General features: G+C 41.1%; 58 protein-coding genes and 1 pseudogene (1 of these 59 running past the window's edge). 50 read left to right on the plus strand and 9 right to left on the minus strand.

Features of this window, described 5'->3' with window-relative positions; all coding sequences use genetic code 11:
• From DW694_RS04395 to DW694_RS04460, 14 genes are all read left to right on the plus strand, one after another.
• A partial coding sequence (locus DW694_RS04395; RefSeq protein ID WP_118752610.1) for an ATP-binding cassette domain-containing protein occupies positions 1-324 on the plus strand: 324 nt, incomplete at its 5' end.
• A 14-nt stretch (positions 325-338) separates the two neighbouring features.
• Positions 339-2,723 carry an ABC transporter permease gene (locus DW694_RS04400; RefSeq protein ID WP_005361170.1) on the plus strand — a complete coding sequence of 795 codons (2,385 nt, stop codon included), beginning with the start codon at positions 339-341 and terminating at the stop codon, positions 2,721-2,723.
• A 187-nt stretch (positions 2,724-2,910) separates the two neighbouring features.
• Positions 2,911-3,681: a response regulator gene (locus DW694_RS04405; RefSeq protein ID WP_005361171.1), complete on the plus strand. Its 771-nt coding sequence runs from the start codon at positions 2,911-2,913 to the stop codon at positions 3,679-3,681.
• Positions 3,682-3,812: 131 nt separating this feature from the next.
• On the plus strand, positions 3,813-4,232 hold the full coding sequence (locus DW694_RS04410) for a nuclear transport factor 2 family protein (RefSeq protein WP_004841005.1): 420 nt from the start codon (positions 3,813-3,815) through the stop codon (positions 4,230-4,232).
• Between the two features lie 91 nt (positions 4,233-4,323).
• Positions 4,324-5,001: a response regulator transcription factor gene (locus DW694_RS04415; RefSeq protein WP_005361173.1), complete on the plus strand. Its 678-nt coding sequence runs from the start codon at positions 4,324-4,326 to the stop codon at positions 4,999-5,001.
• Positions 4,989-6,089, plus strand: a complete 1,101-nt coding sequence (locus tag DW694_RS04420) for a HAMP domain-containing sensor histidine kinase (RefSeq protein ID WP_242652124.1) — start codon at positions 4,989-4,991, stop codon at positions 6,087-6,089. Before DW694_RS04415 ends, DW694_RS04420 begins: the two co-directional genes overlap by 13 nt.
• Before the next feature lie 68 nt (positions 6,090-6,157).
• On the plus strand, positions 6,158-6,832 hold the full coding sequence (locus DW694_RS04425; protein WP_005361177.1) for an ABC transporter ATP-binding protein: 675 nt from the start codon (positions 6,158-6,160) through the stop codon (positions 6,830-6,832).
• Positions 6,829-9,321 (plus strand): ABC transporter permease, encoded by a 2,493-nt coding sequence (locus tag DW694_RS04430; RefSeq protein WP_064786724.1) that lies wholly within the window; start codon positions 6,829-6,831, stop codon positions 9,319-9,321. The genes DW694_RS04425 and DW694_RS04430 overlap by 4 nt, the downstream gene beginning before the upstream one ends.
• A 260-nt stretch (positions 9,322-9,581) precedes the next feature.
• The gene (locus DW694_RS04435; protein ID WP_005361180.1) at positions 9,582-9,974 is read left to right on the plus strand and encodes a winged helix-turn-helix domain-containing protein; all 393 of its coding nucleotides are present in this window, start codon (positions 9,582-9,584) and stop codon (positions 9,972-9,974) included.
• 505 nt (positions 9,975-10,479) lie between these two features.
• Complete coding sequence (locus tag DW694_RS04440) at positions 10,480-10,929, plus strand: sigma-70 family RNA polymerase sigma factor (RefSeq protein ID WP_064786723.1); 450 nt, start codon at positions 10,480-10,482, stop codon at positions 10,927-10,929.
• Positions 10,930-11,500: 571 nt separating this feature from the next.
• Positions 11,501-11,716 carry a DUF6870 family protein gene (locus tag DW694_RS04445; protein ID WP_005361189.1) on the plus strand — a complete coding sequence of 72 codons (216 nt, stop codon included), beginning with the start codon at positions 11,501-11,503 and terminating at the stop codon, positions 11,714-11,716.
• 135 nt (positions 11,717-11,851) lie between these two features.
• On the plus strand, positions 11,852-13,480 hold the full coding sequence (locus tag DW694_RS04450) for a recombinase family protein (protein WP_118141148.1): 1,629 nt from the start codon (positions 11,852-11,854) through the stop codon (positions 13,478-13,480).
• Positions 13,481-15,130, plus strand: a complete 1,650-nt coding sequence (locus DW694_RS04455; protein ID WP_005361193.1) for a recombinase family protein — start codon at positions 13,481-13,483, stop codon at positions 15,128-15,130. It begins immediately after the preceding gene.
• A complete protein-coding gene (locus DW694_RS04460; protein ID WP_040446605.1) occupies positions 15,115-16,656 on the plus strand; it encodes a recombinase family protein in 1,542 nt (513 codons plus the stop codon). The genes DW694_RS04455 and DW694_RS04460 overlap by 16 nt, the downstream gene beginning before the upstream one ends.
• A 99-nt stretch (positions 16,657-16,755) precedes the next feature.
• Here the strand turns inward: DW694_RS04460 and DW694_RS04465 are convergent.
• Together DW694_RS04465 and DW694_RS04470 are read right to left on the minus strand one after the other, a co-directional pair.
• Positions 16,756-17,886 (minus strand): annotated as a pseudogene (locus DW694_RS04465) (tyrosine-type recombinase/integrase); the annotation flags it as partial.
• 86 nt (positions 17,887-17,972) lie between these two features.
• Complete coding sequence (locus DW694_RS04470; protein WP_004841162.1) at positions 17,973-18,602, minus strand: helix-turn-helix transcriptional regulator; 630 nt, start codon at positions 18,600-18,602, stop codon at positions 17,973-17,975.
• A 175-nt stretch (positions 18,603-18,777) separates the two neighbouring features.
• Between DW694_RS04470 and DW694_RS04475 the strand changes: the two genes are divergently transcribed.
• The 7 genes from DW694_RS04475 to DW694_RS04505 all read left to right on the plus strand — a co-directional run bounded on the left by DW694_RS04475 (position 18,778) and on the right by DW694_RS04505 (position 24,130).
• Positions 18,778-19,008: a helix-turn-helix domain-containing protein gene (locus tag DW694_RS04475; protein WP_002578307.1), complete on the plus strand. Its 231-nt coding sequence runs from the start codon at positions 18,778-18,780 to the stop codon at positions 19,006-19,008.
• A 146-nt stretch (positions 19,009-19,154) separates the two neighbouring features.
• Positions 19,155-19,469, plus strand: a complete 315-nt coding sequence (locus tag DW694_RS04480) for a hypothetical protein (RefSeq protein WP_015540600.1) — start codon at positions 19,155-19,157, stop codon at positions 19,467-19,469.
• Positions 19,469-19,822 (plus strand): hypothetical protein, encoded by a 354-nt coding sequence (locus DW694_RS17405; protein WP_058692446.1) that lies wholly within the window; start codon positions 19,469-19,471, stop codon positions 19,820-19,822. The genes DW694_RS04480 and DW694_RS17405 overlap by 1 nt, the downstream gene beginning before the upstream one ends.
• Positions 19,798-21,519: a MobA/MobL family protein gene (locus DW694_RS04490; RefSeq protein ID WP_117535163.1), complete on the plus strand. Its 1,722-nt coding sequence runs from the start codon at positions 19,798-19,800 to the stop codon at positions 21,517-21,519. Before DW694_RS17405 ends, DW694_RS04490 begins: the two co-directional genes overlap by 25 nt.
• Positions 21,458-22,207 (plus strand): DUF6040 family protein, encoded by a 750-nt coding sequence (locus DW694_RS04495; RefSeq protein ID WP_009243742.1) that lies wholly within the window; start codon positions 21,458-21,460, stop codon positions 22,205-22,207. The genes DW694_RS04490 and DW694_RS04495 overlap by 62 nt, the downstream gene beginning before the upstream one ends.
• Positions 22,208-22,362: 155 nt before the next feature.
• Positions 22,363-22,821 (plus strand): MarR family transcriptional regulator, encoded by a 459-nt coding sequence (locus DW694_RS04500; RefSeq protein ID WP_009243743.1) that lies wholly within the window; start codon positions 22,363-22,365, stop codon positions 22,819-22,821.
• Complete coding sequence (locus tag DW694_RS04505) at positions 22,811-24,130, plus strand: MATE family efflux transporter (RefSeq protein ID WP_002595210.1); 1,320 nt, start codon at positions 22,811-22,813, stop codon at positions 24,128-24,130. The genes DW694_RS04500 and DW694_RS04505 overlap by 11 nt, the downstream gene beginning before the upstream one ends.
• A gap of 133 nt (positions 24,131-24,263) precedes the next feature.
• Here DW694_RS04505 and DW694_RS04510 read toward each other — a convergent pair whose 3' ends face one another.
• On the minus strand, positions 24,264-24,500 hold the full coding sequence (locus DW694_RS04510) for a DUF6061 family protein (protein ID WP_002578301.1): 237 nt from the start codon (positions 24,498-24,500) through the stop codon (positions 24,264-24,266).
• Positions 24,501-24,812: 312 nt separating this feature from the next.
• Between DW694_RS04510 and DW694_RS04515 the strand changes: the two genes are divergently transcribed.
• From DW694_RS04515 to DW694_RS04595, 17 genes are all read left to right on the plus strand, one after another.
• Entirely contained in the window at positions 24,813-25,691 is an 879-nt protein-coding gene (locus DW694_RS04515) for a LysR family transcriptional regulator (protein WP_021650153.1), read from the plus strand.
• A gap of 126 nt (positions 25,692-25,817) precedes the next feature.
• A complete protein-coding gene (locus tag DW694_RS04520) occupies positions 25,818-26,288 on the plus strand; it encodes a flavodoxin (RefSeq protein WP_005426704.1) in 471 nt (156 codons plus the stop codon).
• 28 nt (positions 26,289-26,316) lie between these two features.
• Entirely contained in the window at positions 26,317-27,084 is a 768-nt protein-coding gene (locus tag DW694_RS04525) for a carboxymuconolactone decarboxylase family protein (protein ID WP_005349805.1), read from the plus strand.
• A gap of 10 nt (positions 27,085-27,094) precedes the next feature.
• Complete coding sequence (locus tag DW694_RS04530) at positions 27,095-28,099, plus strand: aldo/keto reductase (RefSeq protein WP_021650152.1); 1,005 nt, start codon at positions 27,095-27,097, stop codon at positions 28,097-28,099.
• 898 nt (positions 28,100-28,997) lie between these two features.
• Positions 28,998-29,432, plus strand: a complete 435-nt coding sequence (locus DW694_RS17140) for a DUF6017 domain-containing protein (RefSeq protein WP_227573951.1) — start codon at positions 28,998-29,000, stop codon at positions 29,430-29,432.
• Positions 29,433-29,441: 9 nt separating this feature from the next.
• A complete protein-coding gene (locus DW694_RS04540) occupies positions 29,442-29,738 on the plus strand; it encodes a hypothetical protein (RefSeq protein WP_015526518.1) in 297 nt (98 codons plus the stop codon).
• A 97-nt stretch (positions 29,739-29,835) separates the two neighbouring features.
• Positions 29,836-30,150: a hypothetical protein gene (locus DW694_RS04545; protein WP_110103566.1), complete on the plus strand. Its 315-nt coding sequence runs from the start codon at positions 29,836-29,838 to the stop codon at positions 30,148-30,150.
• A 134-nt stretch (positions 30,151-30,284) separates the two neighbouring features.
• Positions 30,285-31,262, plus strand: coding sequence for a choloylglycine hydrolase (gene bsh, locus DW694_RS04550; protein ID WP_118752611.1), 978 nt, complete (start codon positions 30,285-30,287; stop codon positions 31,260-31,262).
• A 38-nt stretch (positions 31,263-31,300) separates the two neighbouring features.
• Positions 31,301-31,981, plus strand: a complete 681-nt coding sequence (locus tag DW694_RS04555) for a GTP pyrophosphokinase family protein (RefSeq protein ID WP_005360232.1) — start codon at positions 31,301-31,303, stop codon at positions 31,979-31,981.
• A gap of 35 nt (positions 31,982-32,016) precedes the next feature.
• Positions 32,017-33,576 (plus strand): cardiolipin synthase, encoded by a 1,560-nt coding sequence (cls, locus tag DW694_RS04560; RefSeq protein ID WP_015526514.1) that lies wholly within the window; start codon positions 32,017-32,019, stop codon positions 33,574-33,576.
• Between the two features lie 290 nt (positions 33,577-33,866).
• Positions 33,867-35,300 carry a phospholipase D family protein gene (locus DW694_RS04565; protein WP_118752612.1) on the plus strand — a complete coding sequence of 478 codons (1,434 nt, stop codon included), beginning with the start codon at positions 33,867-33,869 and terminating at the stop codon, positions 35,298-35,300.
• Between the two features lie 18 nt (positions 35,301-35,318).
• Positions 35,319-35,990, plus strand: coding sequence for a response regulator transcription factor (locus DW694_RS04570; protein ID WP_021650144.1), 672 nt, complete (start codon positions 35,319-35,321; stop codon positions 35,988-35,990).
• A complete protein-coding gene (locus tag DW694_RS04575) occupies positions 35,990-37,033 on the plus strand; it encodes a HAMP domain-containing sensor histidine kinase (RefSeq protein ID WP_059086534.1) in 1,044 nt (347 codons plus the stop codon). Before DW694_RS04570 ends, DW694_RS04575 begins: the two co-directional genes overlap by 1 nt.
• 33 nt (positions 37,034-37,066) lie before the next feature.
• Positions 37,067-38,131, plus strand: coding sequence for an FUSC family protein (locus DW694_RS04580; protein WP_021650142.1), 1,065 nt, complete (start codon positions 37,067-37,069; stop codon positions 38,129-38,131).
• On the plus strand, positions 38,121-38,693 hold the full coding sequence (locus DW694_RS04585) for a CDP-alcohol phosphatidyltransferase family protein (RefSeq protein WP_055057096.1): 573 nt from the start codon (positions 38,121-38,123) through the stop codon (positions 38,691-38,693). Before DW694_RS04580 ends, DW694_RS04585 begins: the two co-directional genes overlap by 11 nt.
• Before the next feature lie 215 nt (positions 38,694-38,908).
• On the plus strand, positions 38,909-39,325 hold the full coding sequence (gene tnpA, locus DW694_RS04590; RefSeq protein ID WP_110103580.1) for an IS200/IS605 family transposase: 417 nt from the start codon (positions 38,909-38,911) through the stop codon (positions 39,323-39,325).
• 17 nt (positions 39,326-39,342) lie between these two features.
• Positions 39,343-40,599, plus strand: coding sequence for an RNA-guided endonuclease TnpB family protein (locus DW694_RS04595; RefSeq protein ID WP_015526510.1), 1,257 nt, complete (start codon positions 39,343-39,345; stop codon positions 40,597-40,599).
• 268 nt (positions 40,600-40,867) lie between these two features.
• Here DW694_RS04595 and DW694_RS04600 read toward each other — a convergent pair whose 3' ends face one another.
• A complete protein-coding gene (locus DW694_RS04600) occupies positions 40,868-41,113 on the minus strand; it encodes a helix-turn-helix domain-containing protein (RefSeq protein WP_118752613.1) in 246 nt (81 codons plus the stop codon).
• 136 nt (positions 41,114-41,249) lie between these two features.
• On the opposite strand from DW694_RS04600, the gene DW694_RS04605 reads away from it, so the two are divergent.
• Together DW694_RS04605 and DW694_RS04610 are read left to right on the plus strand one after the other, a co-directional pair.
• Positions 41,250-42,275, plus strand: coding sequence for a molybdopterin-binding protein (locus DW694_RS04605; protein WP_021650138.1), 1,026 nt, complete (start codon positions 41,250-41,252; stop codon positions 42,273-42,275).
• A 58-nt stretch (positions 42,276-42,333) separates the two neighbouring features.
• Positions 42,334-43,332: a molybdopterin molybdotransferase MoeA gene (locus DW694_RS04610; RefSeq protein ID WP_286186868.1), complete on the plus strand. Its 999-nt coding sequence runs from the start codon at positions 42,334-42,336 to the stop codon at positions 43,330-43,332.
• Positions 43,333-43,449: 117 nt separating this feature from the next.
• Here DW694_RS04610 and fdhD read toward each other — a convergent pair whose 3' ends face one another.
• The gene (fdhD, locus tag DW694_RS04615; RefSeq protein WP_243004415.1) at positions 43,450-44,148 is read right to left on the minus strand and encodes a formate dehydrogenase accessory sulfurtransferase FdhD; all 699 of its coding nucleotides are present in this window, start codon (positions 44,146-44,148) and stop codon (positions 43,450-43,452) included.
• Between the two features lie 222 nt (positions 44,149-44,370).
• Here fdhD and DW694_RS04620 point away from each other — a divergent pair, with 222 nt between their 5' ends.
• The 5 genes from DW694_RS04620 to DW694_RS04640 are packed head-to-tail and all read left to right on the plus strand — an operon-like array spanning position 44,371 to position 47,442.
• Entirely contained in the window at positions 44,371-44,826 is a 456-nt protein-coding gene (locus DW694_RS04620) for an MOSC domain-containing protein (protein ID WP_118752615.1), read from the plus strand.
• Positions 44,816-45,301: a cyclic pyranopterin monophosphate synthase MoaC gene (gene moaC / locus DW694_RS04625; protein WP_118752616.1), complete on the plus strand. Its 486-nt coding sequence runs from the start codon at positions 44,816-44,818 to the stop codon at positions 45,299-45,301. The genes DW694_RS04620 and moaC overlap by 11 nt, the downstream gene beginning before the upstream one ends.
• A 1-nt stretch (position 45,302) precedes the next feature.
• Positions 45,303-46,277, plus strand: a complete 975-nt coding sequence (gene moaA, locus DW694_RS04630; RefSeq protein ID WP_044960389.1) for a GTP 3',8-cyclase MoaA — start codon at positions 45,303-45,305, stop codon at positions 46,275-46,277.
• Positions 46,278-46,280: 3 nt separating this feature from the next.
• On the plus strand, positions 46,281-46,772 hold the full coding sequence (locus DW694_RS04635; RefSeq protein ID WP_110103569.1) for a MogA/MoaB family molybdenum cofactor biosynthesis protein: 492 nt from the start codon (positions 46,281-46,283) through the stop codon (positions 46,770-46,772).
• On the plus strand, positions 46,759-47,442 hold the full coding sequence (locus DW694_RS04640; RefSeq protein WP_092071092.1) for a molybdenum cofactor guanylyltransferase: 684 nt from the start codon (positions 46,759-46,761) through the stop codon (positions 47,440-47,442). The genes DW694_RS04635 and DW694_RS04640 overlap by 14 nt, the downstream gene beginning before the upstream one ends.
• Before the next feature lie 163 nt (positions 47,443-47,605).
• On the opposite strand, the gene DW694_RS04645 is transcribed toward DW694_RS04640, so the two are convergent.
• From DW694_RS04645 to DW694_RS04660, 4 genes are read right to left on the minus strand one after another with little or no spacing between them, the layout of a single operon-like run.
• On the minus strand, positions 47,606-48,469 hold the full coding sequence (locus DW694_RS04645; protein ID WP_110103571.1) for a TylF/MycF/NovP-related O-methyltransferase: 864 nt from the start codon (positions 48,467-48,469) through the stop codon (positions 47,606-47,608).
• The gene (locus DW694_RS04650; protein WP_092071085.1) at positions 48,466-49,491 is read right to left on the minus strand and encodes an XdhC/CoxI family protein; all 1,026 of its coding nucleotides are present in this window, start codon (positions 49,489-49,491) and stop codon (positions 48,466-48,468) included. The genes DW694_RS04645 and DW694_RS04650 overlap by 4 nt, the downstream gene beginning before the upstream one ends.
• A 31-nt stretch (positions 49,492-49,522) precedes the next feature.
• Positions 49,523-50,668, minus strand: coding sequence for a histidine phosphatase family protein (locus DW694_RS04655; RefSeq protein WP_353615798.1), 1,146 nt, complete (start codon positions 50,666-50,668; stop codon positions 49,523-49,525).
• Complete coding sequence (locus tag DW694_RS04660; RefSeq protein WP_021650129.1) at positions 50,589-51,521, minus strand: NTP transferase domain-containing protein; 933 nt, start codon at positions 51,519-51,521, stop codon at positions 50,589-50,591. The genes DW694_RS04655 and DW694_RS04660 overlap by 80 nt, the downstream gene beginning before the upstream one ends.
• A 209-nt stretch (positions 51,522-51,730) precedes the next feature.
• Between DW694_RS04660 and DW694_RS04665 the strand changes: the two genes are divergently transcribed.
• From DW694_RS04665 to DW694_RS04685, 5 genes are all read left to right on the plus strand, one after another.
• Positions 51,731-51,991: a hypothetical protein gene (locus DW694_RS04665; protein WP_015526497.1), complete on the plus strand. Its 261-nt coding sequence runs from the start codon at positions 51,731-51,733 to the stop codon at positions 51,989-51,991.
• A gap of 36 nt (positions 51,992-52,027) precedes the next feature.
• Positions 52,028-54,790, plus strand: a complete 2,763-nt coding sequence (locus tag DW694_RS04670; RefSeq protein WP_110103575.1) for a molybdopterin-dependent aldehyde oxidoreductase — start codon at positions 52,028-52,030, stop codon at positions 54,788-54,790.
• Positions 54,791-54,891: 101 nt separating this feature from the next.
• Positions 54,892-57,186 carry a pyridine nucleotide-disulfide oxidoreductase/dicluster-binding protein gene (locus tag DW694_RS04675; RefSeq protein ID WP_110103576.1) on the plus strand — a complete coding sequence of 765 codons (2,295 nt, stop codon included), beginning with the start codon at positions 54,892-54,894 and terminating at the stop codon, positions 57,184-57,186.
• Positions 57,186-57,407 (plus strand): DVU_1557 family redox protein, encoded by a 222-nt coding sequence (locus DW694_RS04680; RefSeq protein WP_005427475.1) that lies wholly within the window; start codon positions 57,186-57,188, stop codon positions 57,405-57,407. The genes DW694_RS04675 and DW694_RS04680 overlap by 1 nt, the downstream gene beginning before the upstream one ends.
• A protein-coding gene (locus tag DW694_RS04685) for a class I SAM-dependent methyltransferase (protein ID WP_110103577.1) crosses the window boundary here: on the plus strand, positions 57,408-57,671 show its 5' portion. Its footprint extends 270 nt past the window's final position; the window shows 264 of its 534 coding nt (coding positions 1-264); the start codon lies at positions 57,408-57,410; the stop codon falls past the right edge of the window.

The raw sequence follows: 57,671 nt of genomic DNA on the forward strand, positions 1-57,671 counted from the left end.
GACACGGTGGATCAGAAGTTTTTGGACGAGATCGTTCACCTGCTGGGACTGGAAGATAAACTGAAAAATATGCCGAACAATCTTTCTGGCGGACAGCAGCAGCGTGTGGCTATCGCCCGGGCCCTGATCACCAAACCGGCTATTGTGCTGGCCGACGAGCCCACCGGCAACCTTGACAGCAAGACCAGCGCCGAGGTGCTGGGGCTGATCAAGCGTACCAGTGCGGAGTTCCGACAAACCGTTGTGATGATCACCCACAACAACGACATTGCCCGCCTTGCCGATCGGATCGTCCGCATTGAGGACGGTAAGATCGTGGAGTAAGGAGGTGGCAGGCTATGACATGGCCTTTTGAAAATGATACCAGCGGCATTGTAAAGCGCATATCAAACCGCAGTATATCGGCAAATCGAAAAAGAAATATCTTTATTGTTTTGACGATTGTACTTGCCAGCGCATTGCTATCTGCTATTGTACTCTATGGCTTTGGGGTTATGCAGGAAACGCAAAACCGCAACCAAAAAACAGCGCAGATTATGTATCATGCGATTTCTGAACAACAGGGACAGGAACTATACAAGCAAGAAGAAATTGCGTGGGTTGGAGAATTTTTCAACGCATTTTCTGAACAGGTAAACCATTCAACCGTGAACTTTACTTATGCAAATGCAGATATGCTAACATCCCAAAGTATGCCCTATTCGGGAGATTTACCAGCTTCGGAGAATGAAATTGTAGTGCAGGAATCCTTTTTGGATAGTTTGGGCTATTCAAATGAATTGGGACAGACAATTCAAATCCCCTTTTCTGACGGCACTACCCATGATTTCAAATTGACGGGAATCTTAGATGTGAAAACCGGCGATATTGGGCGCTATACAGCCATTATATCGAAAGAATTAGTAAGACAGCAGTATGGCGACGGAGGCATGATTGATTATTACATTGGGCTGAAAGGCGCTCAAAACATGAGCGAGGAAGAAGCCACCAACTATGCAAACACTCTGGCGCAGCAATTAAAAATTTCCGATGATAATGTGATTGTCCGTTCCACATATTTTAACTTAAAGGACAAAAATCACGGAAGCGATATGCTGTTCTATTTCTTGATCGGTTTTGTAACTTTCATTGGTTCCGGCATTGTGATCTATTCGATTTTTTATATTTCAGTAGCAAGCAGTATCCGTAACTATGGACAGCTTCGCACAATCGGAACTACAAAACGACAGATCAAAAAGATGGTTTACCGCGAGGGGAAATTACTTGCTGCCATTGCTATCCCGATTGGTTTGGTTATTGGAAATGTGATTGGGTACTTCCTGATTCCTGCCGGTTGGTACTGGCTGACTACTTTATGTGTGACGGTCGGGGTTGGCCTTTTTGCATTTATTATTGTGATGATTGCCATTCATACTCCTGTAAAAAGAGCTGCGGCAGTATCTCCGCTGGAAGCATTGCGATATTCCGATTATCAGGGGAAAATGAAAGAAAGTTCCGTGTTGCACCGTAAAATAACGCCTGCTTCACTTGCTAAAATGAATCTGTCCAGACAAAAGGCAAAGTCCACTTTAACAATACTTTCTCTTTCACTCGGCGGAGTATTGGTTGTATTGATTTCGACAATGTTAGTTTCCTATGATGGCGTTGCAGAGGCAAGAGGCAGGGCTTTCCCTGTCGGTGAATTTAACATTCAGCTCAACGCAAATCAATCGTGGGACACTGCTGGTATTTCTTTGTCTGGATTGCAGCAAAAGAATTTTCTAAATGCCGATTTTATAAATGCAGTAGAATCTATTGATGGCGTTACAGGAATCAAGCACTGGTATTACACGGACGCAGAATATCGTGTAAATGGTAATTCTGGAAAATGGATTCAGGGCTTTTGCCGAGATGAACAGCAGAATTTGGAGAAAGAGCGAATTGCGGGAACGACTGATTATGATGAACTGGTGGCAGGCAATGGAATTGTCTTGCTTCAAGAGCGTGCCGATCTCTATGATATTGAGGCTGCGTTGGGTGATACCGTCGAAGTGGACTATAAAACCGAATCCGGCCAAATTCGCACAAAGGCCTATACCGTCATGGGCATTGTAAACGAATATTCTTACTCCGGCTTCTCAAAATGCTTTGCGCTTCCGGAGCAGTTTATGAATGAAGCGACCGGGATAGATTGCACAGGTACGATTTCCGTAATTACCGATATGAAAAAATATGATACGGTAGAAGCTGCATTAAATCAACTGATAGACGGAAATAGCGATTTGGTTATGGAAACCATAAAAGAAAGTATCACTTATTATAGCGGACTTCAACAACTTTCTTTCGGGGTATTGTTGATCGTGGCTGTTATTGTTGTGTGCTTTTCTTTAATCAACCTTGTCAATACGACAATCACAAACTTCTTATCCCGTAGGCAGGAAATTGGAATGTTACAGGCGATTGGTTTGAGTAAAAAGCAGCTTATCAAAATGCTGTGCTATGAGGGGTTAATGTATTCAGTTTTTGCTACGCTGGTAACATTGGTTTTGGGGACTGGACTGGGCTTCCTATCCGTACAGGTCGTTGTGAAAACGATGAATCCATACTTTTACTATTCATTTCCGTGGCTGATCGTATTGATATATTTAGCAATCCTGCTGATTGTGCAATTCACCTTGATTTCTTACACAACTGGAAATCTGAAAAAGCAATCTCTTGTTGAGCAAATCAGGACGATGGAATAGCCGTATGGGATCGGCGGGGCGGCGTGTGCTGCCCCGCTTTTTTCGCCATTTCTCAAAGAAATTTTTGAAATGTCCGAGCGTTGTAACAATTCAGCCTGTTTTTCTGTCGAAATCAAAGGCACCTCGGACATTTGTGTAACATTTGTAGTTTATGCTTGTGGTAAATCAATATTGGGGGTGAGGACACATGAAAAAGATACTGCTGATCGACGACAGCGACACCTATACATGGTGCCTGCAAAAATACTTACAGCACCGGGGCTACCCGGTAAAAACGGCTTGTACGCTGAAAGAAGCGCGGACTGCCATCCAAGAGGAAATGCCGCTGGTGGTCTGCTGTGATCTCGACCTGCCGGACGGTTCCGGCATGGACTTTCTGGACGAGGTGCGGGCCGCAGACAAGGAGCTGCCTTTTATTCTGGCGTCCTGTCATGACAAGGACGACTACGAACAGGAAGCTATGCGCCGGGGCGCGACGCTGTGCATGGACAAAATGAAAGGACTGCTACTACAAGATAAGCTGGTGGAATACGCCTACCGGCAGTTATCCGGCGAAAAGGCCCCGACTTTTCACAAGCTGCTCTTTGTCTATGCAGAAGATACCAGCGCCGAAGTGCTGCGGGCTGCTATGCTACAAAAGGGCTTTGACCTGATTCTGGTTTCCTCGATTTGGGAAGCCAAGCGCCGGATTTTTGAGGATAAGGAAATAGAACTGATCTTGTGCGATCTGGAACTGCCGGACGGCACAGCAATGGAGCTGTTTCATACGCTACGGCGGGTGGCGGGGATGTTCCAAATGAAGAATCCCCCTGTCCGGCTTCTGCCGTTCTTTATCCTCACCGAGAACAACGACCCTGCCACGGAATATGAATACCGGCATGAGGGCGTGAACGACTATATCACCGCCCCGGTCAATATCCCGGAGCTGATCCGGCGGGTTCTGTTCTTTGTGGAATGAAGCTTTTTTATTCGGCGGCTTTGTTAAGCAAGGCCGCCATTTTTAATTCATTTATCTTCAATGTTTGTTCTGAATATCGTATAATGTAGGGGAACGGCTGTGGTTTCATAGAGTGGTGAGGTGTTTATATTATGAATGAACGAGAAAAAACGATTCGACTATGGTTTGATATGTGGCTCAATCAGCAGGATATGGGCATTGATGATATTTTTACAGAAGATGTAATCTATACAGAAAGCTGGAGTCCCCAGTATAACAACCGAAAAACAGTAAAGCATTGGTTTCAGGAATGGAATACCCGTGGCAAGGTGGTGATTTGGGAAATCAAGCAATTTTTTCATAAGGGAGATCAAACGATTGTGGAGTGGTATTTCAAAAATGAAATGAACAATGGAAGTATAGAGGAATTTGATGGAATCTCGCTGGTTGAGTGGACAGAGGATAATAAAATAAAGGCATTAAAAGAATTTGGGTGTAATCGCAATACCTATAATCCATACCAGGAAGGCGATACCCCTCAATTCAAAGCAGAAAAAGCGAATTGGTTTTGAATTGAGTGCTTATAATGTTAGCTGCTGTGGTTTCATAGAGTGTTGAGAAATTTTTGAGATTTACCATATATCATACAAAGAACGGAGGTGCATGATTTTGAATCCTAAATTACTGATCGTTGATGATGAACGCGGTATTGTTGATATGATACAGAGTTATTTTCAAACACAATATGATATTCTGACTGCTTATAGCGGACAAGAAGCGCTCAAAAAAGTAGCTTGCAAACCAGATTTAATTTTATTGGACATCAATATGCCGGGAATGGATGGTCTGACTGTATGCCAGCAGATACGGGAACACATTGCCTGTCCCATTCTTTTTTTGACTGCTCGTATTGAATCCAGCGATAAGATCATTGGATTTCAGGCCGGGGCGGATGATTATATCGTCAAGCCCTTTGATTTGGATGAATTGGGGGCGCGTATTGCCGCACATCTGCGCCGGGAGCAGCGACGCCAAAATAATTCGGCAGTGCGCTTCTTTGGTGAATTGATACTGGATTATTCTGCCCGAACAGTTACAATCAATAATCAGAACATCCCGCTATCTAAGAGGGAGTTTGAGATTGTAGAACTTTTATCCCTCAATGCAGGACAGGTTTTTGACCGTGAGCGAATTTATGAGCTTGTGTGGGGCTTGGATGGGGACGGAAACAGCGATACAATTATGGAGCATATTCGGAAAATACGCGCTAAATTTGCAGCACATACATTGCATAATTACATTGAAACGGTTTGGGGGTGTGGTTATCGGTGGAACGCCTAAAAAATATGGGACTAAAGAAATCTTTCCTGCTATTATCCCTCTCCTGTTTGGCAGTGGCATTTCTCCTGCTTGGGGCAGTTATCTTCCTATGCCGAGGCATTGAAAACCATTATCCTTTAGGCGGTGTAGAAATCTTGTCGGATGGCTCTGTTGTACCTCTGCCGTCTCCTACGGTGTCACAACAGCGTATTTTGGCTATCCTAAACATTGTGCAGACGGTTTCCTGTATTCTTTTTCCAGTAGGCGGATTGATTGTTTCAGTCTTTCTTTTTTATTATCTCAAATTGAAACAGCCTATTTCCTGCCTGCAAAATGGCATTATGCGGATTCAGAATAATGATCTGGATTTTTCGCTGCCGATTTTGTCTAACGATGAAATGGGACAACTATGTGCTGCCTTTGAAGAAATGCGGAGTGAACTTCTGAAATCGAATCGGCTGTTGTGGCAACAGGCCGAGGAACGCAAACGGCTCAATGCCGCATTTTCCCATGATCTGCGTAACCCGATTACGGTATTAAAAGGAAGTGTAAAACTTTTGCGGCAAGGTATTCAGGACGAACAGACCATAGACCGGCTGGAAAGTTACACTTTACGGATCGAGCAGTATGTAGAAGCTATGAGCAGTGTTCAAAAGTTGGAACAACTCTCTGTTAAGCCAAAAGAAATCAGACTATCAGTTTTGCAGAGTGAATTGCAGGAAACAGCACGACTGTTAGCGCTATCCAAAAAAGTTTCTGTTTTAGTACCATCAGGCGGAACAGTTTGTATAGATCACGGGCTATTTCTTACCGTAGCGGAAAATCTGATTGGAAATGCGGCGCGATTTGCAGAAAAAGCAATCTCTATTCAAATAACGCTGCAAAATGATTCTATGACCTTGAATGTAGAAGATGATGGTGCTGGTTATCCGCTGTCTCTCGTGCAGAATGGGCCAACCCCCTTTGAAACGACAAGTAGTAATTCCTCACATTTTGGAATGGGGCTTTACAGCAGCAGAATTTTATGTGAAAAACATGGTGGCCGATTGATTTTGGAAAATCGGGCCGGGGGCGGTGCATCCGCAACGGCTATTTTTTATTTCGTGTAATCCTTGAGCGATTTTTGAGATTTATCATTTACACTCTCCTTATACCACAAATAAGGAGAGTGTTTTTTATGAATATTGAGGCAAAGAATTTATCAAAGATTTATGGTGACGGTGAAAACCGAGTGGTGGCTTTGGATCGTGCAAATCTCGAAATTGTATCCAGCGATTTTATTTCTATCATGGGGCCATCGGGAAGCGGAAAAAGTACCCTGCTGCATTTGCTTTCCGGCTTGGATAAGCCATCTTCCGGCTCGCTGACCTACGATGGTAAAGATATTTACAGTTACAGCGATAAGGAGTTGTCGGCATTCCGCCGGAAACGGATTGGATTTATTTTTCAGCAATTTAATCTGCTTCCGGTTCTGACGGCGAAAGAAAATATTATCATGCCTCTTTTGCTGGATAAGCAAAAACCGAATGAAGCATACCTGAAACAGCTTACAGAACTGCTTGGCATTCAGGGCCGCTTGGAACATCTGCCCCATGAGTTATCCGGCGGCCAGCAGCAGCGTGTAGCCATTGCCCGCGCTTTGATTGCAAAGCCGGATGTAATTTTTGCGGATGAGCCTACGGGAAATCTGGACAGCAAAAGCGGCGGCGAAGTCATGGAACTGCTTCAAAATGTATGGAAAAAGATGGGGAAAGCTCTCGTTGTCATTACCCATGACAGCCGTATTGCACGAATGGCAGACCGGCAGTTTCAGATTGTAGATGGTGTGCTTACGGAGGTGACAGCGAAATGAAATCTTATCGTACATTAGCATTGAAAGAACTGCTGTCCCAAAAAGTCACTTCTATTCTTATTTTGATTGCCGTTGTGCTGTCTACTATGATGACAACCATTGTAGGACAATCCATTGGCGTACTTAGTGCAATGCGGGAACAGCAGGCCATCGCTATCGGAGGAAACCGATATGCCACTTTTTTGCAGATGAATGCAGATCAGCTTCACGCACTGGAACAGGATGAGCGTCTTTCCTATGTAGGGAAATCTATTTATATGGGAAGTTTAGAACTCTCCCCATCTCTCACCCTTGGTTTGATGGAATATTTGGATGATACTGCCGCTATCTATCCATCCAGTACCAGTGTAGAAGAAGGTCGTCTGCCGGAAGCCCCGATGGAAATAGCTCTTTCGGAAGATATTCTGAAATATCTTGGCTTTGAGGGCGGTATTGGAGATAAGATTACACTTTCACTGCAAAAAAATCTTCGCCACAACATTGCGGACAGCTATTCCTATACAGCAGAATTTGTTCTTACAGGGATATTGAAAAATAACTACTTGGGATATACAAGCGGCACTGTTACGGGAGTTGTAGGGGAAGGAACTGCTGAACAACTTCTACCGGAATCTTATATTTATTACAATGTCGATATTCAGACTGCCGATAAAAAGAGTTTTCAAGCAGTTGTCGATGACTTCAATAAGGAATTGAACATCCATGAGCTTGATACCAGCTACAATATTGTATATTTGAACGCTTTGGGAATTTCCTATACTGCAAATTCCGAGGATGCCAATGATAAGGGATTCTCTTTTATGACAGTCGCAGGGATATTAGTGGGCAGTTTAATTTTGCTGGCTGCTGGCCTTGTGATTTACAACATTCTGAAAATATCTGTCTCAAAACGAATAAAGGGATATGGAACACTTCGGGCTATTGGAAGCGAAAAAGGACAACTTTATCAGATCATTGTAATTGAAGTAACCCTATTGTGTCTGATTGGGATTCCTATTGGTATGCTTCTTGGCTTTTTGAGTGCCAGAGGGATTTTAGAGACAGCTACCGGCCTGGTTTCTCCTGAATTGTTCTTGGTTCAGGATTCTTCCGAATTGAAAACCCTAATAGCAGAAAACAGTTCTTTGAATGGAACCTTACTGATATTAAGCGGAGCAATCACTTTGGCGTTTGCGTTGTTTGCAGCATTACCAGCAGCCAGATCAGCCGCAAGGGTATCCCCTATTATGGCGATGTCTGGAACAAATCTGAAAATTCGACGCAGAAAGCGTAAAACAAAGAAAATCCATAATTTTGAAGCATACTATGCCCGTCTGAACTTAAAGAGAAATAAAGGCCGTACTGCAATTACAATTTTGTCCCTTGTTATGAGTATCACGGTTTTTATTGCACTGCAAGGTTTTTCCTCTTTACTGAACGCTGCAAGTGCCCTGCAAGATAACCATTTAGGAGATTATCAGATCACAAATGAAAGTGTTGGATTTACCGCAGACGATCTGAATACCTTAAAGAAAAATAAAGCAGTACAGAGCGTAGCTGCTATACAGTTTTCGCTTTACGAACAAAATGAAAATGGGCAGCTCGATGGAATCAGTCTTGAATTTCAACTAAAACCCGGCGAAACTTTTCAGGTTGTCGGATTGAACGATGAATATTGGGATTATTTTATGGGGGATCAATTACCAGAAGAACAGCTTGGACAACTGAAATCAGGGAACGCCTGTATAGTAAGGAATCCTATTCCCATGAGCTACGGCGAAGATGTTCTTGAATTTACAAATATAGAGGCCGGAGAAAACATCTGTGTTGCGGGAATGGAGCTGAATGTTTTGAAAACCTTGGATGGCTATGACGGTTATCTTGGTATTGGAAATGGCGGTTTCACAAATGGTGTTCAAGTGATTGTTGATGATGCTATCTATGAACGCCTGACGGGAAAAGATACCTATTCAGAGTTTTTGCCTACACTGAACGAGGGTGCTGACAGGGAAAACTTTGATACATTTATCGAGGCGTTTTGTAACAGAATACCGGGGACAACATTCTTGTCATATGAAGAAACCGACCAGCAACTAAAAGAGAGCTTTGCACAAATTCAAATGCTGGCATGGGGGCTGATTCTTTTCGTTGGCCTGATTGGTATTCTTAATATCATCAATACCGTTTACACAAATATTCACACCAGAGTAACAGAAATCGGTATGCAGCGGGCCATTGGAATGAGTGCCGATAGCCTTTATAAAACTTTCCTTTGGGAAGGTGCATATTACGGAATCATTGCCTCTGTGATTGGAAGCGTGCTGGGATATGTTTGTACGATCTTCATTGAGGCGGCCACGAGCGACACCATCCAGCTTGTTGCAATCCCTGTCATGCCCATTCTTGAAGCAACCCTCTTGGCAGTAGGAGCTTGCTTGCTGGCAACAGCAATTCCGCTACGGAAAATTTCAAAAATGAATATTGTGGATTCGATTGAAACGGTTGAGTAGAACACTATTTTTTGAAATGTCCGAGCGTTGTAACAATTCAGCCTGTTTTTCTGTCGAAATCAAAGGCACCTCGGACATTTGTGTAACATTTGTAGTTTATGATGATTATAAATCAAAGATAACTTTCACTTAGGTATTAAGACATAATATGGAGGTGATGATGTGATGGGACATTAGCTGTTTTGGATATAGAAGAATCCGGCAAGCAGATCGGAGAAAAGTTATTTCTGCTTCTTAACGAAGAACAAAAGAATGCTCTGATGCAATATATTTTGGAACAGGGAGTCTGTCATGGAACGGTATTCAATTCCTGTCACACTTCCTCCGCATCAAAGAAAAATCCTCTAACAGAAATACAGGAAGGCGAGCTTTATCTATGCCTGGAACACCGCACTGTCAGGGTTAGGGAACGGATTATCAACCTGACAAGTAAGGAGTTTGATATACTGGCATTACTCATTGCCAATCCCAAACGTGTTTTTACTTACGAACTGATTACCGATTTGGTTTGGAAAGAGGATTGTGATTTCTATTCGAGAAAAGCCATTCATAATCATATAAGTAAGCTGCGTAAGAAATTGCGCTTTGAACCGGATCTTCCAAACTACATTGAGAGTGTCGCCGGAATCGGCTATAAATTTGAACATCTATAACATGAGCCCACAAGGTGTCGTTTTCCCCTTGTGGGCTTGCTTTTTGCGGCATATATTCTAAGAGCAGAATATGTAGAAAATTGCGAATATAAAGAGTAAAAAGCGAATGCCTGCGGACTGATACAGGAAACATAACCGATATAATTTTCTCCCAAGGAGGTATCAAGCAGCCGATTCAGGCTCCTCCTTGATGGGAGGAAATGCCTATGCGTCTATGCAACACAGATCCGCAGATAAACTGCTTTACATTCAGTCACCTATACGTCGTAATCCAGCTCGTATGGATTGCGGCGTTTTTGGTTTCGACAATATTTGAGCATTTTCGCTGTCAGCCTCCCGGAGAAATTTCATACTGCTGCTTTGGCGCGCCTGTTCTTTGTACGGGCGCGCTTTTTTGTACCCTTTTTTTAATCAGAAAGAGACTTAGACCTTATCGCTGCCGCAGCCCACCCTCTGATTTCGATTTTTGCCATCAACTCAAACATCGAAATTGGAGGAAATTACTATGAAGAAAATCAATCTTCGGGATTATTACCCGTATTATACACAGGACATGATCGTTGAGGTGCCGGATGAAGTTGCGGACATTCTCCGGGAATATAAACTTGCTGAAGCAGCTTATTTTTTGCGTACATACCGGCATAAAGCCTATTTTTCTTTGGATTATGACATCAATGTGGAACATGAGGCTATGGTGCTTGTTTTGACACCAGCAGATATTTTTGAACAGAAGGAAGAAAACGCTAGACTATATGAAGCGCTTGCCTCGTTGCCGGAAAAACAGCGTAACCGTATCACTTCACATTTTCTGTTGGGAATGAGTTTATCGGATATTGCAAAAAGCGAAGGAACCGGCGTCAGCTCTGTACATGAAGGAATCCAACGTGGACTTCGGCGTTTGAAAAAAATTTTAGAAAAAATGAATACAGACCCCGAAAATTACCATCAAAAATGAAATGTATAATAGAGGGACATATTCGGCGGGACAAGCTGGACGGGTGTGGTAAGGAAGCATATACATCCTCCACCCTAACTGTAATATCAATTTGTCTGCCATGCCCCTTGCTTGTTCCTTGACAACCGAATATACGCTGTTACGGGTACTTCATTCTGTGTTCCGAGCGGCAGATGGGGCGGCGCGGTGACAGGCGGCCTAAGGAGGTGATGAATCCAGGCTGTCCGAGCGATAAACGCAACCTACGAAACCGGCTGTGGCAGGCCGGACGCGATAACGACACAGATCATAATGGTACTTCTTCACAGCTTCCTAAAGACTTGGGGAGAGTTCCTGCGGCGTTTGCTTGCTCTGGCAAAGCGGCGGCGTATGTGGGACTATGATGCGGTGACGCTACCCGCAGCCTGTAACAGCCCCGTCCTTATAACAGAAGGACTTGCCGGGGTGCGTGGCAAATACGGCAGCAAAATCGAAATCAGATATAATGGGCCGGATTTATGTGTGTAATAACCATAGATCCGACCTATTCATGTGGTTTTGATAACACAGTTTTCAGAAGGGAGTTGATACTATGGAATTGAACACCATTGTCAGTGAAGTGGGTACGCTGGTAGACATTCGGGATGTCTCTGTCAACAAAGAACTTTCTCGTGATGAACGGATTGCAGAATTTGTTCAGCAAATCAAAAATCCATACCATTTTAAGTGTGGACGTTTTACTGTACAAGCCAGTTTTTCTGCTGAAGGTGCTACCCTGGAAGAATGTATCAAGGGTATTTTGCGATAGCTGCAATTTTAAGAAAGGGGCTGACTTTTCCGTAAAAGCATGGTAGAATAAGAATCGGAAAAGGAATTGAATATGGAATAACCACACTTCTTGAATTGCGGGGATTTTTCTGTGCAACGAAAGGAGTGTTTTTTTATGCAGGTTTACAAAGCGATTAAGTACATCCGTCTTTCTTATACGGATGATAAAACAGTAGAAAGTGACAGCGTTGCTAACCAGCGGCGCCTGATCGATGACTACATAGCCCGACACCCGGAAATTGAGGTTGTGGCAGAAAAAATTGACGATGGTTATAGTGGTGTTTTGTTTGATCGCCCGGCATTTCAGGAAATGATGCGGATGATCGAACAAGGCGAAGCTAACTGCGTGATTGTCAAAGACCTCTCCCGCTTAGGTCGTGAGTACATAGAAACAGGCCGTTATATGCGCAGGGTATTTCCAGCCTATGGAGTGCGTTTTATCGCAATTAACGATAATGTGGACACGGAAAATGACGCTGCCGATGATCTCACGGTTTCTGTCAAAAACATTATGAATGAGGCTTACTGTCGGGATATTTCCGTTAAGACACGGAGCGCCCTGGAAGTAAAACGGCGCAGCGGGGATTTTGTAGGTGCTTTTACCATCTATGGTTATGTGAAAGTCGGCGATAAACACAAGAGCCTGGAAGTGGACGAATATGCTGCTAATGTTGTGAGGGATATTTTCAGAAAACGGCTGGAGGGATTCAGCGCTTCCCATATAGCGGATGAACTGAACCGATTAGGAATTCTTTCGCCTTTAGCGTATAAGCGCAATCACGGAATGCCTCATGCAAAAGGTGGCTATACAGACCGAAAGGATTGCAAATGGTCTGCAACTACAATCATCCGCATTTTGCAGGATGAAACTTACACCGGAACACTGGTCCAGGGCAAACAGACAACGCCCCATTTCAAATTAAAAGAGCGTGAGGACAAACCTTCTTCGGAATGGATTCGTGTGGAGGGAACCCATGAAGCGATCATACAAAAGCACGATTTTGATCTGGTGCAACGGCTCCGCAGGATTGACACAAGGACTTCTCCCAAATCGGATAAGGTTTACCTGTTTTCCGGTATTTTGATCTGCAGCTGCTGTGGCTGCCGTATGACCCGCAAGACGAACCGCTATAAAGATAAAGAGTATCACTATTATTACTGCCCGACCGGCAAAAAGAATGGATGCACATCGTCGGTCATGCTGAAAGAGTCGGATCTGATTGAATGTGTGCAGGACAGTTTGAAAGGACATATTGAAAATGTTGCTTCTCTGGATGCCCTGCTGTCCAGTATCAGTCAGGAACGGATCAACCGGGAATTGGCGCAGGAATATGCCGCACAGATCAGAGTAAATGAAAAGCGTGTGGCACAGACCGAGGGCTTTAAGGCAAAACTCTATGAAAATCTGGTGAGTGGAATTCTGACAAAGGAAGAATTTCTCTCTTATAAGCGAAAATACAATGCAGATATTGAACTGTTCCAAAAGGCAATCGTTGAATGGAACGATAAACTTACAGATGTATTGGAAAACCGAAGCGAACGAAACCGTTGGATCAACCATTTTATGAAATTTTCTACTATGGAGGATATTGACCGCCGGGCAGTCATGCAGCTTATCCGAAGCATACGTGTAATGGGTAAAGATGAACTGCATATTGAATTTAATTACCAGGATGAATATCAGAAAGCAATCTCTTTGGCAGAACAGATTGCTACAAAAAATGAAGAAAGGATGGTGGGCTAAATGGCAAGAAAAAGCAGAAAACAGACGGCAGCGCCTATGCCGGCACCATCTTTATATGTACATGTGGCTCTGTATATCCGTCTTTCTGTGGAGGATAACAAAAAGCGGGGCTGCTCAGTAGAAAATCAAAAGCTGGTACTGAATGACTTTCTTTCAGATAAACCGGACTTCGTTGTGTATGATACCTATATCGACAACGGGGCGACAGGGACAAATTTTCACCGCCCTGGATTTCAGCAAATGCTATCTGATATTGAAGCAGGCCACATTAACTGTGTGATTGTTAAGGATCTTTCCCGATTAGGGCGAAATTCTATTGACACAGGTTATTATATCGAACAGTATTTCCATGCTCATAATGTTCGCTTCATTGCTGTTACGGATCAGTTTGATACAGAGGATTCCGGAAATCTTCATGGCGGTATCATGCTGCCTTTGAAAAATATGATCAATGAAGCCTATGCTCTGGACATTGGACGAAAAATCAAAGCACAAGCGCGGCAGGCTATGAAAGATGGCGACTATATTGGTGCACGGGCACCTTACGGTTACAGGAAAGACCCTGATAATTGCCATAAACTTCTGATTGATGAAAATACTGCCCCTGTGGTAAAACAGATTTTTGAATGGGCACATGAGCATGTGTCTCTGAACCGGATTGTCCGCAATCTAAATGAGATGGGGATTCCGGCACCGAGCCATTATAAAAAGGACACTGGCGAGATTACCAGTCCGGGCCTGATTGGAAGCGGCAAATGGCAGACCCGTACAGTGATGAAAATTTTAGAAAGCGAAGTCTATACAGGCGATCTGGTGCAAGGAAAAACAAAGATTGTAGATCATCAGCAGGTCAAGGCTGGAGAAGATAATCTGATTATTGCCAAATGCACCCATGAACCGATCATTAGCTATGAATTGTTTAATGCAGTTCAGGAATACAGAAAACAGATCTGTGAAGAAAGCAAAGCAACTCCAAAACGCCCCTACACGCCAAACATTTTCAAAGGCAAAGTGTTCTGTGCTGATTGTGGCAGAAGCCTTCACCGGCAACGTGCCGAGCGCCGGAAAGGCCCCGATACTTATTGGTTCCACTGCCTTACAAACAGCCGGATAGAAAAAGATAGCTGCAAAGGCGCAACGATGCAGGAAAAGGAACTGATTTCTACTGTTACGGCTATTCTTGAAAAAGAGCTGACAGTTGCGCTGGGAATGTCGCTGCCACTCTTTCAGTTGGAGGCAAGACAAAAACAGGAAAAAGATAAGCTGAAAATTCAGATGTCGGCCAAACGGCAGGAAATTGAAAAAACACGCCGGCTGATCCGTGGTCTATATGAAAATTTTGTGCAAGGTATTTTGACAAATGATGAATACTTTGAATTGAAGGCGGATTATGAATATGCTATCAATGCTCTGTCTGGTGAGATTGAAGTATTTGAAAAATCTATGGACTCCCTGGACAACCAGCTTGCCCGATACCGTGCAATGGAAAAGGATGCAAAAACACTGGCACAGGATCATGTGCTGACTGCAGAACTGATCGAACGGCTCATTGAACGAATTGAGATTGACCACGAGCGGAATATTCATGTAACCTTCCGTTTCAAAAATGAATTTCAGGGAAAGGCGGTGGAACTGTGCGCAACTATGTGATTGCCCTTTATATCCGTCTTTCTGTGGAAGATTTCAAAACCGAAAGTTTGAGCATACCAAATCAAAAACTGATTCTTCGTGAAAAAGCTATGTCTCTGCCGGAATGGGATAACAGTGAGATTTTGGAATTTATTGACAACGGTCATACAGGGACAAACTTTGAGCGTCCGGCGGTGCAGGAACTTTTAACAATGGTTCAGGCCGGAAAGATCAACTGTATTATTGTAAAAGACCTTTCCCGATTTGGACGTAACAGCATTGAAACCGGCTATTTTATTGAGCGGGTATTTCCTCTTTACCACACCCGTTTTATTTCCGTCAGTGATGATTTTGACACAGCTAATTTCAAAGGTGATACCGGAGGGATTGATATTGCTTTCAAGTATCTTATTAGCGAGTGTTATAGCCGGGATATGTCCATGAAAACCAAAAGTGCAAAATACGCAAAGATGCGTCGTGGGGAATATCAGAGTGTCATCTGTCCTTACGGCTATCGCAAGAGTGCAGACGGACGTATGGAACCGGACGAGGATGTTGCCCCGAATGTGCAGATGATATTTCAATGGGCGTCTGAAGGCAACACCGCAGCCGAGATCACAAGAAAACTGTATGCCATGAATATCCCCACCCCTGGGGAATATCGCAAACTTAAAGGCAAGGACTATTACAATGTTTCCCGAACAAACGGCGTTTGGAGTACATCAACGGTCCTGCGTATTTTAGAAGATCAAAGATATATCGGTACCTATGTAATTGGCAAGAGAAAGGTAAAAGAAATTGGCAGCCGACATACACAGTTAAAGGATGAAAGTGAGTGGTTCAAAATACCGAACCATCATCCGGCTATTGTAAGTGTGGATCTATTTGAGAAAGCCAATGCTTCAATTAAGCGTTTCTCTCTGTCAAATAAAAAGCCGCGTGATTATCTGCTCCGTGGTAAGGTGTTCTGTGGATGCTGCGATCATGCAATGTCTCTACGAAATGGTGCGTGGTTTTATTGCCGTCATTCCGAGGTGGCTGAAACGCTTCCTTGTCATGGTGTGCGTATAAAGATGGCAGATCTGGAGCAGGTTGTATTTGAAACAATTCGGGCTCAAATGTGTCCGGCATTGGGAATTGATAGCAATAAGGATAAATTGGATTTGCAGACAGTTCAGCAGGCCGAACATGAAGAAAAACTCCGTTCTATTCAAGACAGCAAGCGGCATCTTTATGAGCAGTATGCACTCGGAGAGATTGATTTGGAAACCTATCGAACACGAAAAGCGGTTTATGACACGGAGCTGGTACAAGCCAAAAATGTTCATGCTGTCATTACTGCACAGACAAAGCAGATAAAAAGTGATTATGAGATTAAGCTGAAACAACAGGAAATTGTTCAGGAAGTCGGAAACGCCAACATGCTGACAAAAGCTCTGATTGACCGGCTTATCAACAAAGTTTACGTCTTTCCAGGAGATCGGATTGAGATTGAATATGCAACACAGGATTTCTTAGAAACAAAGCAATCTGAAAAGGAGGTATAACCGTGAACACCCATTTGAAACAGCTATGGGCAGCTATGAAGCTGCCCGAAAAACTTCAAAAAAAGTTATAAATTTTTTTGTCGTGGGCTTGACATACGGGTGTCGTAACTGGTGAAAGTGAAAATCTTCAAATCCTTCCAGCTTTTTTGATACTGACCTGCAAGCAATGCCGAGTGTACTCGGCAGTTCCAGACTGCCATCCGGTCTGAGGCAGACAAAGGATATTTCTTTATAATCTGCCGGGACTTCCTGTGTTCCGTCAAGGTGATAGTATTCATAATACACCCTGTTTTTCACATGCACCTCTTTGTAGTAGTTGCGGTGGTAAAGTTCCCCGTACTGCATCCGGCTTTTCAGTTGTTCCCGTCTTGCTGCTTTCAATATTTCAGTCAGCGTATCTCCAAAATCAACAATCCTTACTTTCTTTCGCTTGGTCGTTCCAATCACATTTTTATGCTTTGCACCGTCGTAACGGATACTTCTTTTAATGGTCAGGCATTGATCTTCAAGGTTGATGTCCTGCCATGTAAGACCACAGGTTTCACCGATGCGAAGTCCTGCATAATATGCAATCTGAATCGGCAGGATCGCAGGTGGATTTTTCTTTTCCAGATACTTGATAAGTCGCTCATAATCCTCATGTGAAATCGGCTGTGTGCCATCTTCGACTTCATCATCGGAAAAGAGGTCAACTTCCTCTGCCTGTTTTTTCAGCTTAATATACTGCATCGGATTGAAACTGATTAACTGTTTTGGAAATACTGCAAAACGGAATGACTGCTGCAACACTGCGGAAAAAGAATGGATATAATCTTTACTGTATCCTTTTCTCACTTTTCCGTCTGGAAATTCGCCACCGAATGTAAGCAGATCAAGAAATGCCTGTAAATGTTCGGCAGTAACTGTTTTCAGTTTACGGTCTGCAATCGGGTGTTTCTTAGTGCAACGGATTGCACTGAGATAATTTTCCACTGTGCCATTACTGAGTGTTCCGGTTTTCAGTTCTTCTTCTGCCCACATGTCCAGAAGTTCACCTACGGTAAGGTTATCTGCTTTTGCAACAAATTTCTTATCTTCGTAATCTTCCAGTGCCTTGCGGAGAAGTTTTTCTGTCTCACTTTTGCTTTCGGTTCCGGCATATTCTTTCTGAACCATTTTGCCGCTTGCGTCCTCTACATAGAAGCGGTAGTACCATTTCTTTCCTTTTTTTCTAACAGATCCTTTTGCCATAATCGTATGTCTCCTTTCGATATCAGACAATCGGAACTGCTGAAATGCTTCTTGCGTGTAAGTATATCATAACTCCGATTATCTTACTATACCGATTCAGAATCCTCGTACATAACTTCGGATAAAAGATTTGCAAGCCGTTGTTCTGCTGTTTCCGGTTTCTTGGAATAGAGCCTTACAATATCTGCCATGTCATTCAATGCGTTGACAGTATGGGTGATCTCCCTGAGAAACATGATCTCGTTATATTCATCATTCGATTCAAACCCCATTACTTTTGCAATGTCCGCTTCTTTGGTATTGCCTTTGTAATTCTTGCAGGCGAACTGGAACGAATCCAAAAACAGTTCATATTGTTTCAACATTAACAGCAGTAGGTCTTTGGAAAAAGCATCTTCTGTTTTCGTAAGGTCAAGAGGTAACTGTTTGAGAATATCCGTCATGGCATCACGAATCTGTAATTCTCTTTTATCCGTAATGTCGGTTTCATATTCGTCCGTTTCCCCTCTGAGCCATTCCACAGATACATGGAGAGCTTCTGAAAGACCTTCCAGCACCATTTTCTTTGTATTGTCAATCGTTCCGGCTTCATATCTCTGAATCGTAGATGCAGTCACACCCATCTTTTCAGCGATATAAGGCTGTGTCAGATTCAATTCTGTACGGCGCTGTTTTGCCCTGCTACCGATCAGCTTGCGTAATTCTTTATCTTTCATGCTGATGTGCCTCCTTTTTCGGTATGTCATTACTATACCACATAACAAACAATATTGCAATATGCAATTAAACAATAAACAATATAATTTCGTAATGCTTGACAAGATGATATAAACACGCTATACTGACAGCACAAAAGAAATTGCATAATGCAATTTATAAGGAGGTGGTCACATGACGCAAAGAAAGATTGCCTTATCTATTGAGGAAGCTGCGGATTATACGGGAATCGGCAGGAACACCCTGAGAAAACTGGTGGAGTGGAAGAAACTTCCGGTATTAAAGGTCGGGAGGAAAGTCCTGATTAAAACGGATATGCTGGAACTTTTCATGGAAGCCAATGAGGGCAGGGACTTAAGGGATAAAGGAAATGTGAAAGCCGTCACAAGAAACGGTTCCACTTAAAAAGGCGGTTCCCGAAGAAACCGCCAAAGGTTTTATCAGACCGAAGCCATGATATACCTACACGCAAGCAGATTATACCATGTACTTCGTCTGACAGACAACAGGAAACTTATGTTTGGTAGAAAAAAGAAAGGACGATGATATTTATGGCAAGATCAACAAAGAGTTATGAGGAGCGTCTGCTCCAGTTGGAAAAAAGAGAACAGGAAAGCCTTGAAAAAGCGAAACAGTACGCAGCACAGAAACGGGAACTGAAGAAACGTCAGAAAGATGCGGAAACAAAAAAACGAACCCACAGGCTCTGTCAGATTGGCGGTGCGGTGGAATCAGTGATTGGTTCTGCGATTGAGGAAGAAGATATTCCGAAGCTGGTCGGCTTCTTAAAAAGGCAGGAAGCAAATGGGAAATTCTTCTCAAAGGCAATGCAAAAAGAGCCAGTTGCGAATACGGAGGAAGTGTAATGCCGGAGGGAGTGGAGTTTCCATTCCCTTCATTGCTTTTTTATGAAGGGCGCACTTATGGACAACCAGAGGTCGTCCGTATAAGTTTGCCACAGGTGGCAACCGGTCTGCGCTTACGCTTGCCGGGCTCGTTCCGTCGGCGGGGCTTTCAGCCAGACCTGCTCATGCCGCAGGAGGCACTCTTCGCCAGAGGGGCACATTCCATGCAGGCTGTTATGCACAGGGCACTCTTACGCAGAGGGTGCTCCGGCAGATACCATTTTCTTTTAGGAAAAACGTTACCTGCCGGAAATCAAAGCCGGATACGGCAGAATGGGGGAAACGGAGCATGGCGATTTTTCATTATACAGTAAAGATTGTTGGACGCAGCAAAGGAAAATCCATCATATCGGCGTCTGCTTATCTCAATGGCGATGTGATGAAAAATGAAGAAACAGGCAGGATCAGCTACTATACTTCAAAAAAAGAAGTCGTTTATACCAGCCTGCTGATGTGTGAAAATGCACCACAGGAATGGCAGAATGTACCTGCTGAAAATATCAGACGGTTCCAGAAATCTGTCCGATATAAAAGGGCAGATAACCAAAATGCTGCACTGGAAAAATTCAAACTTACTTTTCAGAAGCAGCGTTTATGGAATGAAGTCTTGAGGATAGAAAAAAGTTCAGATGCACAACTCGGCAGGTCATTTGAGTTCTCACTTCCGAAAGAATGGAGCCGACAGGAACAGATTGATTATACAACTGAATATATTCAAAAGACCTTTGTAGATAAGGGAATGTGTGCGGATTGGAGTATCCACGATAAAGGAGATGGTAATCCCCATGTGCATTTACTGGTGACGATGCGACCATTCAATTCAGACCACTCATGGGGTAACAAAGAAATCAAGGATTGGGAGTTTGTCAGAGATGAAAATGGAAATATTGTGGTGGATGAATCCCATCCGGACTGGTGGCAGGATAAAAAGAACCCTGACCGTCATGGAATCCGAATCCCCGTACTTGATGAAAATGGAGTCCAGAAAGTCGGGACAAGGAACCGCAAACAGTGGAAACGTGTATTAACCGATGCTACCGGGTGGAACAATCCGAAAAATTGTGAGCTATGGCGGAGCGAATGGGCAAACGTCTGTAATGCACATTTGAAAACGGAAAATCACATTGACCATCGTTCTTATGCAAGGCAGGGAAAATTAGAGATACCGACGATCCATGAGGGCGCAGATGCCAGAAAAATTGACGAGAAATTTCAAAACGGACAGACATCCTCTACTTCATGGAAAGTAGAGGAAAACCAGATCATAAAAAGACAAAATGCACTGCTGGATAAAATACAGATTTCTTTTGGAAAAGTATCCAGTGCATTAACACAATGGAAGGAGCGATTGCGTGACATTAGAAGAAAGCCGGGAAGTCATTCCCATGATGGAGACAATGATAAACCAGATCGAGGAACAGCAGAATCTTATGGCAGAGATGGTACAGGAATTGCAGGAACGGGACAGGCAGCTCCTGTCTTTTCAGGAGCAGAACCAGAGTTTAAAAAGCTTAAACAGCGAATTATCCAGGCTGCTAAATCTTTTGCCAGATACAGAAGAACTGCTCTCACAGATCGAGCAACAGAAAACCAGAATCGAACAGTTGGAAAACGAGAATCAGCAATGGCAGGAATTAACGCAGAAGCTGAACAACGAGAACAGCTTATTGCAGAAACAGAACAGCGAATTGCTGACCTTAAACAGCAGATAGAGAAAGCGAGGGAGATCGATGAGCGAATGCAGAAACTTAGAGAACGTCGGGCAGGTGGAAGAACTTCTGCTGATGACCGAACAGATGCAGGACGAACTGGATCAGAAAGACCAGACAATCCAGGAACTAAACAGGCAGCTAAGCGAATCGCTGACCTTGAACGAGAAATTGAACAGCGAAAACAGAGCCGAGAATATCGAAGCATTGCGGACAAGATTAAGGCAAACAGAGGAACGATTGACCAGCGAGACAGACAGCAGGAAAAGAGCCGACGCAGAAGCCGTGGCATGGAAATTTAAGTATGAAAAAGCAGAGCAGGAAAAACTTTATGCACAGACACACCAAAAGACGGTAGAGGTAGCTGTTGAGAAAAAAGTGCCTTATGAGAAATGTGAAAAATGTGACCGTACTGCTTACCGGAAAGCAAAAGAAAAATGCGATAGCCGTAAAAGCCAGTTAGAAAAGAAATATAAAAATATGACGATTGGTTATGAAAGTATCTTGTTTCTACTGGCATGGTACAGCATAACAACAACACTGTTTACTGCGATTCTTTCGCCGGTTTTCCTTAACGACTGTATCGTCTTTTTCGGTGCGTTAGGAAAAGGAATGGGAAGTTTATTTCGGGAGTTTGTGACAGGTGCAGACTCTTTCGGACAGTTAAGCAGTGGAATACCTAACAGTATTCTTTCCGGGATTGTGTACTGGCTGATTGCCGGTACTGTCATGGCAATTTTATTCGTAATAACCGGGTGGCTGATAATCGGGATTGGTTATCAGGTAGGAAAAATCTACCGGAAATATTGTTGGGATATCATCAGTATCGTGGTAGCGATAACGAGTACAGCTGTTGTAATTTACTTTGGAGAATGGATTAAAAACGCTAATCCGATAAATCTTATTGTATTGCTATTACTGTCGCATATTATTTATATTGGAATCAGATGTTATGTGAAAGACTGGATGGAAGAACGAGGATATTATTAAAAGAGGACAGGGAAATTTCATAATCTTCCTGTCCTTAGTAAGGGACTATTGATTGTTTATATAAAGAAAAAGTATATAAATAAATCTTGACAATTAGTACGAACTCGGACTATAATACAAAAGTCCGGATTCGTACTAATTTAAGGAGGAAAAAGATGAGAAAAGATAATAATATGATAATACAGTTGCAACGATATTATGCTTTATGGAAAGAATGTACAGCAATGTATGAGGAATGGTCAAAGGATCAGGGACTGTCTTCAAATGGAGTTTTTGCTTTGCATTCATTTTATGAAAGTAATGGAAGATGCACGCAGAAAATGATAAGTGAAAAATGGAATATACCTAAGCAAACGGTAAATACGATACTAAAAGATTTTCAGAAAAAAGGATACATCAATATGGTATCTGATGATTCAGACAAGAGAAATAAGCTGATATGCCTCACAGAATCAGGAATGGAATATACGAAAGATATCATAGAAAAACTGCACTCAAAAGAAATATATGTAATCGAAAAAATGGGATTAGAGAATATAGAAAGTCTTAATGATAATACAGAGCTGTTTATCAGACTTTTCAAGGAAGGAGATTGTAAGAAAAATGAATCATAAATCATTATTTTTTAAATATGTTATTCCATCTATTATAGCATTTGCATTATCAGGAATATATGCGATAGTGGATGGATATTTTGTAGGCAATACCATAGGAGATGCTGGACTTTCGGCTATTAATATTGCATATCCGATTGAGGCTTTGATTCAGGCTCTTGGAACAGGAATTGGTATGGGAGGAGCTGTTTATTACTCAATTAATGCAGCAGAAAAGAAAGGAAAACGGGCAGAAGAATTTATTGCTACAAGCTGGTGGCTTCTTGTAATAGTAAGTGTTATCAGTACCATAATTATTTACTCCTTTTCGTCTAAAATTTTAGGATTGCTTGGAGCAGATGGAATTATATTAACAAATGCGACAGATTATATCAAAATTATAGCACTTGGAGCAATATTGCAGATTCTTGGAACTGGAATGATGCCATTCATTAGAAATTATGGAAACTCTTTCTGGTCAATGTTTGCGATGGTTGGTGGATTCATAACCAATATTGTTCTGGATTTTATCTTTGTATGGATATATGAAATGGGCATGAAAGGTGCAGCCACAGCTACAATAGCCGGACAGGGTGTGACTGCAGCAATTGCAATCATATACGCATTATATAATAAAAAGTTTTATGTGTATGTATCCTTAAAAAATGTAAAAGAAATGTGTGGCGCTATATTCAGAGTAGGTCTTGCACCATTTGGGCTAGCATTGACTCCTAATATTTCATTGGTGTTTATAAACCGATTCTCCGCTTCTTATGGGGGAGAAAAAGCTATTGCAACTTATGCATGTGTATCCTATATTATCTGTATCATATATCTCATATTGCAGGGCGTAGGTGATGGAAGTCAACCTTTAATGAGCCGTTTTTATGGTGAGAAGGATCAAGAAAGCCTGAGAGGAGTTCAGAGAATGGCATACATTTTTGCAATAATTCTTGCTGTTTGTGGTGGAATTATCATGTATGTAAACAGAGCAAATATTGGAGGGGTTTTCGGAGCTTCTTATGAAGTAAGTATTGAGATTTCTAAAATTGTACCTATATTTTTAGTGTCATTACCATTTGTTGCGATTACCAGAATAGCGACAGCTGGATTTTATGCTACTGAAAAAAGTGGATTGTCATACATTCTTACATTCATTGAACCAGTATTGATGCTGATATTTATGCTTGTTTTACCACCTTTATTTGGTGGACAGATTATGATATGGTGGAGTACGGTATTGGCACGTGTTTTTTCAGCGATTCTGGCATTCATACTAATAAAATATTGCGAAAAGGGAGATTTGCAATATGGAATACAGAAAATTTAACAATCAGATAGTAGCAAGAATAATCTAGGTTTATCTATTGTATTTTTAAGGACAGCCTCATAGCAATAGGGCTGTCCTTTTAAAATTATGAAGCTAATTTTTAATAAATTCTAGTAGATTTTGATTGGAATAATCATAACTCTAATGAATCTTCAGCATCTACCCACATCTGTAAATTCCCATCAAGATATAACCTTGCATATTCTAATGGCTCATCGATTGCAAGCGATGTCAAAGCACAATCAGATCCAGGTGTGGTTCTTAAATTTTTTTCTGCTTCCCAACAATCAATACGGAGTATATAGCCCGTATTAGTATATACATCAATGCTGTTGCACTGTGGATTGTATTCTGCAAATATTGTTCTCATCGTATCCCATCTCCTTATCATTTAATCAATCAGTAGTAGCAAAAATTAAGAAGCATTTCAATCAGTTCACCATGTCACTTTTATTTTGTGTTATACTGTCTTATAGATTTTTCTTGCCCTTGTATTTGCCCTTATCAGAGTGCATAAACACTGATGGGACGATATAACACAAGGGAAATAATAAGGGAAAGCTCACCTGCGACAAATCCAGTGTTTTCAAGGGGTTGCGAAGAATTTAATAATAAAATATAACAGTTATTAAATTTCTTAAAACAGGTGAAATCTCAATCGGAAGTTGTGGGAATAAAAAATATGGAATTAAGACTATTGCGCTATTTTCTGACGGTGGCAAAAGAACAGAGCTTTACAAAAGCAGCAGAACAATTGCATATTACCCAGCCAACGCTATCCAGACAAATGGCGGCATTTGAAGAGGAGCTTGGAGTAACATTATTTATTCGAAGCGGGAAGAAAATTTCGCTTACTGAAGAGGGGATTTTATTAAAAAGGCGTGCCCTGGAGATCCTTAATCTTGAGGAAAAAACACTTGAAGAACTGAAAGGAAAAGAAGATGTTGTAGAGGGAAATATAACCATTGGATGCGGTGAATTTGCAGCAGTGGAGACATTGGCGGAGATATGTAAAACATATAAAGAAAAATACCCGCTGGTTCAGATTGTATTGCATACTGCAACAGCAGATGCAGTGTATGAGATGATGAACAAAGGACTTGTAGATATTGCATTATTCATGGAGCCGGTGGACACCGAAGGGCTGGATTATATCCGGATCACAGATTGCGATCACTGGTGTGTTGGAATGCGGCCGGATGATCCGCTGGCAGAAAAAGAGTTTATAAGAAAAGAAGATCTTATTGGAAAACCATTGATCCTGCCGGAAAGAGTAAATGTTCAAAGTGAACTTGCCAATTGGTTTGGAAAAGACTTTTCGAAACTGCAGATTGCTTTTACAAGTAATCTTGGAACGAATGCCGGAGTTATGGCAGCAAATGGACTGGGCTATCCGGTATCCATCGAAGGTGCTGCAAAGTATTGGCGGGAGGATATTCTTGTACAGCGAAGAATTTCTCCTGAAATCACAACAAGTACTGTGATTGCCTGGAGACGAAACATTCCATATTCTCTGGCGGTCAGTAAAATGATAGAAGAAATAAATGCTTTTCAGGCATAGAATGGAATTCAATATAAGCATTAGACATAATAAAAATATCAGGTATAAAATAGATGTATAAGAGAAATTCAAATCTTATACATCTATTTTTATACGAAAAATTCGCAAAGAAAGGGGATTTTTATTATGAGTAAAAATTTAGTCGCATTTTTCAGTGCAAGCGGGACAACAAAAAAAGTAGCAGAAATGATTGCAGAGGAAGCAAAAGCGGATTTATTTGAGATTGAGCCAAAAGTTCCATATACAAAGGCTGATCTTGACTGGATGAATAAAAAATCCCGCAGCAGTGTGGAAATGAGTGATAAGAAATACAGACCGGAGATTATGAAGAAAAAGATGGATATGAGTTCTTATGATGAGATCCTTCTGGGATTCCCAATCTGGTGGTATGTAGCTCCGACAATTGTCAATACATTTTTAGAAGCCTATGATTTCAGTGGCAAAAAGATTGTGCTCTTTGCAACATCCGGTGGAAGTGGATTCGGTAATACTGTAAAGGAATTACAGCCATCTGCACCGGATGCGGTTATCACAGAAGGCAGCCTGTTAAACCGTGGAACAAAACAGGAAATCAGTGAGTGGGTAAAATCTTTATAAATAACAGTGCTATGGAGGTATACAGAAAATGGGAAAAATAGTACAGACAGCAGGAAGAAATACACTTGGTGAATTCGCACCGGAATTTGCACATTTTAACGATGATGTACTTTTCGGCGAAAACTGGAATAACCAGGACATCGACGTAAAAACAAGAAGTATCATCACAGTGGTTGCTCTGATGGCTTCCGGAATTACAGATTCTTCTTTAAAATATCATCTTCAAAATGCAAAAAATCATGGTGTAACACAAAAAGAGATTGCCGCAGTAATCACACATGTCGCATTTTATGCAGGATGGCCAAAAGCATGGGCTGTTTTCAATCTTGCAAAGGAAGTGTGGGAGGCAGGTGAAGGAGATTTACCATATGAAGAGGAAGCAATGCGGGTGCATGCAAAAGAGATGGTATTTCCAATTGGTGCACCAAATGATGGCTTTGCACAGTATTTTTCTGGCAGAAGTTTTCTTGCACCGATTTCCACTTCTCAGGTTGGCATTTTCAACGTGACATTTGAACCCGGATGCAGGAATAATTGGCATATTCATCATGCAAAAAGCGGTGGCGGGCAGATCTTAGTATGTGTAGCCGGCCGAGGGTTTTATCAGGAAGAAGGCAGGGATGCGGTAGAAATGAAACCGGGTGACTGTATTAACATTCCGGTAGATGTAAAGCACTGGCATGGGGCCGCTCCGGATGAATGGTTTTCCCATCTGGCAATTGAGGTGCCGGGAGTGGATTGTTCCAATGAGTGGTGTGAGGCGGTATCGGAGAAAGAGTACGCTGGATTAAGATAAGGAGAGCACTATGGAATACGGTAAACTCGGAAATACAGATATAGAAGTGTCAAAATTATGTGTGGGCTGTATGAGTTTTGGGAAAGCTGGAACCATGCATGACTGGACGTTGGATGAAGCTGAAAGTGAGAATGTTATCAAGCATGCACTTGATTTGGGATATAACTTTTTTGATACAGCAAATGGATATTCAGCAGGAACAAGTGAGGAATATTTAGGTAAAGCATTGAAGAAAAATGTAGCGAGAAATCAGGTTGTGATTGCATCCAAGGTATATTTTAATGAAGGTCGTTTATCAAGACAGGCAATCATGAGGGAAATAGATGGAACTCTGTCACGTCTTGGAACCGACTATCTTGATTTATATATCATCCATAGATTTGACTATGATACACCAATTGAAGAAACTATGGAGGCACTGCACGATCTGGTAAAAGCAGGAAAGGTCAGGGCACTTGGTGCATCTGCCATGTATGGATATCAGTTTTATAATATGCAGTTAGCCGCAAGAGACAATGGATGGACACCATTTTCTGCGATGGAGAATCATTATAATTTGCTTTACAGAGAGGATGAGAGAGAATTGCTACCAATTTGTAAGCAAATGAAAGTTTCGTTAATGCCGTATAGCCCTCTTGCAGCCGGACATCTGGCAAGACCACAGTGGAAATCAGAGTCTCTTCGTGGAACCACGGATAGGGTTGCCATGGGAAAATATGATAAGACTGAAGCGGAAGACATGCAGATAGTTAAACGTGTAGCGGAGCTTGCCGAAAAGTATAACTGCAAAATGTCCCAGATAGCCATTGCATGGCAGTGGGCAAAGGGAATTCTATCGCCTATTATTGGGGCAACCAAAACGCAGTATCTGGATGATTCAGCCGGAGCATTTGACATTAAATTAACTGCCGAAGACCTTGCATATCTTGAAGAGCCATATGTTCCACATGAGATAGTTGGTGCAATTGATAAAAATCCGGCGCAAGGTGTTATTTTGCTTGATGAAAAGAAATAATAAAGAACGAGGTGTAGCCATATGAAGAAATATTTATCAGTTATTCTGGGAATTATCCTCACAGCCTGTCTGGTTGCATGTGGTAGTTCTAACAAGGATTCCGTGAACGATGATTAACAAGAGGTAAGACTAGGAAAAATGAATATGCCAGAGCGTGAGGTTGTAGAATTGCTGAGTAACGGAGACGTAGAATTAAAAATTTCGAAAGAATGAAATTGCTGTTTTTCTATACGAAGAGCTCGACAGATTTTAGATAATTGCGATCTGTGAAGGATTTGCAATTTTAGGAATGATATTTTTGATTATCAGTTGATAGTCAACTTCCAGTTTGTTGAATTAAAAATGAAATAAAGTTTCAGTAATCATAGAGTGTATGGATTCAATTCCATATGCTCTTTTTCTTTTACTTAATTTCAAGAAAATGCAGAAATCTAATGTTACGAGTTTCTTACGAGTGGCATTAAAAAAAACTCGCAAGAAAACTCGTAAGAAAAAAAGTAAAAAAATTTGCTTTTGACCACTGTAAAACAGGCTCTGAGCGTTTCGTTATATGAAGGGATAATTTTTCTTTCATAATTCAAAGAAAAGAGGACAAAGAAATGTCAGAGAACTGGATGACGAAACAGGAATTGGTCTGATTGAGAAACGCAGACAGGGATTTGGAAAGGTGAACGTTATCTACGTGAAAACCTTTATGCCTGAGAAAACAGATAAGAAAAAATTTGGAGAGGAATTAAAGAAATTTAGAAAACAAACTTCTGTGGAAAATGAGGAATCTACAGAAGTTTACATTTCAAACTTCATGAAGTCCCAAAATCAAACTTCTAGAAGTCCCGAAAACAAACTTCAAGAAGTTTACATTTCAAACCCTAATAATACTAATCTTAGTGATACTGAAATGAATGATAATAAATCTAATCAAATCGTATCTGCAGATGAGAATCGATCCAATGGCGATAATTCCACTGAGGAATATCAGGCTTATGAAAAACTGGTCAAAGAGATTGTTGATTATGAATCACTGGAAGTAACCCATCATGACGATATGCGACAGGTAGATGAAATCGTGAACCTGATCGTAGAGACTGTGATGTGTAAAAATGACAAGATCTTGATTGCCAGCAACTGGTATCCGGCATCACTGGTGAAGAAAAAATTTCTGATGCTGACCTATTCACATATCGAGTATGTCTTACACTGTATGAGTGGTAACACCACAAAGGTGAAGAACATCAAGAAATATTTATTAGCAGCCCTGTTTAATGCACCGTCAACGATGAACGGGTATTATCAGGCAGAGGTGAACCATGATATGCCAGGACTGGTAAGATAGGAGGTGCATATGTTTATTTTAAAACTTGCTGGAAAGATATTATTACTGCCGGTATGGCTGATCCTTTTTGTGATCGGCCTGGCAGTGAAGATGACAGTACAGACTTATGCGGTTGTAAGGGGAATCCTTGGTTTTATATTCACTTTGTTGATTATAGCAACTGCATACTGTTACCATGACTGGGTACAGGTTGTATTCCTGTTTGCGCTGAGTGTTATTCTGTATCTGATCCTGTTTGCAGGAGTGTTCGTAGATACTGTACTGGACATGACAAGAGAACGTATTATTGATTTTATTATATCGTGAGGAGGATATGAAAATGAGCGAAAACAATGATTATATTCAGTTACCACCACTTAAAAAAGACACACCGTCCGATGTGGTAGCATTTATGTGGTAGTACATGAAAGTACCGGAGAATTCAAGAGAAAAAGTTAAGAATCTGCTTAAAGATGCAAATGAAAATGGAGTAAAATTAAGTCATCAGGCACCAACCTTGTATGATGTTGTCCCAAAAGAAGAAATTGCTGAATTTGAAGAGCTTATGCGCAAAACCATAGCTGACATTGTATCAGAAGCCAGTAGCGTTGCCTGTTGGGTGTATGTGCAGAAATATGTGAAGCACAAAACCCTAAACGAAATGCTGCAAGAATTGCCAGACGTAGGTCAATTCATCCTAGCTATGGATACCTGGTTTGAAAAACTGATGGAGAAATAATCTAGGAAAATAGTTTAAAGTTTACATGTTATGATCATGTATGAAGTTGGAACAGAATAAAAGATTGTGCTATACTATTGTTCAAGAAAAAAACTCATTGACATATTTCAATCTATTTAGGAGGATAAATGATCATGTGTACAGCAGCAACTTATAAAACAAAAGATTTTTACTTTGGACGAACCCTCGATTATGAATTCTCTTATGGTGATCAGATAGTAATTACACCACGTAATTATGCGTTTAATTTTCGCCATGTTGACGATATGAAAAATCATTATGCAATTATTGGAATGGCTCATGTTGCAGAGGATTATCCTTTGTATTATGATGCTATGAATGAAAAAGGAGTGGCAATGGCAGGACTGAATTTTGTCGGAAATGCTGTTTATTCCGCGATTAAGCCAGATGTGGAAAATATTGCACAGTTTGAATTTATTCCGTGGATTTTAAGTCAGTGTTCTTCTTTAGTTGAAGTTCGCGAGCTTCTTGAACGAATTAATATTGTTAATACTCCTTTCAGCGAGCAATTACCATTAGCACAATTACACTGGATCATTTCTGATGAGAATGAGTCAATTACGGTAGAATCTATGTCGGATGGTTTGCATATTTATGACAATCCAGTAGGAGTGCTTACGAATAATCCGCCATTTCCACAGCAGATGTTTCAACTAAATAATTATATGCATTTATCTCCTAAACAGCCCAGAAATACTTTCTGCGAAAATTTGGCTCTTGATGCATATAGTAGAGGTATGGGAGGATTAGGTCTTCCGGGAGATCTCTCATCTGCCTCACGCTTTGTACGTGTAGCTTTTACAAAGGTAAATGCAATTTCAGGTGAATCAGAGGAAGAAAGCGTTAGCCAATTCTTCCACATTCTCGGATCTGTGGATCAGCAACGAGGATGTTGCGAAGTAGCGGATGGAAAATATGAAATCACATTGTATACGTCGTGTTGTAATGTTACAAAAGGTATTTATTATTACAATACTTATGAAAACCATCAGATCAGTGCAGTAGATATGCATGTAGAAAATCTGGATAGTGATAAAATGATTTGTTATCCAGTAATTCAAGGAGAACGAATCAACTATCAAAATAAATAATGTTTTGAAATCAGGGATGAGGTAGAAAGGAAAGTTCCATGACAAAAGATGAAGTAAAAAAACTCAGGATGAACAGTCCGGAATCACTACAGTTTTTAAATAATGCTACAAAATTTTATAATTTAATGATGATGTATCGTTGTGCTATTAGGGAGATACAAACTAAACTTGAGGTTTTGGATGATGAATTTTCAGTTGAGAACAATCGAAATCCTATTTCTTTTATAAAAACAAGAATTAAGCAGCCCAATAGTATTTACGATAAATTGCAGAAGATGGGATATGAATTTACAACAGAAAATATACAGACATATCTCAATGATGTAGCAGGCGTTCGAATAGTTTGTGCGTTTATTGACGATATTTATATGATATCAGATTTGATTACCCAACAGGATGATATTAAAGTTATTGAAATAAAAGATTATATAAAAAATCCAAAATCGAATGGTTATCGAAGCTATCATATGATTGTTGAAATACCAGTATTTTTTGCTAAGGGTAAAACACCTATGCGTGTAGAATTACAGATTCGAACCAATGGTATGGATTTCTGGGCAACATTGGAACATCAACTTCGCTATAAAAAAGGAATTGAAGAAATGCCTGGCTATGATGAGATAAGTGAAGAATTACTTCATTCTGCAAGAGCTATCATTGAAGCAGATAATGAAATGCAGAGAATAAAAGACAAAATTGGTATGTTCCACGAAATTTAGGGAGAAAACTGAGCAAGTAGGAAGGTGGAATATATATGAAACAAGATACTTTAGAGGGCAAAGCAAAAACAAAAAATGGGGTAAAACGGCTGTGTTTTTCCATAATCTGCATTCTTCTGGAAGTGATTTTTATTATTACTATCGTAACACGCTTGAATGAATATGCAGAAATCATAAATTTATTTACAAGGATTTTGAGTGGGATCTTGGTTTTGGGATTGTACGCATCAAATAAGACATCCTCTATGAAAATGCCTTGGGTCATCTTAATTCTAATTTTCCCAATTATGGGTGTAGGCCTGTATTTGTTGATTGGTTTGAATGGTGGCACACATAAAATGCGTGAGCGATATGCAGAAATTGATAGCAAATTGTTACCAATGCTTCCGGACGGTCAGGAGTGTTTGAGCAAAATAAAAGAAACAATTCCGAAAGCAGGAAATATAGCAAGTTACATACAAAGAAATTCGCAGTATCCAATCTATCAGAATACGGATATTGTGTATTTTGATGAAGCAGTGAAAGGATTAGAGGCACAGCTTAAGGATTTGGAGAAAGCACAGAAGTTTATCTTTATGGAATATCATGCGATAGAAGACGCTGAAGCATGGCATAAGATTCAAGATGTTCTGGAAGAGCGAGTAAAAGCAGGTGTGGAAGTTAGAGTATTCTACGATGATATGGGTTCTATAGGCTTTATTAACACAGATTTTGTGAAAAAGATGGAGGCAATAGGAATTCATTGCCGTGTATTTAATCCGTTTATGCCAGGTTTAAATCTGTTTTTGAACAATCGTGATCATAGAAAAATAACAGTTATTGATGGAAAAGTCGGATTTACAGGTGGATATAATCTAGCAAACGAATATTTTAATTACACACACCCGTATGGACAGTGGAAAGATACAGGTATTCGTTTAGAAGGAGATGCTGTTCAGTCGCTTACGGTGACATTTTTGGAAATGTGGAATGCAGTAAGTGATAAGGATGCTAATGATTCTGATTTTAGTAAATACCTTTTCCACTATGATTATGCGGCACAGCAAACTGGGTTTGTTCAACCTTATGCAGACAGCCCTATGGATAATGAGCAAGTAGGAGAAGAAGTTTATATCAGTATGATAAATAAAGCTGAAAAATATTGTTGGTTTATGACTCCATATCTAATCATAACAGATGAAATGACGCATGCGTTATGTCTGGCTGCTAAGCGAGGGGTAGACGTAAGAATTATCACACCTGGTATCCCTGATAAAAAATTCATTTATAATATAACTCGTTCTTTTTATCATGGATTAGTTAAACATGGTGTTCGTGTTTATGAGTGGACTCCTGGTTTCTGTCATGCAAAAATGAGTGTGGCAGATGACTGTATGGCAACTTGTGGAACAATTAATCTGGATTATCGAAGTTTATATCACCATTTTGAAAACGGCTGTTTTATGGCAGATTGTCAGGCAGTTGTGGAAATAAAAAATGATCTGATAAGAACGATGGGAGAATGTCGTGATGTGACAGACCAATATCAAACCGGACGAAGTGCATATTTGCGACTGGGACAATTATTTATGAGATTATTTGCTGGATTGCTATAAGAATCTGATGAAACGACCTTTCAAAAAACAGTTGATTTAGAAGTTAACTGTTTTTGAAAGGCCGTTTTTGCTATATCTAACAGTCTGTTGTACAAAGAAGATTTTGCATGGATAGTGATTAATACAACGGAGTAAGAAAAGCTCCTTCATATATTAGAATAAAAATATGACTGTTTCTTTAAAAAGAAGCCGGTCATATTTTTTTATGAAAAATAAATTTTGTTGAGGTTAAATTGAGATTGACTTTGTATTGTATAAGTATGAAATAAAAAGGAATCAGGTGATGTACAATGAAAAAGCATAAAATATGTAAAATCCTTCTTGTTATACTGGCAATTTTTTTATGTGTGGCTTTTTATGAATTGCTCGGAATCTGCGTTGCATATAAAAAACAGCCGGAAGTGTCCAATACAACCAAAAAAGAAACAAAAAATGGGTCATGGAACGAATGCAGTGAAAATCCAGAACGGGCAGTAATCATAGAAAAGAATCCAGAAGCGCTTTTACAAAGAGTGCGTTTGATCAAGAATGCAAAAAAGGAAATTATTCTTTCTACTTTTGCATTTCAATCCGATGAAAGTGGAAAATTGATTTTAGGAGCATTGCATGATGCGGCAGACAGAGGTGTACATATTCGTCTGTTAGTAGATGGAATGGAGAGCTGGATTGATATGGAAGGAAATCCGTATTTCTATGGATTATCTTCCCATGAGAATGTTGAAATTAAACTGTATAATAAGGCCAATCCGTTGAAACCGTGGAAAATGATGGGTAGAATGCATGATAAATATTTGATTGCAGATGGAAAGAGATATATTCTTGGGGGAAGAAATACATACAATTATTTCCTGGGTGATTTTCCGGGACATAAGAACTATGACAGAGACGTGTTAGTGGTTTGCGATGAACCTGAGAAAGAAAATTCAGTTAACCAGTTGTCAGAGTATTTTGAAACCATATGGAATCAGGAAGACTGTGGTTATTTTCATAACAATAAAAAACTGGCAAATAGAAAATCTGTAAAGAACGCAGTTTTAGAGCTGCAGAACAGCTATCAGAAATATTTTGAAGAGAATAAGGAAAGAATCTGCGAGACCAATTATACGGACGAAACTTTTGAGACAGAAAAGATTACATTAGTGTCAAATCCTATTCACACAGGTTCCAAAGAACCAGTAGTGTGGTATCAGTTGGGAGAATTGATGAAAAATGCAAAAAATCGTGTGAAGATCCACACGCCATATATTATCTGTAATGATATGATGTATAATACATGGGAGGAAATTGCAGAGAACGTTTCAGATTTTTCTATCATGACAAATTCAGTTGCGAATAATGGGAATCCATTTGGGGCTGCCGATTATGCGAAAAACAGAAATAGAATCTTAAGTACAGGAATTAATATCTGGGAATATGAAGGCGGTTATTCATACCACGGAAAAAGTATTCTGATTGACGATGATCTGTCTGTAATCGGTTCCTTTAATATGGACATGAGAAGTGCATATCTGGATACGGAACTGATGCTTGTAATTCGCAGTAAAGATATTAATAAACAGTTGGAAGAGGGCATGATGGAATATGAAAAAGTGTCCCGCCAGATATTAGAAGGCGGAACTTATAATGATCCATATCATGTAGAGCCAATCGAATTAACAAAGAAACGTCAGAGAAACGTACTTTTGGTACAGCATCTGCTTGGATGGGCAAGATATCTGTTCTGATAAAGGAGGAAGAAGATCGTGTTTCAAATATTAATTGTAGAAGATGATAAAGAATTAAGCCAGCTATTCCAAAAAGTGCTTGAGAAGAATGGATATCAGGTCAAAAGTGCATCGGATGGAGCACTGGCATTAGAAATATTGGATAAAGAGTATATTGATCTGATCATTTCCGATATTATGATGCCGGTTATGGATGGCTATGAACTGGTGTCAGAACTTCGTTCAGCAGGATATCAGATACCGGTACTTATGATCACTGCGAAAGGTTCCTTTGATGATATGCGCCAGGGATTTCTTTCGGGAAGTGACGATTATATGGTAAAACCGGTAAATGTGAATGAAATGGTTTTAAGAGTCGGAGCACTGCTTCGCCGTGCACAGATACTGAATGAACACAAAATTGTGATCGGTTCAACAGAGTTTGATTATGATGCAATGACGATTACAACTGATAAGGAAAGTCTTGTTTTGCCTAAAAAAGAATTCCTGCTTTTATATAAGCTTGCAGCTTCGCCAGGCAGAACATTTACAAAACAACAGTTGATGGATGAAGTATGGGGATACGAGACGGAGGCAGACCCACATACAATAGAGGTACATATAGGAAGAATCAGAGAGCGTTTTAAAGATACCCCGGATTTTGAAATCGTAACAATGCGTGGAATTGGATACAAGGTGGTGAAAAAATAATGGAACAAAAGAAAGAAAAAGGATTGCGGATCCGATCCTGTCTGACTGGTGCAATCTGGCTGGCACTTGTATTTTCAACAGTCATATCTGCGTTATTATTTGCTTTTTTGAATCATTTTTTTAATCTGCCGGGCAGCATACCTGTGCTTGGCTGGCTTTTGATTTTCAATACATTGATTGCCGGGCTGATCACTTCCTTTATCAATGCAAAGTTGCTGGAACCAATTACCAGACTCAGTAAAGCAATGAAGGAAGTTTCGCAGGGAGATTTTGAACAGCACTTGGAAACGAACAGCCGTATCGCAGAAGTTGGAGAATCTTACCAGAGTTTTAATGTGATGACAAAAGAGCTTCGTGCAACAGAAGTACTGCAGATGGATTTTGTCTCCAATGTTTCTCATGAGTTTAAGACCCCGATCAATGCCATTGAAGGGTATACAATGCTTCTTCAGGGAGAAGAATTGTCTCAGGAGCAAGAGGAATATGTAGAAAAAATCTTATTTAACACCCAAAGACTTTCCGGATTGGTTGGTAATATTTTGCTGTTATCCAAGTTAGAGAATCAGAATATACCAATGAAAAAAACAGAATATCGTCTGGATGAACAGATCCGCCAGGCATTTCTTTCATTGGAAACAAAATGGACAGAAAAAGAAATTGGTTTTCAGGTAGAATTGGAGGAAGTTAAATATACTGGGAATGAAGGACTTTTTATGCATATCTGGATAAATCTTTTGGATAATGCGATTAAGTTCAGCCCTTCAAAGGGGACAATTACGATGTTTCTGAAACAAGAACAGGATTCTGTTAAGTTCATTCTGGAAGATGAAGGACCAGGAATAGAGGATGATGTAAAATCCAGAATATTTGACAAGTTCTATCAGGTAGATGGATCTCATAAAGCAGAAGGAAATGGCCTAGGTCTTGCACTTGTAAAACGGATTGTAGATAGTGCCGGAGGAACAATCAAAGCAGAAAACCGTGAATATGGTGGATGCAGATTTGTTATAGAGCTGCCAAAGCAGAAAGATGAGATTATATAGTTTTAAGATAAATTAGAAGATGGGAGGATTTATATGACATTTTATCAGGAGTTGCAGTTAAATCAGGCAGGTTCTAAAAACCTGTTGAAAAAGAGTGAAACACTAAAAGAAAAATTATATCATATGTGGGTATATCTAGTGAAGATAGCTGTTACAATGGCATTTTGTTTTTTCTTTGTTAGTATTTTCAGCATCCTATTTGGAAATGAGAACAGCATTGTAGGTGTAGTAGTCTTATTATGTCTCATGGTGTTTAGAAATGCGGATCTGGGGATCCACACCGGACAATCTACGATGCTTTTGGCTTTGTTCTTTGTAATTATGACTGTATGTCCGCATTTAGCAAACCAGCTTTCACCGGTACTTGGAATGCTGTTAAATATTGCGGCACTGGCTGTGTTGATTCTGTTCGGATGCCATAATCCATTTATGTTTAATCAATCTACATTGGTTCTTGGGTATCTGCTGCTATATGGTTATGATGTTACGGGAAAAAGCTATCAGATGCGATTAGTCGGAATGGCTTTAGGTGCAGCACTTACCTGCTTCGTATTTTATCGAAATCATAAAAACAGAACTTATAAAAGAAATCTGAAAGATCTGATACAAGAATTTGATATCACTTCTTCCAGAACAAAATGGCAGATATGTCAGATTTTATGCGTACCGATTGTCCTTTGCATTGCAGAACTTTGTAATATGCCACGTGCAATGTGGGCTGGTATTGCGGCCATGTCCGCGATTTTGCCGTTTATGGAAGATATGCACTACAGAGTCCGTAAAAGGATTGTCGGAAATATTGCAGGTGTTATATGTTTTACAGTATTATATTTTCTGCTTCCTTCGTCAATCTATGCATATATAGGAATTCTTGGTGGAATCGGTGTAGGATTTTCAGCACAATATGGCTGGCAGGCAGTATTTAACACATTTGGTGCTTTAGCCATTGCTGCAGAGACTTATGGACTACAAGGAGCGGTTAGTCTTAGAGTGATTCAAAATGTTTTTGGTGTTGTGTTTGCTTTAGCATTTTGTGTTATATTTTATTGGTTTATGTCTAAAAAAAAGGAAAGTGAGATGACCGTACATGCAGAGTGAAGTGAATCAGGAAGAAAATTTGAATAGAATTATTACGGTTCCTAATCTTCTTTCTTTTTTTCGGCTTTGTCTGATTCCGGTAATTATATGGAGTTATTGTGTAAAGAAAAATCCTCTGTTAGCTGGTGAAATCTTATTGCTGTCTGGTCTTACGGATCTTGCTGATGGATATATCGCAAGAAGATTCCATAGGATTAGTAATTTAGGAAAAATACTTGATCCGGTGGCTGATAAGCTGACACAGGCAGCGATGTTAATCTGTCTGTTTACTCGTTTTCCGCATGTGCTTCTTTTAATCGTAATAATGGCAGGTAAGGAGCTGTATATGGTAGTCAGTGGATGTCTTGTGATACGAAAGACAGGAAAAGTACATGGTGCAGACTGGCATGGAAAGATAGTAACCTTTTTATTATATGGAACTGCAGCGGTGCATATTATATGGTTCCACATTACACCGATGGTATCAGATCTGTTGATTGGTTTGTGCGCTATAATGATGGTCATATCGGTCGCTCTGTATATTATCCAGAATACCAGGACTCTTAAGGAAGAGACTGTATAAGCAATTTTATATTACAATGACTAGAAAAATATTTAGGAAGATAAGCGGGAATCCTCGGTAATTCAATTGCCGAGATGAAAGCGTAAACTGTGCATATCTGCACATTATAAGTAAAATATATTTATTTTTTTACTAAAAAATGCTGTATCCAGCTTTATTAAAAAAGAAAATATGTTCGGCATTTTATTGTGATATTCTTAATACTATGCTATACTATATGTATGAAGGAGAATCTTATACATTACCGCACTTGTGTGTGCAATATTAATTACCATATGGTATGGTCAGTGAAATACTGGCGGAAGATATTGAATGCGGAGATTGAAGCATATCTTCAGGAGCTGGTGCAGGAGATCGCAGCGGATAAAGGTTTTACCGTCCATTTGTTTGAATGCGGGGAAGGAGACCATGTGCACTGTTTTGTGTCTGCTCCTCCCAAATTATCCATAACTGCGATCGTGAAATATCTGAAAGGGATCACCGGCAGGAAATTATTCGAACGTTTTCCGGAAATAAGAGAACAGCTTTGGAAAGGAGAGCTGTGGAACCATTCCTATTATGTGGAAACGGTCGGGTCTGTGTCGGAAGAAAACATCCGCAGATATATTGAGCATCAGAGTAAAGTTTATTGAGATCATAGAGGTGGGAAATGCTGCTGTCAAAGAAAACATCCATAAAGGTCAGTCAGGAATATGCAAACGTCATCGGACATATGTGTTATGCGGCATCCAAGCTCTGGAATGTCTGTAATTACGAACGTCAGCATTACAAAGAAATGGGAATGGAGAAATACCCGGACTGGTATTATCAGAAAAAATCCCATAGAGAGGATCTGTGGTATAAACAGCTTCCATCTCAGACAGCCCAGGAAGTCTGCAAGCTGCTGGATAAAGCATGGAAATCTTTTTACGCCTTGAAAAGATCCGGAGGGATTGAGAATCCCAGACCACCGCGGTTTAAACAGGAAAGTATCCCCATTACCTATATGCAGATGGGAATTGTACATGAATGGGACACAGAAAAAGTCCGTCTGTCCCTTCCAAAAGCATTAAAAAGATATATGGAAGAAACGTATCAGATCCATGAGAACTTTCTTTATCTTGAAAATAAGATTTTCAGGGGCATGGATCAGATCAAACAGTTGCGGATCTACCCACCGGAAAAAGGTGAATGTAAAGTTATTGTTGTTTATGAGATTTCAGAGAGGGAAGAACTTTCGCAGAATGGACACTATCTGTCAGTTGATCTGGGACTTCATAATCTTATGACATGCTATGATTCCGGGAATGGGAATACATTTATCCTGGGCAGAAGATATCTTGCATTGGAAAGATATTTTCATAAAGAGATTGCAAGGGTGCAGGCACAATGGTATGGACAGCAGTCTGTGAAGGAAATAAAACATCCAGTCACATCAAAACATATTCGCAGATTATATCAGAAAAAGCAGAACTCGGTAACGGATTATCTGCACAAGATCACAAGATACTTTGCAAAATACTGCCGTGAACAGGGAATTACCTGTGTTGTGGCAGGGGATATCCGGAATATCCGGAAAGGAAAAGACCTGGGACACAGAACAAACCAGAAGTTCCACAATCTGCCGTATAACAGGCTCTATAGCATGATGGAATATAAGCTTAAGATGTACGGGATCCGTTTTGTAAGACAGGAAGAAAGCTATACCAGCCAGTGCAGTCCGCTGTCACCAGAGGTGGAAAAAAGATATGCACAGCCATGCAACCGAAAACAAAGGGGACTGTACAGGGACAGAAACCGGAAGTATAACGCAGATGCTGTAGGTGCATATAACATCCTGAGAAAATATCTCTCCGTATCCGGAGAGAAAAAGGAACTGTCCGTAACCGGACTAAAAACGCCAGAAATAATAAAAGTAGCTGTATAGCTCTAAAGAGCAAACAGTAGTGGTGTCATGGACGCACCCTGAAAAGGCGGTATCCCGCCTTAATTCAGATGCTCTGGTAACTCAGTTGCCGAGTAGTTCACATAGAAAATAAATCATTATAAAAAGATCCTGTTCATACTATGATATATGCGATGATTATGGAGATAACAATTATGACTGCCAGTATGGAAAGCCAGAAATAATCTATAATTCTTTGATTGCAAGGTATTTTGTTGTATTGCGTGTCTTGGTCAGGTTCACCTCCTCTCTATTTCGTCGAGTTTTTTAAGAAATCAATCTCCATTTGTTGCTGCTGTGTTTGAGCTTTTAGTAGTCGGTTTTCAGCTTTCAACTTCTCAATATCTGATAATTGAGAAATCGCTTTGTTCTTACTTCGTCGATCATATAATCCTTCGATTCCTTTATCTTTATATTTTTTAACCCATGCATAAACTTGTCCGTAGGAGCAACCATATTTATTCGCTGTAGAAGAATAATTACATCCCGTGTTCAAGGCTTTGCGGTAATTTTTTGGATTTCAATGTGTCAAACTCCCGTGTTTATGAAAGTTGTGTTTTTCTTGGCAATATGTTACAATTACTCCATATAAATTTATAACTTTTCTGGACAGAAAGTAAAAGGGGAACGTCATGAAGTGTATTAAAACAACGGACGCGGTAGGACATGTACTGTGCCATGATATTACCAGAATTGTGAAGGATGTGGTAAAAGATACAGCCTTTCGTAAAGGACATATTGTACAGGAAGAAGATATTCCGGTTTTGCTATCTCTGGGAAAAGACCATCTTTATGTGTGGGAGAAGGATGAAAATACTTTGCATGAAAATGAAGCAGCGCAGATTCTGTGTGATGTGTGCATCAATGAGAATATGCATCCAACGGATGTAAAAGAAGGAAAAATTGAGTTGATTGCAGATTGTGACGGAGTATTTCAGGTGGATGTGCCGAGGCTGGATGCTATTAATGAGATCGATGAGATTATGATTGCCACCCGTCATACAAATTTCCCGGTAAAAAAAGGTGACCGTCTTTTAGGAACCCGTGTGATTCCGCTGGTGATTGCAAAAGAAAAAATGGATTTGGTGAAGAAAACAGCAGGAGAAAAACCGCTGGTATCGCTGGCACCTTATAAGAAACGGAAGGTAGGAATTGTAACCACCGGAAATGAAGTATTTTATGGAAGAATTAAGGATACTTTCACACCGGTAATCATCGAAAAAATGAAATCTTACGGTGCTGAAATTCACGGACATATTCTGTGCAATGATGATATGGAAAAAATCACTGCCGCTATTATGAAATTAAAAGAAGAAGGGGCAGATCTGATTGTCTGTACCGGTGGTATGAGCGTGGATCCAGATGATAAGACACCGGGCGCGATCAAAAATACAGGAGCGAGAATCGTATCTTATGGTGCTCCGGTACTTCCGGGAGCGATGTTCCTGTTATCCTATCTGGAAGATGGCACACCGGTAATGGGACTGCCGGGATGTGTGATGTATGCAAAAGCCACCGTATTTGATCTTGTTCTGCCACGTATTATCGCAGGTATAGAAGTGACAAAAAAAGATCTGGCACATATGGGAAATGGCGGATTCTGTCTTGGCTGCAAAGAATGTCATTATCCGAACTGCAGCTTTGGAAAGGGCGTATAAGAGCAGGACAGGAGGAATAAGCATGGAAAAGCTTACGGTAGAGTAGGCACTGGAAGCACTGCTGGAACATACAAAAGTAATAGAGGAAACGGAAACTGTACCACTTTTGCAGACATGTGGAAGAGTGTTGGCAAAGGATATGATTGCAGGATTTGATAACCCGCCGTTTGACAGATCACCTGTGGATGGTTATGCCTGCAAAGCGGAGGATATAACGGATGCATCAGAAAGTCATCCGGTACAGTTGACGGTATTGGAAGAGATTGATGCGGGGCAGTATTCCAGAGTCACAGTGGAAAAGGGGCAGGCGGTTCGGATTATGACAGGCGCAGCTATTCCGAAAGGCTGTGACTGCTGTGTCCGTCAGGAGGATACAGATTATGGAGAAGAGACTGTCAGAATCTTCCGTCCGACCGGACAGTGGCAGAATTACTGTTATCAGGGAGAGAATTTTAAAAATGGAACGGTTCTTTTGAAAAAGGGTGACAAAATCGGATTTATTGAAGCAGGTATACTGGCCAGTATGGGAGTCATAAAAGTGAAGGTTTATCGTCGGGTAAGAACAGCTGTTCTGACTACCGGAGATGAAGTAATGGCACCCGGAAAAAGATTGATTCCGGGGAAGATTTATGATTGTAATCAGGGACTTCTGGCGGCTCGCATGAAAGAATTTGGTGCAGAACTGGTGGAAGTGGCAGCCATAGAGGATCGCCCGCAGGCGGTGACAGCAGCAGGCGAAGTCATGGCTCTGGACTGGGGAATTACATTGCAGTGTGATACCACAGGAAAAGAAGACGCCAGCAGTGTAGGAGTGCGAAGTCACTTTATACATCCGGTACTACCGGAAGCAGATGGCACAACGAAAAACGTATTTCCATGTAAAGTGGAAAGAGTGATTGAGGACGTGTTTTCGTATATCTTGATCGTATCTACGAAAGAAGAAGCCAGGATTCGCGTAGATGTGACGAAAGAACAATGGCAGCAGTACCAAAAGCATATTTCTGGAAATAAGATATGGATTGGGATAGATGAAAAAGATGTGATGTTATTAAAATAAATGAAAGAATCACCGTATCAAGGTTGAGGTAATCTATGATACGGTGATTCTTTCGTGAAAAATGCGAAAAAGCTTTCAATATCCAGTTCCGGTGGTTTAATATGCGGTTGTCAAACATTATTTCGTAAATACTTTCATTCGATCCCTTCTGGCTGCACAGATCAGGGTCAGGTGATATTTTTTTGCAAGATCAATTGCTTCAGAAGTAGGAGAAGCCTTGCTGGAGAGAATTGGAATCCCTGCATGGATGACCTTTAAAGTCATATCAGTAGGTATTCTGCCGCTGGAATATACCATACATTGATGCAGGTCAATATTGTGCCGCAGAGCGTAGCCGATCACTTTATCCAAAGCATTGTGCCGTCCGATATCTTCGCAGGAAAACAGAATGTGATCTTTTTGAGCGAGAATGCAGCTATGTGTGGCAAAGGTAATGCCATGGAGAGGAGAACCATCCGCAAAGGCATCCGCCATATGAAAGATCCATTCTGGTTTCCAGAAAATCGGTGTAAGTGACTGCGGCTCTTTGGATGTAACAAAGTAATCATTTAAAATATGATTGCCGGTACAGCAGGTAGGAGTTACTTCTACAAAGGCATCCGATGAGGATTGTGTGCTGTGTGCCGAATTTTTTAAATAGACTTTTGCACGTTTTCCATATTCACAGATATAGATATGATCTACATCTTCGGAAGACGTGATGATTTGTTCTGTCAGCAATCTTCCAAGAACCAGTTCAGTCAGATGCTGGGGCAGGCAAACAAGTTTCATAGTCAGATGATCATTTATATAGACATCCATCATATGTTCGTTCAATACTTCTTCTTGTTCCGTACGGGATTCTCCATTTCTTCCGATATATTGATATGTTTTTGTCTCTAGCAGAGACAGATTTTGTTATTGTTCGTTAATATACATAATTTCTCCAATTGAAAAAACAATTCTTTTATCATGTTTACTATGTGTTATACTAGATCTAGTATAACAGACATCTCTTTATTTCGAAAGAGTGAATTGAGGGATGAAGGAGGAAATAAAATGGGAAAGATTATGGCGGTAAATATCAGTGAGAAGAAAGGTACACAGAAAAAGAATGTACATAGTGCCAGACTGATGGAAGAATTTGGAATCGAGAAGGATGCCCATGCCGGCAAGTGGCATCGCCAGGTGAGTCTTCTTTCTTATGAAAAAATAGAAGAATTCAAGGCAAAGGGAGCACCGATCGAAGACGGAGCATTTGGAGAAAACCTGATTGTAAGTGGATACGATCTGAAGGCATTGCCGGTTGGCACCAGACTTCGCAGCGGAGAGGTATTATTAGAAGTGACACAGATCGGGAAAAAATGTCATAGTGGATGTGAGATTTATAAAATTATGGGTGACTGTATTATGCCAAGAGAAGGTATCTTTACCAGAGTACTTCATGGTGGCGTATTGACAGAAGGCGATGAAATTGTGATAGATAAGGCAGCAGGTGAGGCAGATGGAGAATAAGCTGAATCATTTTGATCAGAAGGGTAACGCTGTTATGGTGGATGTGTCCGGAAAGATACCGACATCCAGAACCGCAGTAGCAAAAGGCAAGATTTGTGTCTGTCAGGCTGTGATGGATGCAGTGAAACAGGGGACTGTGAAAAAAGGAGATGTACTTGGAGTAGCAAGAGTGGCTGGCATTATGGCGGTAAAACAGACATCTCATCTGATTCCGATGTGTCATCCGCTGATGATTCAGAAGTGTTCGGTAGATTTTGAAATGGATGAAGAAAATCTTGAAATTACGGCAATCTGTACAGCCAAAACGGAAGGTCAGACCGGTGTGGAGATGGAGGCGCTTACTGGTGTGAATGTGGCACTTTTGACAATTTATGACATGTGTAAGGCAATTGACAAGTCCATGGAGCTGACGGACATTCATCTGGTAGAAAAAAGCGGAGGAAAAAGCGGGTTATATCGAAACCCGAAAGAATAGTATGAAGGATAGATTTGGAAGAGAGATTGACTATCTGCGGATATCCATTACAGATCGATGTAATCTCAGGTGCGTCTATTGTATGCCGGAAAATGGAGTTGTGCAGATCCCGCATGAAGAAATTCTGACTTATGATGAGATTACCAGAATCAGCAGATGTATGACTGGTTTAGGTATACGTAAGATCAAACTGACCGGAGGAGAACCGTTAATTAGAAAGAATTGTGCCACACTGGTTCGAATGTTAAAAGAACTTCCTGGCATCGAAAAAGTGACATTAACGACCAATGGTGTATTGCTCGAAGAACAGATAGCAGATCTGGCAGAAGCGGGGCTTGATGATATAAATATCAGTCTGGATACTTTAAATGCAGCAGAGTTTGCAAAGGTAACCAGGAGAGAAAGTCTGGATCGGGTGCTGGAGGGAATCCAGGCGGCATTACAGTATCCGCAGATTGGATTGAAGATTAATTGTGTGCCGGTAGTGGAAGAGCAGGAAAATCTGGTATCGATAGCGAGACTTGCAAAGCAATATCCGATTCATGTTCGTTTCATTGAAATGATGCCGATTGGATATGGAAAGGATTTTCAGTTTCGGGGAGAAAGTGAAATATGCGAAATATTAGAGAAAGCATATGGAAGAATGACTCCAATAAAAGAACGATATGGGAATGGACCGTGTCATTATTATAAAATAGAAGAATTTCAGGGTAAAATAGGATTTATCAGTGCGATGACGCATAAGTTTTGCGACCAGTGTAATCGTGTGCGTATGACAGCAGAAGGATTTTTAAAAGCCTGTCTGCAATATCAGACTGGAACGGATTTGAAGAATTTGATGCGTTCAGGATGCACAGATGATGAACTGACAGAGGCAATACAGAAAGTAATATGGGAAAAACCGGTCAGTCATCATTTTACATCGGAAGAGATTGAGACAGATGAATGTAAATTAATGTCCCAGATAGGAGGATAAGGAATTATGAAAGCTGCGATTATCACATCCAGTGATTCTGGATATGCAGGAGAGAGAGAAGATAAAAGTGGCTCGGTAATCCAGGAAATTTTGGAAGCGAACGATTACGAAGTGGTGCATACCATTCTTTTGCCGGATGACAGAAAGATGCTGGCAGATGAGATGGCTCGTATAGCAGATGAGGGAATAGCAGAGCTGATTGTAACTACGGGTGGAACCGGATTTTCGCCGAGAGACTGTATGCCGGAGGCAACAAAGGATATTATAGAACGTGAAGTGCCGGGGATTCCGGAAGCAATGAGAGCATATAGTATGACGATTACACCAAGAGCTATGCTCAGTCGTGCAGCAGCAGGTATTCGAAAAGGAACACTGATCGTGAATCTGCCGGGAAGCCCGAAAGCAGTCAGAGAAAGTCTGGAATATATTATTCCAGCGCTGGAACATGGATTACAGATCCTGACCGGGGAGGCAACGAACTGTGCCAGAAAATAATCGGAAAATGCAGACTGATATATCTGAATTAGAAAACGGTCAGTTGGCAGAACAGCAATTGCCATCAGATTTTACGCTGGTAGTCCTGGCAGGTGGTGCCAGCAGCCATATGGGAAGGGAGAAGTCAGATCTGCTTTTAGATGGACAGACATTTTTGGAGATACAGATCGGAAAAGGATGTCAGTTGGGAGCAAAACAGATCTTAATTTCTGGATATCGTGGAACACAGTGTGGGGAAGAGATTGTGCCGGATCGAATTTCCGGTCAGGGTCCACTTGGCGGTCTGGAGAGCTGTTTTCGAAGGGCAAAGACAGAAAAATGCCTGGTGCTGGGGGTAGATACGCCGCTGGTACCTGTGGAAGAACTTCAAAATCTGTTGAAGTTCGCAATGGAAAAAGCCGACCAACCGGTGACTATGCTGTGTCATAATGGAAAAGAAGAATCGCTGATAGCGGTATATGATGCCAGACTTTATAAAGAGATCACAGATTTTCTGGAATCAGGAAGATCATCGGTGTATCGTTTTTTAAATACAGTGGGATATTCCCTATACCATACCAGTGCACCGGAAAACTATTTTCAGAATATCAATGATCCGGAAATCTATAAGAAAGTCTGCGCGGAATGCGAAATTGCTGATATTTTCACAAAGGAATCCGTTAAACTATAGATTTTTAAATACTGTAGGAATTTTTGTTTGTTATACGGAAATCCAATGAGGGATATTTTCAGAATATTAACGATTCTGATACATATTTAAAGACTGAAGGGTATCTCGTAAAATAGTATAATACAGAAGGCGTATAGGATTATGAAAGGCTTCCAATTAGGTTTTAAATGATTTTTCGGATAATAGCACTTCCATGCAGATCGCATACAGGATCTGCAAACAGGTGGTGTTTCAGGCAGAATTCGTCTACAGCTTTGTTACATCCGGAAAACTGGGTACTGTATACGTCATGGATCAGGAGAACTCCGCCGATAGACAGACGTTCATAAAACAGAGGTAATGCAGCAGCAGTTGGAGCATAGAGATCTGCATCTAATGATACGAAACAGAAAGTTTCATCGGTAATATCGGAAAAAGTATCCGGAAACCATCCTTTATGGATGATCACATGTGATGGATCAGGCATGATGCGAAGAACAGAATCTACATCTGTAGAAGAAAAGTCACCTGTTTTAGCGCGAGACAGATGCCTGGAGGTTTCTACGGCAATATCTTTTTCTGAAAAGCCTTCAAAAGTATCAAAAAGATGTATTTTTCGATCTGGAAAGGCTGTACTGATCAGGCAAGAAAAATCACCCTGGAAAACACCAAGTTCTGCCACATCTCCAGGGATATTTTGTTGATGCATCTGTTCGGCTAAAAGGCGCATAACCGCAACCCGTGCATCGAACATGCGAAGTGCAGAAGGATCACAAAATGAACCGTGATAGCCCAAGTGCTCCATCTGCTGCATCATAGAACCACGCCGCTCTTCATCCAATACACCAAGAATAATCAGATCAGGAAGAAGAGCAGCGGCCTTTGATGGAGAACAGATTGGGATATTACCAATAAATTGTCCATGTTTGCGCGGATCATTATCGGCAAAGCACATGATCTGATAGGAATTTCCAAGAAGTCGGGCAGTCATCTGCCCAATCTGTCCGGCACCGAATATAATAGTTTTGTAGACATGTTTTGTCATCATTTCATAGCAGCCTTTCTTTCAGCTCGAACCTGAATCATTTGTCCTGTGATAGATATTGCGATTTCAGCAGGTGTTTCTGCTTTAATATTAAGTCCCACAGGCGTGATAATACGGTCTAATTCTCGCTCATCGATTCCATACTCTTCTACGAGACGATGAAATACACCAGCTCTTTTGGCGAGACTTCCAATGACGCCGATATAGCATGCAGGTGTGGCAAGAAGTTGTGCCTGCACAATCGTATCATAGGCATGACCTCGTGTCATGACACAGCAATAATCAGCATCTGTGATAGAAATGCTCTGATCCAGATGATCAAAATCGCAAAGGATTGTCTCCGCTGCATCCGGGAAAAGAGCAGGATCTGTAAATTCCGGACGGTCATCCAGAACGATGCAGTGAAAGTCAACACTTGCAAGTATTGGTACCAGCTTTTGTGAAACATGCCCGCCTCCAAATACATAGACAGTTCCGGATGTACCGATTTGTTCTGTAAACAGGTCACAGGTTTCATTGCGATGACGGCATGGTCTTGCAGATAAGGAAGATAAGATGGAAGAAGGAACATCAGCATTTCCAGTCAATCCATAGGATGCACTGTAAAGACTCATACCGGATGTAGCATGAAGATCACAGATCAGCCAGAAATCTTTTCGTTCTTTATATAATGTTTCAGCAGTTACTGCAAGTTCCATAATAATAGGGTCATTATGGTCCAGATACTGGAAAAATACGGTAACATCACCACCACAAATCATACCGATATTCTCAACATCTTTGCGATTCAACCGGAATTCATGTTCACAGGATTCTTTCTTTTCAAGAATATCAAGCGCCATAAGCTCTGCACGATATTCGACAGAACCTCCGCCTATGGTTCCGGCAACTCGGCCTTTTTTTCCAACCAACATACGGGAACCGGCACCTCTTGGCGTCGATCCTGAGGAAGCAACGATGGATGCAAGCACAAGGTCGTTTTCTTTTTGAAATTCTTGTTGTATGATCTGAAATAAAGTTCTCATATATAAAACACCTCCTGTAATTTTCTATAAGTCATATCGTCATGTGACAGATGGTCTGTATCATATTTTGCAGATCAAGAGCCTGTTTAAGCTGTCGTTCATGAGATTTCAAAGCTTCGGGACTGTTACATTTACACAGACTTTCCGCAAATCGTTTTTCGATGGTTACACGTTCGGTTTCCTGAATCAGTTTATCTGATAAAAAGACGATAGCCGCTTCATTCAGAATTGTCTTCTGCAAACCATGATGTTGTGAAATAATCTGACTGATTTCAGTATAGCCTAATTGTAAGAAAAGATCACCACCTGTTTTGGTGTGATGTTTTTGAAGTCTGGCAATATCATGAAGGAGTGCTCCGGAGCGAATCAGTTTTTTATTAAAAAAGTAACCATGAGATTCCAGCAGATCGCAGAAATGGCAAGCCAATTCAGTCACTGCATCACTGTGCGCCTGTACATGATGAGGAAGAGACACCGAATCGCGAAGCATCCGGCATAGTTCGTCATGCAAGTCAGGATGAGGCAGCAGGTAAGTCGAATCAGATAAGGTAACATGATCGTTATCGTCTGCGTTCAGATGATAATAGGAACCACATGGAAGACGAAAATACTGTCTGGCATGCTGTTTTGAATCAAGAAAATACAGATAAGAAGAAATTACATCTGTATGAGCAACAATCGCAATATCACCCTCAGAAGAACGAAGAATCTCATAAATTGCCTGCGAAAAACGCATGCCAGATGCGAAAGGAGTTTCTGCTCCTGGAATCGGGTAATCAGGATTCATTCCACGTGCTTCATATATGTCCGGCCATCTTTTGCGTATCTCATCAAATGAAAGACCATCCCATTCTCCCAGATTTCGTTCTGTTAAATCTGAGATAGTGATATGTGGAAGATCAGGTGTGATATGTGCAGCCGTTTCCATAGCTCTTGACAAAGGACTGCAGTAAACAGCAGTTATTTTATCATCCAGTTCTCCGTGAAGAAGGACTGACTGCAGATGTCCAAGCATAGATAAAGAAAAATCAGTCTGACCGATACAGTAAGAATGTTCATCTGGATATTGTGGTTTTCCGTGTCGAATAAGATAAAGATTACGCATTGAAAAATCCTCTGAAACACTTTTCAAATATTGCTTCGGAACAGGTACGTGTTTCCTCTGAAAAACGGGCATATCGCTTCAAAAATTCTTCTCCGTATGGTGTCAGCTCACTGTGACTGCCCTTTACACCGCCCTGACTTCGAATAATCAGCGGTTCATGAAGCTGAGATTCTAATGTATGGATCAGATTCCAGCTGGTGGAGTAGGAAATGTGCATGCGTTCGCAGGCATCACGAACAGATCCTGTTTCATGAATCAGTGTAAGCAGCGAATAAAGCTGTTCATCAAAGAAGACCTTTTCCCGTGCCAGCTGAATCTGAATCTCTGAACGGATCAGACTTTGATTGTGTGCACGAAGAAGTTCTACATAATCCTCTGGTGTATCCGCATCATGAATGATTCCAGGATCTTCTACATTTAAACAATACATGGGAGTTCCACAATGTTCTACAGCACCCTTCAGACCAGTGTTTCCATCATTGCTTAAAATGGACTCAATTAATGAGGAACGAATCAGGATCGGATGACCTGGAGTTCCGTTACAGACCGGAGTGACAAGAGGCTGTCCAAGAGAAAGCATTTGTGTAACGGTATGTGCTGTGAATAGTGGAACATCTACAGGTGTAAAGAGTACCGTATCCACTTTGTCTTTTAAATATTCCAGTCCAATCCTGACAGAATCAAACATATGAGTAGTTTCATAGTCCTCATTTCGAAGAAAAATAACATGATTGGAAGCAAGGTGGCGTTCTAGAGCATCCGCATTGTATCCGGTTACCACTACTATTTTAGAGATTCCGGCCTGCCGGAAGTTATTAATCACACGCTGCGCGATGGAAATGGATCCAAGCTGAAGCATGGGCTTGAAGTCTCCCATTCGTGACGATTTCCCTGCAGCTACGATGAGAGCACCTGTCTGCATCATAGATACCTCCTAAAAATAACATTGTACAAATTTGACATTATTATAGCATGAAAAGTGAGGATAAATAGTAAAATTTTTAAATAAAGTAATAAAAACAATATAAAAAAGGACGAAAATAGCCAACTAATAATTATTTACAATTTGTAAAACTGTACAAAATTATGATAACATGAAATTATACAAAATAATGTAAACAGGAGAACGTTTCCATGGATAAGATTTTTGAAATTACCGCAAAAGAAGTTACGATACAGGTAAAAGATGAGCGCACAGGAGAGCAATACAGTCGGACACTTCCGATTGATTATTATGAGAATGCGAATGTTTTAAAACTCAGCGGTGAGAATCTGGACGGAAGCAGCTCTTCCATTGTTTTCTATTCTGTCAGAGGAATGGAAAGACTTAAAGATCTGACGGGTAAGGGAGCCGATCATGATCCATGCGGAACACATAAGTCAGAAGATTTGTAACATCGGAACGTGTATTTTTTAAAGGAGGAATGAAACATGATTAAAAAGACATTGAAGATCAATGGTGTGGAGCGAATCCTTATTCTTGATAAGGATGAGACACTGGCTCAGGTACTTCGTGAGCATCTTCTTCTTACAGGATGTAAGATCGGTTGTGGAGAAGGTCATTGCGGAGCATGTAATGTTATTATGAACGGAAAAGTTACAAGATCCTGTATTTACAAGATGAGCCGTGTTCCGGACAATGCAGAGATCACAACAATCGAGGGTGTGGGAACAATTTCTGATATGCATCCGATACAGGTTGCATGGATGGCATATGGATGTGCACAGTGTGGTTTCTGTTCACCAGGTTTTATTATTTCAGCAAAGGTTCTTCTCGATAATAATCCGAGCCCTACCCGTGAAGAAGTGAGGGACTGGTTTAACAAGCAGCGTAATCTCTGTCGTTGTACAGGTTACAAGCCGCTTATCGATGCGACCATGGCGGCAGCAGCAGTTATGCGTGGCGAGATGACCAAAGAAGACCTCGTATTCAAGCAGACAGGTGATTCTATTGTCGGTACAAACTATATCCGTCCATCAGCAGCACAGAAGGTAACAGGTACCTGGGATTTCGGTGCAGATGATGCATTAAAGATGCCGGAGGGAACTCTTCGTCTTGCACTTACACAGGCCAAGGTTTCTCACGCAAATATTCTCAGTATCGATACAACAGAAGCAGAGAGTATGCCGGGAGTTGTTCGTGTTATTACAGCGAAGGACATTAAGGCAGCAGGCGGAACCAACAAGATCAATGGTCTTGTAATGCTTCCGAAACACAATAAGACAGACGGATTTGAGCGTCCTGTACTCTGCGACGAAAAGATCTTTCAGTTTGGTGATGCGATTGCGATCGTAGCTGCCGACACAGAAGAGCATGCACGTGCAGCAGCAGATGCAGTTAAGGTGGAGATCGAAGAACTTCCTGCATATATGAACGCAATGGATGCAATCGCACCGGATGCAGCAGAGATCCATCCTGGTACTCCAAACGCATTTTTTGAGACAAACTGTATCAAGGGACCGGACTTTGACTGGGACAGCATTCCGGATTCACAGCAGGTTGAGATCGAGTCCTACTGTTCACGCCAGCCTCATCTTCACCTTGAGCCGGACTGTGGTTATGGATATATTGATGAAGACGGTATGATAACAGTGCATTCCAAATCTATCGGTATACATCTTCATATGCCTATGATCGCAGATGGTATCGGTGTACCAATGGAAAACTTAAGACTTGTTCAGAACCATGCAGGCGGAACATTTGGTTACAAGTTCTCACCGACAAATGAGGCTCTGATTGGTGCAGCTGTTAAGATTCTGGAACGTCCGGTATCGCTGGTATTTAATCAGTTCCAGAACATTACTTATACAGGAAAGAGATCTCCTGCATTTATGAATATTAAGCTTGCAGCAGATGAAAATGGTAAACTCTTAGCACTTTGGGGTAACAACTATGTAGATCACGGTCCATATTCAGAATTTGGCGATCTGCTTACCATGAGACTTTCTCAGTTTACAGGCGCAGGTTATGGAATTAATTCTATTCGTAATAAATCAACAACCGTATTTACAAACCATGCATGGGGCTCCGCATTCCGTGCTTATGGTTCACCACAGTCTTATATGGGATCTGAGATTGCGATTGACGTGCTGGCAGCTAAGATGGGAATCGATCCGTTTGATATCCGTGAAATGAACTGCTATAAAGAATCAGAGGGCACTACCATCCCGACAGGTTATCCACCGGAGGTATATTGTGAGGAAGATTTGTTTAAGAAAGCACGTCCATTGTATGAAGCGGCGAAAAAACGTGTTGCCGAAAAGAATGCAGCTTCTGACGGAAAGATGAAATATGGTATCGGTGTATCTCTTGGAGTATACGGTTGTGGTCTTGATGGTGTTGATACATCAAATGCATTTGCAGAATTAAATCCGGATGGAACCGTTACGATGTATGCTGCATGGGAAGATCATGGACAGGGGGCTGATATGGGTGTTCTTGTATCATCTCATGAAACACTGCGTCAGGCAGGAATCAGACCGGAACAGATTAAACTGGTTATGAATGATACGAAGACATGTCCGAATGCAGGACCTGCAGGAGGATCACGCTCACAGGTTATGTCAGGTAATGCATGTCGTCTGGCTGCAGAAAATCTTGTAGCAGCAATGAAGAAAGAAGACGGAACATTCCGTACTTATGATGAGATGGTAGCAGAAGGGCTTGCAACAAAATATGAAGGTAACTGGGTAACTACATTCTGTGCAGATCATCCGATCGATCAGGATACCGCACAGGGCGATCCATTTGCAACTTATATGTATACTATCTTCCTGCCGGAAGTTGCTGTTAATATAGAAACAGGTAAAGTTACCGTTGAGAAATTTACTTGCGTAGCTGACGTAGGTACGATCATGAACAGACTTCTTGTAGAAGGTAATTTCTATGGTGGTCTTGTACAGGGTATCGGTCTTGCTCTTTCGGAAGATTTTGAAGATTTGAACCATGACACCACTTTGAAGAATTGTGGTATTCCATATCCAAAGGATGCTCCGGATGATATTGAACTTCACTTCAATGAAACATATCGTCCAAGTGGTCCTTACGGTGCGGCTGGTTGTGGTGAGGCTCCACTGGATGCTCCACATCCTGCAATCCTGAATGCAATCTTTAATGCGACAGGTGCACGTATTACACGTATCCCTGCCCGTCCGGAAAGGGTTCTTGCAGCATTAAAAGAACTTGAGAAATAAGCTTAATTCATAATGTGGTTGGAGTAAAAGCTGCCAACTGTGATATAATCAGGGGAGACGGGAAACTGCCTCCCCTTTACAGACGAAAGGAGTATCAGGTTATGACATACATACAGGAGAGAGGTTCTACTCACGTTTATCATGTAAATCGAATGTCAAAAGAAGAGATGGATCATATGATCAGTCTCTGCGTCCATGAACAGCCGGCCTACTGTGTTGCAGCCTGTCCTTTCAAAATGGATACAAAAGAGATGCTGTATTATGCTGCAAAAGGAAATTTTAAGAAAGCGTTGGCAATTTATGAGAAAATTACACCATTTCCAATGATTCTCTGTGATGGATGTACGGCACCTTGCGAAGATAATTGCAAGCTTTGTGAACTTGGTGATGGTGTCTCCATACGAGAAGTAGAACGTGCGATTGTCCGGTATGGAGAACCGGGAAGAAGAAGCAGTGTATTCCGCATGAGAAAGAAGAAAAAGGCAGCAATCTTTGGTTCTGGATTATTTCCACTGTTTCTTGCGGGGGAACTGGAAAAGAAAATGTATCCTACGACGATTTATTGTAAGGAAGAAGATTATGAAAGCTATATTGCAGCGGCAGCCGGACATCTTTTGGAATCAGACCGCAGCAATGAAGCGAAACGTCTGAAATCTATGGATCTTTCTTTTGAATTTGGATGCAGTTTGAATCTTTCGTTTATCAGAGAAAAAATGGAACTGGCAGATGTGGTATGCGCATCAGAAGAAGTGGCAAAAATGTTAGCTCCGGAAGAAGCAGCAGATGTCGAGATTATGTTAAGAGAACAGGCAAAGATTGTCAGCGGACCTGCGGAATCTGTGATGGATGCGGCTTTTGCCGCAAAGCGGGCAGCTTTGACAGTGGATCTTCTGGTACAGAATTTATCGCCGCACAGCAACAGAGGCAGTGAAGGAGCAGTGACTACCAAGCTTTATACGAACATGGAAGGAATCCATGGATCGAATAAGATTTTCTGTGGTCAGGATGGGTATTCAAAAGAAGAAGCTGTAGAAGAAGCAAAACGATGTATTCAGTGTCATTGTGACGAATGCATGAAAGGCTGTGTGTATTTAAGTGAATATCAAAAACATCCGGGTTTATTAGCCCGTGAGATCTATAATAATACTCAGATTATCATGGGAGATCATCCGATGAACAAACCGATGAATGCCTGTGCCCTCTGTGGACAGTGTACGGTGATCTGTCCGAATGGATTTGATATGAGTCAGGTGTGTAAGTCAGCAAGAGAAAATATGGTATCCACAGATAAGATGCCGCTGGCGCCACATGAATTTGCACTGATGGACATGTTATTTTCAAATTCAGAGGCTTTTTTAAGCAGACCCCAGCCGGGATATGAAACTTGCAGATATGTATTTTTCCCGGGCTGTCAGGCAGGGGCGATAGCGCCGGATGTGGTTATGCAGGCATACGAAGATTTAAGTAATCGGGTAGATAGAGGTGTTGCTCTGATGCTGGGATGCTGTGGTGCAATCAGCGAATGGGCGGGCCGCTATGAAATGACAGAAAAAGTAAATGAGCAGCTGAAACAGGAACTGGCCAAGCTTGGTGATCCGATCATCATTGCAGGCTGTCCAAGCTGCATGAAGCAGCTAAAAGAAAGTATTGGAGCACATGTTATAGGAATCTGGGAAATTTTGAGAGAAATCGGACTTCCACAGCAGGCGAAAGGACTGGAGATACCGGTTGCCATACATGATGCCTGTGGTGCCAGAGGGGATGCACAGACACAAGATATGATACGACAACTTTTGTCGGATATGGGATGTATCGTTGAAGATACAGAATATTCCAGAGATTTGTCTCCATGTTGTGGATATGGAGGTCTGACGGCATATGCCAATAAAGATATGGCAGCGAAAATGACAGAAAAGTGTCTGGAACGTTCCGATGCACCATATATTACATACTGCATGGCATGCAGAGACCGATTTGCCAGAGAGGGAAGAGAATCCAGACATATCATGGAACTTCTGTATGGTGCAAATGCCAGCAACATGCCTGATATCAGTGAGAAACGCTACAACAGGCTCATATTGAAACAGACACTTTTAAAAAACATCTGGAATGAGGAACCGATCATGGAGAAAAAAGACTATACTGTTGCCTATACAGAAGAGGCAATCCATATGATGGATGAGCGCATGATACTGAAAAGTGATGTGGAACGTGTGTTATCAGATTACAGAGAAAATCAGGAAGCAATCCTGGATGAAGAAACAAAAGAACTGGTGACAAGAAGCAGACTGGGAAATGTCACATTCTGGGTGCGGTTTGTGGAAACAGAAGACGGATATCTGGTACACAGAGCATACAGTCATCGAATGAATATTATGAAAAGGGTGGGACAGTAATGGCAGTAGAAAGAACATATTATACGATTGATCCGGAAGGAAAGCTGACCTGCATGAAATGTAAGGTTCCTCTTGTAAAAGGAAAAGCAAAATTTATGTATCTGGAAAATGGGTTTCCTGTGGAAATGCCTGTCTGTCCAAAGTGTGGGTTTGTGTATGTTCCGGAAGAACTCGCACTTGGAAAAGTGCTCGCGGTGGAGCGTGCACTGGAGGATAAATAGATGAACAGGCATCCGGGAGGGGAAGCGCAGACGCTTCATCTTCTGGAGAACATAGAATGGAAAAAAGAAATGAAAGCACTGGATCTTGGAGCAGGAGAAGGAGACACGGTTCGAATCCTGAAATCATTTGGGCTGGAAGCACATGGCGTGGATCTTTTCCCACGGGGCAGTGATGTGGAAATTGGCGATTTTCTGCATTTGCAGTATTCATCAGACAGTATAGATCTTTGCATCAGCCAGTGTGCATTTTTTGTTAGCAGAGAT

It is taken from the genome of Ruminococcus sp. AM26-12LB, assembly GCF_003480785.1.
In the GTDB taxonomy this organism is placed as follows: domain Bacteria; phylum Bacillota; class Clostridia; order Lachnospirales; family Lachnospiraceae; genus Blautia_A; species Blautia_A fusiformis.

Bases quoted from the DNA above. Each gene is read 5' to 3' on its own strand.
- DW694_RS04400 (WP_005361170.1), top strand. From the start codon at position 339: ATGACATGGCCTTTTGAAAATGATACCAGCGGCATTGTAAAGCGCATA.
- DW694_RS04405 (WP_005361171.1), top strand. From the start codon at position 2,911: ATGAAAAAGATACTGCTGATCGACGACAGCGACACCTATACATGGTGC.
- DW694_RS04410 (WP_004841005.1), top strand. From the start codon at position 3,813: ATGAATGAACGAGAAAAAACGATTCGACTATGGTTTGATATGTGGCTC.
- DW694_RS04415 (WP_005361173.1), top strand. From the start codon at position 4,324: ATGATTTTGAATCCTAAATTACTGATCGTTGATGATGAACGCGGTATT.
- DW694_RS04425 (WP_005361177.1), top strand. From the start codon at position 6,158: ATGAATATTGAGGCAAAGAATTTATCAAAGATTTATGGTGACGGTGAA.
- DW694_RS04430 (WP_064786724.1), top strand. From the start codon at position 6,829: ATGAAATCTTATCGTACATTAGCATTGAAAGAACTGCTGTCCCAAAAA.
- DW694_RS04435 (WP_005361180.1), top strand. From the start codon at position 9,582: ATGCAATATATTTTGGAACAGGGAGTCTGTCATGGAACGGTATTCAAT.
- DW694_RS04440 (WP_064786723.1), top strand. From the start codon at position 10,480: ATGAAGAAAATCAATCTTCGGGATTATTACCCGTATTATACACAGGAC.
- DW694_RS04445 (WP_005361189.1), top strand. From the start codon at position 11,501: ATGGAATTGAACACCATTGTCAGTGAAGTGGGTACGCTGGTAGACATT.
- DW694_RS04450 (WP_118141148.1), top strand. From the start codon at position 11,852: ATGCAGGTTTACAAAGCGATTAAGTACATCCGTCTTTCTTATACGGAT.
- DW694_RS04455 (WP_005361193.1), top strand. From the start codon at position 13,481: ATGGCAAGAAAAAGCAGAAAACAGACGGCAGCGCCTATGCCGGCACCA.
- DW694_RS04470 (WP_004841162.1), bottom strand. From the start codon at position 18,602: ATGAAAGATAAAGAATTACGCAAGCTGATCGGTAGCAGGGCAAAACAG.
- DW694_RS04475 (WP_002578307.1), top strand. From the start codon at position 18,778: ATGACGCAAAGAAAGATTGCCTTATCTATTGAGGAAGCTGCGGATTAT.
- DW694_RS04480 (WP_015540600.1), top strand. From the start codon at position 19,155: ATGGCAAGATCAACAAAGAGTTATGAGGAGCGTCTGCTCCAGTTGGAA.
- DW694_RS17405 (WP_058692446.1), top strand. From the start codon at position 19,469: ATGCCGGAGGGAGTGGAGTTTCCATTCCCTTCATTGCTTTTTTATGAA.
- DW694_RS04490 (WP_117535163.1), top strand. From the start codon at position 19,798: ATGGCGATTTTTCATTATACAGTAAAGATTGTTGGACGCAGCAAAGGA.
- DW694_RS04500 (WP_009243743.1), top strand. From the start codon at position 22,363: ATGAGAAAAGATAATAATATGATAATACAGTTGCAACGATATTATGCT.
- DW694_RS04505 (WP_002595210.1), top strand. From the start codon at position 22,811: ATGAATCATAAATCATTATTTTTTAAATATGTTATTCCATCTATTATA.
- DW694_RS04510 (WP_002578301.1), bottom strand. From the start codon at position 24,500: ATGAGAACAATATTTGCAGAATACAATCCACAGTGCAACAGCATTGAT.
- DW694_RS04515 (WP_021650153.1), top strand. From the start codon at position 24,813: ATGGAATTAAGACTATTGCGCTATTTTCTGACGGTGGCAAAAGAACAG.
- DW694_RS04520 (WP_005426704.1), top strand. From the start codon at position 25,818: ATGAGTAAAAATTTAGTCGCATTTTTCAGTGCAAGCGGGACAACAAAA.
- DW694_RS04525 (WP_005349805.1), top strand. From the start codon at position 26,317: ATGGGAAAAATAGTACAGACAGCAGGAAGAAATACACTTGGTGAATTC.
- DW694_RS04530 (WP_021650152.1), top strand. From the start codon at position 27,095: ATGGAATACGGTAAACTCGGAAATACAGATATAGAAGTGTCAAAATTA.
- DW694_RS17140 (WP_227573951.1), top strand. From the start codon at position 28,998: ATGAATGATAATAAATCTAATCAAATCGTATCTGCAGATGAGAATCGA.
- DW694_RS04540 (WP_015526518.1), top strand. From the start codon at position 29,442: ATGTTTATTTTAAAACTTGCTGGAAAGATATTATTACTGCCGGTATGG.
- DW694_RS04545 (WP_110103566.1), top strand. From the start codon at position 29,836: ATGAAAGTACCGGAGAATTCAAGAGAAAAAGTTAAGAATCTGCTTAAA.
- bsh (WP_118752611.1), top strand. From the start codon at position 30,285: ATGTGTACAGCAGCAACTTATAAAACAAAAGATTTTTACTTTGGACGA.
- DW694_RS04555 (WP_005360232.1), top strand. From the start codon at position 31,301: ATGACAAAAGATGAAGTAAAAAAACTCAGGATGAACAGTCCGGAATCA.
- cls (WP_015526514.1), top strand. From the start codon at position 32,017: ATGAAACAAGATACTTTAGAGGGCAAAGCAAAAACAAAAAATGGGGTA.
- DW694_RS04565 (WP_118752612.1), top strand. From the start codon at position 33,867: ATGAAAAAGCATAAAATATGTAAAATCCTTCTTGTTATACTGGCAATT.
- DW694_RS04575 (WP_059086534.1), top strand. From the start codon at position 35,990: ATGGAACAAAAGAAAGAAAAAGGATTGCGGATCCGATCCTGTCTGACT.
- DW694_RS04580 (WP_021650142.1), top strand. From the start codon at position 37,067: ATGACATTTTATCAGGAGTTGCAGTTAAATCAGGCAGGTTCTAAAAAC.
- DW694_RS04585 (WP_055057096.1), top strand. From the start codon at position 38,121: ATGCAGAGTGAAGTGAATCAGGAAGAAAATTTGAATAGAATTATTACG.
- DW694_RS04595 (WP_015526510.1), top strand. From the start codon at position 39,343: ATGCTGCTGTCAAAGAAAACATCCATAAAGGTCAGTCAGGAATATGCA.
- DW694_RS04605 (WP_021650138.1), top strand. From the start codon at position 41,250: ATGAAGTGTATTAAAACAACGGACGCGGTAGGACATGTACTGTGCCAT.
- DW694_RS04620 (WP_118752615.1), top strand. From the start codon at position 44,371: ATGGGAAAGATTATGGCGGTAAATATCAGTGAGAAGAAAGGTACACAG.
- moaC (WP_118752616.1), top strand. From the start codon at position 44,816: ATGGAGAATAAGCTGAATCATTTTGATCAGAAGGGTAACGCTGTTATG.
- moaA (WP_044960389.1), top strand. From the start codon at position 45,303: ATGAAGGATAGATTTGGAAGAGAGATTGACTATCTGCGGATATCCATT.
- DW694_RS04645 (WP_110103571.1), bottom strand. From the start codon at position 48,469: ATGATGACAAAACATGTCTACAAAACTATTATATTCGGTGCCGGACAG.
- DW694_RS04650 (WP_092071085.1), bottom strand. From the start codon at position 49,491: ATGAGAACTTTATTTCAGATCATACAACAAGAATTTCAAAAAGAAAAC.
- DW694_RS04655 (WP_353615798.1), bottom strand. From the start codon at position 50,668: ATGCCCGTTTTTCAGAGGAAACACGTACCTGTTCCGAAGCAATATTTG.
- DW694_RS04660 (WP_021650129.1), bottom strand. From the start codon at position 51,521: ATGATGCAGACAGGTGCTCTCATCGTAGCTGCAGGGAAATCGTCACGA.
- DW694_RS04665 (WP_015526497.1), top strand. From the start codon at position 51,731: ATGGATAAGATTTTTGAAATTACCGCAAAAGAAGTTACGATACAGGTA.
- DW694_RS04670 (WP_110103575.1), top strand. From the start codon at position 52,028: ATGATTAAAAAGACATTGAAGATCAATGGTGTGGAGCGAATCCTTATT.
- DW694_RS04675 (WP_110103576.1), top strand. From the start codon at position 54,892: ATGACATACATACAGGAGAGAGGTTCTACTCACGTTTATCATGTAAAT.
- DW694_RS04680 (WP_005427475.1), top strand. From the start codon at position 57,186: ATGGCAGTAGAAAGAACATATTATACGATTGATCCGGAAGGAAAGCTG.